Here is a 41552-nt window from a genome sequence, read left to right on the forward strand (position 1 = left end):
CCATTATAGGGCCATTTCCAGGTCCGTCAACACCTCGCCAACAGGCCCTTCGTACCACCACCTCGACCGCCCGGCCCAAACCGCTGAACCGTCACCGCCGAAGCGAGCCGCCCATTATGCAGGCCTTCGAACATCGGTCAAGCACTTCGTTCAAAGCCGCCGACCAACCCCACCTCCAGCCTCACCAGCAGAACCGGTGCCGCAGAAGCGGGGGGCGAATTATGGATGCGCCCGGTGCGTTTGTGAAGCGGTGGTGACAACTTTTTTGAAGGCCGGCCCGAACGGATGCGCAATGCCCATCGTGGCGGGCCTTGGGCGGATTGCAATCAGCCGGCCAGCAGCCGAACCCGGGCAAAGTTGCGCTTGCCAACCTGCAGCAAGCCCTCGAAACCGGGCTGAAACTGCAGCTGCGGATCTTCCACCACCGCACCATCGACCTTGACCGCACGCTCCTTGAGCTTGCGCCCGGCTTCGGAATTGCTGGGCGTGACCCCGGCGGCGGTGAGCAGCGCGCCGATACGCAGGCCTTCGGCCGGGACGATGACGTCCTGCAGCGGCAACAAGGAAGTATCGCCCTGCCCGCGTACCACGGCGTGCCAACCGGCGATCGCCGCGTCGGCCTGAGCGGCATCGTGGAATCGTGTAGCCAATTCGCGCGCCAGACGCAGCTTCACATCGCGCGGATTCAAGGCGCCGGATTCGACCTCGGCACGCAGCGACCGGGCCTGGTCCACGCCGATGTCGAAGCTGAGCAGGTCGATCCAGCGCCACATCAGCGCATCACCGATCTTCATGGTCTTGGTGACCATGTCGATGGCCGGCTCGTTGATGCCGATGTAGTTGCCCAGCGACTTGGACATCTTGTTGACGCCATCCAGCCCTTCCAGCAGCGGCATGGTCAGCACGATCTGCGGCGCCTGGCCGTAATGTTCCTGCAGGCTGCGCCCCATCAGCAGGTTGAACTTCTGGTCGGTGCCGCCCAGCTCGAGGTCGGCCTTGAGCGCGACCGAGTCGTAGCCCTGCACCAGCGGATACAGGAACTCGTGGATGGCGATGGGCTGCTGGGCAGCGTAGCGCCTGGCGAAGTCGTCGCGCTCGAGCATGCGCGCCACGGTGTGCTGACCGGCCAGGCGGATCATGTCGGCCGCGGCCATCTTGCCGAACCACTCGCTGTTGAAGCGCACTTCGGTCCTGTCACGGTCCAGCACCTTGAAAACCTGCTCCTCGTAGGTGCGGGCGTTGGCCTGCACGTCCTCGCGGGTCAGCGGCTTGCGGGTGACGTTCTTGCCGGTCGGGTCGCCGATCATGCCGGTGAAGTCGCCGATCAGGAAGATCACCTGGTGGCCCAGGTCCTGGAACTGGCGCATCTTGTTGAGCAGCACGGTGTGGCCGATGTGCAGGTCCGGCGCGGTCGGATCGAAGCCGGCCTTGACCCGCAGCGGGCGCCCGGCCTGCAGGCGCTGCTGCAGTTCTTCGCGCTTGAGGATTTCATCGGCACCGCGGCCGATCAGTTGCAGTGCTTGCGCCTGTGACACGTGACTTCCCACTCAAGGTGAATACGACAGACGTGCAACGACAAAGTTGAACGCCTGGTTAAAGCAAGGTTAACGATGCGATGCAGAAAAAAATCAAACGCCTCAAGGGTTTGACCTGCCCGACATGCCTGACTATGGTAGCCCGATTGGGCCTTCCACTTGGGCCTCAGGGTGAAGACATCGATGCAGACACACGGGGATGGCGGCCGCCGCAAGCAACGGTTCCGCGAACGACTGGACGTTCTTCGAGAGTCAGCGCTTCATCACCACGTCAGGCAGCACCTTCCCAGCGGGCGCTGGACGCGCCGGCAGTGGATCCACGCTTCGCTGTTCACCACCATCGGCATCATGGTGGCCACGATCGTGCCGGGTTTCTCCACTGCCCTGCAGCCGCAGATCAAGCCGCTGGCCACCGTGCCGCTGATGCTGCCGCAACAGGATGCGCACAAGCTCACCAGCGCCCCGGCCGACAACTGGCGGACGGTCAATGTGCGCCCGGGCCAGACCCTGAGCGCGATGTTCGCCGAGATGGGCGTACCGGCGGCCACCCTGCACCGCATCCTGCAGAACAAGGACGCCGCACGCACGCTGCACAGACTGCATCCCGGCGACGAATTGGCCTTCGACCTGCCCGACGGCGGCGCGTTGCGCGCCCTGCGCTATGACCGCGACATGGCCACGCGCATCCAGCTGGACCTCACCGATGACGGTGTCCGTCAGAAGCTCATCAAGCGCGACGTCAGCATCCGCACCGCGGTGCTCAGCGGCAAGGTCGGCACCTCGCTCAACCGCGCTGCGCGCAAGGCCGGCCTGACCGCGGCCAACATCAACGCGCTGACCGACGACATCTTCAAGTACGACATCGACTTCGATTCGGATCTGAGCCCGAATGATCGCTTCAGCGTGGTGGTCGAACAAACCTGGCGCGAAGGCCAGCTGGTGGCCACCGGCCCGGTGCAGGCGGCGACCTTCACCGTCAATGGCAAGCTGCATTCGGGGTTCCGCTTCGCCCGGCCGGGCGGGCGGGCGGAATACTTCACCGCCGCCGGCAAGCCACTGAAGAAGAGCTTCATCCGCATGCCGATCCCGTACGCGCGCCTGAGCTCGCGCTTCGGCGCGCGCAAGCACCCCATCCTGGGCAGGATGCGCATGCACAAGGGCGTGGATTACGCCGCCGCGACCGGCACGCCGATCATGGCCGCCGGCGACGCGCGGGTGCAGTTCGTCGGCCGCCAGAATGGCTACGGCAATGTGGTGATCCTGGACCACGGCCAAGGTCGCACCACCCTGTACGGGCATCTGTCGCGCTTTGCCAGGATCCAGCGCGGTGACCGTATCGCCCAGGGCACCCTGATCGGCTACGTCGGTTCGACCGGCATGGCCACCGGGCCGCACCTGCACTACGAATTCCGCGTCAATGGTGCGCATCGCAATCCGCTGCAGGTAACCCTGCCGCCGCCCGAGCCGCTGAGTGGGCCGGTGCTGGCGCAGTTCAAGACCCAGACCTCCAGCGCGCTGGCGCGTATCCGCACGGTAGAGAGTGCAATCTACGCCGACGCTGCCCCGGCCCCTCGTGCTGGCGCCAAGATGACGCTGGCCGAGGCGCTGGATGCCTCGCGCGTGCCCAGCAGCAAGCAGTGACGCCGGCGGGCGGGCGCCGTTCCGGCGGGCCGCTGGCGCGCAAGCCGGCGCTTGGTGATTTGTACCTGGGCATGATTTCCGGCACCAGTGCCGATGGCATCGACGTGGCGCTGGTGCGCTTCGATCCCGAGCCCCAGCTGCTGCTGGGCCGCACCTACCGCTGGGACGACCAGCTGCGCAACCGGCTGATCGAGCTGGGCCAGGGTGGCCAGGCGAGCTCGCTGGACGAACTGGGCGAACTGGACGTGCAGGTCGGCCAGGCCTTCGCCCACGCCGCCGGCCGGCTGATCACCCAGTCCGGGCTGGACCGGACCCAGGTGCGGGCGATCGGCTCGCACGGCCAGACCGTGCGGCACCGGCCCGATGGCACCTTTCCGTTCACCTGGCAGATGGGCGATGGCAACGTCATCGCCGAGCGCACCGGCATCGCCACCGTGGCCGACTTCCGTCGGCGCGATGTCGCCGCCGGTGGCCAGGGTGCGCCGCTGATGCCGGCCTTCCACGCGGCGATGCTGCACGCACCGTCCGAGGACCGGGCAGTCCTCAACCTGGGCGGGATCGGCAACCTGACCCTGCTGCCGGCCAGTGGCGCGGTGCGCGGCTTCGACACCGGTCCAGCCAATGCGCTGCTGGATGCCTGGTGCGAGCGCCATACCGGTCAGGCCTTCGATGCCGGCGGCGCGTTCGCGGCCAGCGGCCAGGTCGATGGCGCCCTGCTGGACACGCTGCTGGGCGAGCCGTGGTTCGCCCTGCCGCCGCCCAAGAGCACCGGCCGCGAACAGTTCCACCTGGCCTGGGTACAAGCCAAGCTGGGAAAATCCAGGGCCGCTGCGGCCGACGTGCAGGCCACGCTGCTGGAGCTGAGCGCGGTCACCGTGGCCGACGCCCTGCGCGCCACCCAGCCGGACACCAAGCGGGTCATGGTCTGCGGCGGCGGCGTGCACAATCCGCTGCTGATGCAGCGCCTGGCCACGCACCTGTCCGGGATCACGGTCGAGTCGACCCAGGTCCACGGCCTGCATCCGGATTATGTGGAAGCCATGGGCTTTGCCTGGCTGGCCCGCGAAACCCTGGCCGGCCGTCCCGGCAACCTGCCCAGCGTCAGCGGCGCCAAGGGCCTGCGCGTGCTGGGCGCGCTTTATCCGGCTTGAGGCGCCTCATCAAGCCCCGGCGGCGTCAGGCCCAGTCACGCAACTTGGAGGTCTTGCCGATGCCGGGATTGAAGGCGTTGTGCGGGTCCAGCTGGCGAAAGAACGCCACCTGCGATTGTGGTGCGTGATACAGGTGGCCGACGTTGTGTTCGGCCGGGTAGCGCGCGCCGCGCGCGTCCAGCACCGCCAGCATCTTCTGCTCCAGCGCATGGCAGTCGGTGCCGGCCTTGACGATGTAGTCCTGGTGCAGGACGTGGCAGAAAAAGTGCCCGTAGTAGAGCTTGTGCAGCACCGGCGCATCCAGCTCCGGCGGCAGGCGCTCGAACCAGTCGCGCTCGTTGCGGCGCAAGGCGATGTCCAGCGCAACGATGTCCTGGACCTGGGTCGGATGCACGGCGCGATAGCGCACTGCGGCGCCGGCTACGGCAAAGCGCAGCAGGAAGGCCCTGGCGCCCTCGTCCGCGGTGCAGGCAAACCAGTCGCCGCTGGCGCCTGAAAAAAAGCGTTTCAGATAGGCCGCCGCTTCATCGATCCCGGTGCCGGACATCCTCAGCAGCAGGTGGTGTTCATAGCGCTGGCGGAAGTCGCGCATGCGCCTGGGCAGGTGATCGGGGAAGCGCTGGGCCAGCCACTGCAACGCGCGGTCGCTGAAGTGTTCGGGGAAAACCCGCAGCCGCTCCAGAAGCGCGTCCAGCCGCGACTTGGCCGCGAAGAAGCTGGGCAGGCGCTGGGTGCCGAGGGTCTGGATGGCGAGGAAGGTGTCCTTGCCGTAGCGATCGCCGATGTCGAAGGCATCGCGGTGCAGGTACTCGCCGGCCACCGGCAAGGACTGGAAACTGGACAGGATGTCGCGGCGGATCCGGGTCAGCTCGTCCGGGTCGTTGCTGCCGATGTAGAAGACCGCGGTCCTGTCGTGGCGGGGGAAGGTATCCAGGCGCACGGCGAACACCGCCAGGTGTCCGGCCGAGCCGGCGGCCTCGTGCAGGCGCCGCGCATCGGCGTTGAAACGCGCCGGCGTGTCGGCCTCGATGTCACGCACGTAGGTGGCGTAGTCGTGGTCCGAGGCGCAGCCGCCGGGGGTGACATCGCGGGCATGGTAGTGGCCACGTTCCAGCCTGGACAGCGCGATTTCCGGGTCATCGCCCAGCACGATGCCCAGGTGGTTGACCAGTTCCAGCGCGCCGTGGGCGTTGACCCGCGCGAACAGCGCCATCTCGGTGTACGCCGGCCCGCGATGGATCAGCGCCCCGCCGGAGTTGTTGCAGATCCCGCCCAGCACCGAGGCGCCCAGGCACGACGAGCCGATCACCGAATGCGGCTCGCGCCCCAGCGGGGCCAGCAGCCGTTCCAGCTGATGCAAGGTGGCGCCAGGCAGGCACAGCACCTGGCGGCCTTCGTCAAGCAGCTGCACCTGGCGCATGCGCAGGGTATTGATGATCACCACCGGCCGATCGTAGTCGGCGCCATCGGGGGTCGAGCCACCGGTCAAGCCGGTATTGGCCGCCTGCATGATGACGATGACATCGGCCGCCACGCAGGCGACCAGTACCCGCCACTGTTCGACCAGCGAGCCGGGCCGCACCACTGCCAGCACCGGCCCGCCGCCGAAGCGAAATCCAGTGCGGAACCGGCGGGTGGGGCCATCGCCGGTGAGCAGGTGGCGCCGCCCGACCACCCCGCGCAGCGTCTCCAGCAGGGCAGAACGATCGACCGAGACAGACATGCGGCGCGGGACGTCCATGCGGGGCCGATCAGCAAGCCAGATCAGGGGACGGTCGCCCCAGGTTGGCGTTGAGCTCAGGCTGCACGATCTCGATCCAGTAGCCGTCCGGATCCTTCACGAAGGCCACGTTCTTCATCTTGCCCTGCTCCGGGCGCTTGACGTATTCCACGCCGTTGTCGTCGAGCCACTTGACCGCCTTGACCAGGTCCGGCACGGCAAAGCAGATATGGCCGAAGCCCTGCGGCTGGGTGTTGCCGTCATGGTAGGCAAAATCGGCCTGATCCTCGGTGCCCCAATTGTGGGTCAGCTCCAGGATGCCGCGCTGGGAAAAGGTCCAGCCGGTGCGCGCGCCGATCTCCTCGGGCACCTGGTCGGTGTCGTTGAGCTTGGCCAGGAAGAACAGCGAGAAGCGCATCTCCGGGAAGTCGAGCTTGCGCAGCAGGACCATGCCGAACACGTGGGTATAGAAGCCCAGCGACACCACCGGATCCTTGACCCGCAGCATCGTGTGGTTGAGGACAAAGCCGTCGGTGGCGGCCGGTGGCGGCCTGACGCCGGGGTGCGGTTCGGAGGTGAAGGTCATGGGGCGCCTCGTGTGGAAGTACCTGCAGTGCCCTGCGCACGGCAGGGCGACAATCTACCGCAGCCATCCCCGGGGCCGTCGCGCCACGGCCCGCCTCTCCGGGTTTTTAGAAACTGGCGCCCTGGGGCACCGCGCGCAGCGCGGCGATGGCATCGGCCAACGCGTCCACTTCCGGGTCGCTGAACCCGCCGCGCACCTCGGCTTCCATCGCGAACAGGCCGTGCTCGATCAGCCGCGAAATGGTTTCGTCGATACTCCAGCCGCGCGCCGCCGAGAGCCGCTGGATGCGCTCGGTCAGGATCGAATCGAGATCACGGATGAGCAGGTCGGTCATGGGCGTGGGCTGAACCAGCAGTCCTGGACACGGGCTCCTTGATACGACGCCACAGCCAGGCGAGCAAGCCCAGGGTCGGCACGACCGTCAGTGCACTCAGGGTAAAAAAGGCGGAATACGAGGTCGCCTCGACCAGGTAGCCCGACACGCCACCGGCGAACTTGCCCGGCAGGTTGGCCAGCGACACCAGCAGGCCGTACTGGGTGGCGGTGAAGTTGCGGTCGGTCAGCGAGGACATGAAGGCCACCAGCACCGTCCCGGCAAACCCCTGGGCGACATTGTCCGCGCTCAGTGCCGCGTAGAACGCCCACAGATGGCCGGGATTGTGCGCCATCAGCAGGAAGGCCAGGTTCGACAGCGCCACCGCCAGCGCCGCCACCAGCAACATGCGCCGAAAACCGAATGCGGCAATGGCCAGCCCGCCGCCAAAGGCGCCCAGGATGCTCATCCAGATGCCGAACAGCTTGGACACCGTGGCGATATCGGCCTTGGTGAATCCCGAGTCCAGATAGAACGGCCCGGCCATCACCCCGATCACCTGGTCGGGAAACTTGAACAGCCCCACGAACAGCAGCAGCCCCAAGGCCAGCTTCCAGCCATTGGTGGTGAAAAAACTCACGATCGGCTGCCAGAACGCGCCGAGGAAGTCGATCCGCCGCACCACCGTGGCTTGCGGCCGCGCCGGTTCGGGGCTGAGCAGGGTGGTCACGATCGGCACCAACATCAGCGCGGCCATGCAGAAGTAGGAAAGGGTCCAGGACTCGAGCTGGGCCAGATACAGCGCGCCGGCGCCGGCGACGATCAGGGCGATGCGGTAGCCCAGGATGTAGGTCGCGGCCAGGGCGGCCTGCGCACGCTCCGGTGCGATCTCGATGCGGTAGGCATCGACCACCGAATCCTGGGTCGCACCGGCGAAGGAGCCGACCAGCACCCAGCCGACCAGCCCGGCCACGCCCAGCTCCGGGCGCATGCTGCCCAGCGCGAACAGACTGACCGCCACCAGCACCTGCGCAGCCAGCAGCCAGGAGCGCCGGCGTCCCAGCCGTCCCAGCAGCGGCAGCGCCGAGCGGTCGATCAGCGGCGCCCACACGAATTTCAGCAGATAGAAGAAGCTGGCCAGGCTGATCAGGCCGATCTGTCCCAGCTGCAGGCCCACATCGCGCAGACGCGTGGACAGGGTCTGCGAAGCGATCAGCAGGAACGGCAGGCCGCTGCCGAATCCGAGCAGGGCCATGGTCAGCGCCGAGGGCGTGGCAAAGGCGGCACGGATGCCGCGCCAGCCACGATAGGAGGGCTTTTGTGCATCGCCTGCCTGGTTCATCCGGCGTAGTCCACCACGAACGGCGCGTGGTCGGAAAAGCGCTGCTCGCGATGGATCGAACACCCCTGCAACCGCGCGCGCAGGCCCGGGGTCAGCAACTGATAGTCGATGCGCCAGCCCACATTGTTGGCACGCGCCGCGCCGCGGTTGGACCACCAGGTGTAGTCCTGGCCGGTCGGATGCAGCACGCGGTAGGCGTCGACCCAGCCGCGGCCGCTGGCGATGTCCGCCTCGCCGGCCACGTCGGCGCACAGGCCGTTGAGCCAGTCGCGCTCGGCCGGCAGGCAACCGGAGTTGTTCTGGTTGGACTTCCAGTTCCTGATGTCCAGCGCGCTGCGCACGATGTTCCAGTCCCCGCACAGCACGTAATCGCGGCCGCTGGCCAGCCACTGGTCCAGGATCGGCTTGAGCCAGGCCATGGTCTGGAACTTGTAGTCCTGGCGCAGCTGGCCCGACGAGCCGGACGGGATGTACAGCGACACCACGCTCAGGTTGCCGAACCGGGTCTCCAGATAGCGGCCTTCCTCGTCGAACTCGGGCCGGCCCAGCGCGGTGCGGATTTCGTCGGGTTCGACCTTGCTGTAGATCGCCACGCCCGAATAACCCTTTTTGGTGCTGGCGTCACGGAAGTACGCCCTGTAGCCGGCGGGGAGGAAATCCGGGCCGGCCAGCTGGTGCTCCTGGGCCTTGGTTTCCTGCACGCACAGCAGGTCCGCGTCCTGATCGGCGAACCACGAAAAAAATCCCTTGGAGGCGGCCGAGCGCAGGCCGTTGGCGTTGAAACTGATGATGCGCATGGACGAAGAGCGGGTCTTGCAGCCAGACAAGAGGGCAGCATACCGCCAGGGCCGGCCTGCGCCGCCTGTTACCCTTTGCCCACCCCACCGGTCCATTGCCTGCCCATGTCCGACTACCGCGCACGTTTCCTGCAGCTGGCCCTGCATGCCCGTGCATTGCGCTTTGGCCAGTTCACGCTCAAGTCCGGGCGCCTGAGTCCCTACTTCTTCAACGCCGGGCGCTTTGACAGCGGCGCGGCGCTGGCCGAGCTGGCCGGCTGCTATGCCGACGCGATCGAAGCCTCCGGGGTGCAGTTCGACCTGCTGTTCGGCCCGGCCTACAAGGGCATCCCGCTGGCCACGGCGATCGGGGTGGAGTTCGCCCGCCGCGGCCGCGACCTGCCACTGGCCTTCAACCGCAAGGAAGCCAAGGGCCATGGCGAAGGCGGCACCCTGATCGGCGCGCCGCTGGACGGGCGCCGGGTGTTGATCGTGGACGATGTGATCACCGCCGGCACCGCCATCGGTGAGGCGCTGGGCCTGATCGCCGCCGCCGGCGGCCGCCCGGCCGGGATCGTGGTGGCACTGGACCGGCAGGAAGTGCTGGGCGAAGGCGGCCAGCGCCAGTCGGCGGCCCAGCGCGTTTCCGAGCAGGCTGGCGTGCCGGTGATCGCGGTGGCCAGCCTGGACGACCTGCTTGCATTGGCCGGGGAAAACGCCGAACTTGTCGGCCATCGCGAGCAGTTGCTGGCCTATCGGGCCCGCTACGGCTCGGCCGCGAGGTAACCGACAGCAGGGGGCTGTCCATGGCCAGGTCCGCACTCCATTTGTTGCTGGTTCCGCTCGCCGCCGCGGCCCTGACCGCCGCGGCGCAGGACCCGCCCAAAGCCAAGAAACTCTACTGCTGGAATGACCCCGACAGCGGGCGCACCTGCAGCGATGCGCTGCCGCCTGACCGGGTCAACAGCGCGCGCGACGAATTCAGCGTCAACAGCGGCGCGCGGGTGGGCGCGGTCGATGCGGCAATGACCGCCGAGCAGCGCGCCGATGCAGCCGCAGCGGCCATCCAGGCGCGCGCCGACCAGGCCGCGGCCGACACCCGCAAGCGCACCGAACAGGCCATGCTGCTGTCCTACGCCAGCGAGGACGACCTCAAGCGCGTGTTCACCGAACGCACCACCCTGGTGGACAACAGCGTGGACACCGCCCGCTACAACGTGGCCAGCATGCGCGCCGCGCTGATCACCAAGCTGCAGCAGGCCGGTGACGCCGAACTGTCCGGCCGCCAGGTCGATGCCAAACTGGCCCAGGACATCGGCCAGCGCCACGCCGAGCTGGTCCGTCAGCAGCGCCTGTTGAACAGCTTCGAGCAGCAACGCGCCCAACTCAGCAGCGAAGTGCAAGACACCCTGCAGCGCTACCGCACCCTGAAGGGCGCCGCGCAGCCAGCCGGTTGAGCCGCGGCACCTGCACAGGGCGCCCGCATCGAACTCAGAAGGTGAGCTTCAGTTCCGGCGCCACGGCCTGCAGCTGGCGGCGGAACACATCGCGCACCCGGTCCAATGCGGCCTGGTCGTCGGCCTCGAAGCGCAGCACCAGCACCGGGGTGGTGTTGGATGCGCGCAGCAGACCCCAGCCGTCGTCCCAGTCCGCGCGCAGGCCGTCGATGGTGGAGATGCGCGCGCCATCGAAACGCGCCATCTCGATGAACTGCTCGACGATGGCGTGGGCCAGCCCGCTGGGCACCTCGACCTTGATCTCCGGCGTGGACACGCCATCAGGCAGCGCGTCGAGGACTTCGCTGGGCGTCTGCTCGCTGGCGGCCAGGATTTCCAGCAGGCGCGCGGCCGCATAGAGGCCGTCGTCGAAGCCGTACCAGCGTTCCTGGAAGAAGAAATGGCCGCTCATCTCGCCGGCCAGCTCGGCGCCGGTCTGGCGCATCTTGGCCTTGATCAGCGAATGCCCGGTCTGCCACATCAGCGGCGTGCCGCCGTTGCGCAACACCCAGCCCTGCAGCTTGCCGGTGCACTTGACGTCGTAGATCACCATCGCGCCCGGGTTGCGCTCCAGCACGTCGGCGGCGAACAGCATCAGCAGGCGGTCGGGGAAGATGACATGGCCTTCCCTGGTGACCACGCCCAAGCGATCGCCGTCGCCATCGAAGGCCAGGCCGAGGTCGGCGTCGAAGCGCTTGACCGTCTGCTCCAGGTCCTTGAGGTTGTGCGGGTCGCTGGGGTCGGGATGGTGGTTGGGGAAGGTGCCGTCGATGTCGCAGTACAGCGGGATCACCTCGGCGCCGATGGCCTCCAGCAGCCGTGGACCGATCTCGCCAGCCACGCCGTTGCCGGCATCGACCACCACCTTGAGCGGGCGCGCCAGCTGCACGTCGTCGCAGATGCGCTGGATGTAGTCCCCGGCGACCTCGCGCTGCTGCAGGCTGCCGCGTTCGGCCTCGTGCAGGCGCGACTGGCTGATGCGGGTGTAGAGGTCGGTGATCGCTGCACCGGACAGGGTCTCGCCGCCGATCACGATCTTGAAGCCGTTGTAGTCCGGCGGGTTGTGGCTGCCGGTGACCGCCACGCAGGTGCCGGTGCGCAGGTGGACGGCGGCAAAGTACGCCACCGGCGTGGGCACCATGCCGATGTCGATCACATCGCGCCCGGCCTTGCGCAGGCCTTCGATCAGGCCCGAGGTCATCTCCGGGCCGGACAGGCGGCCGTCGCGGGCCACGACCACTTCGGTCAGGCCCTGCTCGGCCATCACCGAGCCGATCGCCTGGCCGATCAGCTCGGCCACCGGCACGCTCAGGGTCTTGCCGACCACGCCGCGGATGTCGTACGCGCGGAAGATGCCCGGATCGACGCTGACCTCGCGCGCGGCCTGGGCCACCGCGGCGGCTTCGGTGTTGTTCACCGGCGATGCGTCGCCGTCTGCGGCCAGCGGTTGCGCGGCCACGGCGGGCCCGGCGCGCAGCGCCTGGCCCAGGGTCAGGCCGCTGTCTTCGCCTGCGCCGGCGCCCTTGCCGCGCAGGCTGGACAGCTTGAGGCGACCGACCGACAGCAGCGCCAACGACGCGGCCAGGCCCAGCAGCAGCACCGCCACGATCAGGCACGGCCCGCTGCCCAGGCCGATTGGCCCTTCGCTGCCGTCGGGCACGCCCGCCACCACGCGCAGACCGGTGTCACCGACCGGGCGCGAGAGCGCATCGGCGCTGCGCGACAGCGAGGCCTCGCCCACTTCGCGCAAGGTGTAGCCCCCCTGGCGCAGGCCCAGATATGCGCCGGAAACATGCGCCTGGTCGATCGGACCGGTCAGCAGGCGCATCGGCAGGCGCACGTACAGCAGCCGCGACTGCACCGGCACGGCCATGCCCAGGCCGGTTTGCCTGCCGTCGCGGACCGCGCGCACCACCGCGCCTCCGGCAAGCTGCGCCGCCTCGAGCAGGGCCAGCTTGCTGTAGCCAAAGCCGGCCGCATTGGCATAGGCCTGCTGCAGGTCCACCGGCAGCAGCTCCACGTTTTCCACTTCCGGCCAGCCGGTCTTGATCGCCGCGCCCACCGCCGCGGTGTCATCGGCGGCGACCGCGGCCTGCATGGCCGGCGCGGCCACCCGCTGGTCCAGCCTGGCGGTCTGGACCTGGATGTTGTGCAGCACCCCGTCCACGGCGGCATCGCGCGCCCCGATCAGGGCCTGACGGCGGGCGCCTTCCTGGTGCTGCACCCAGCCGCCCCAGGCAAACCAGGCCGCCAGCACGACCAGCAATGCGGCCAGCAGCAGGAGCTTGTTCCCCGAATCCTGCTTGCCTGTCCCCATCTTGAATCCGGCCATGCCTGGTCTTGCCCCTGTTTTCAGCGAACGCCGGTGTGGCCGAAGCCCCCTTCGCCACGTGCGCTTGCAATGAAAGTATCCACGATCTTCAACTGAACCCGGGCGATGGGCAACACCACCAGCTGGGCGACCCGGTCGCCGGGCTGGACCACGAACGCCTCGGCGCTGCGGTTCCACAGGCTGATCAGCAGCGGGCCCTGGTAGTCGGCGTCGATCAGGCCGGTGCCATTGCCCAGCACGATGCCGTGGCGATGGCCCAGGCCCGAACGCGGCAGCACCAGCGCGCACAGGTTGGGATCGGCCAGATGGATGGCGATGCCGCTGGGGACCAGCGACGATTGGCCCGCGCCCAAGGTCAGCGGCGCCTCCAGCGCGGCGCGCAGGTCCAGGCCGGCGGAGGATTCGGTGGCATAGGCCGGCAGCGGCCAGCGGTCGCCGAAGCGCGGATCCAGCAGCTTGACTTGCAGCGGCAGGCTCATGCGCGCAGGCGCTCGCCGATCAGTTCGACCAGCGCCTCGGCCAGCTCGGTCTTGGGCGCGCACGGAAACTCGCGCTGCCCCTCCTTCCAGAAGGCGGTCATGGCGTTGCGGTCGCTTTCGAAACCGCCGTCGGGGATGCCCACGCGGTTGGCCACGATCAGGTCCAGGCGCTTGGCGATGAGCTTGCCGCGGGCGTACTCGGCCACGTTTTCGGTTTCGGCCGCGAAGCCGACCACCAGCTTGAGCGGCTGCTCGGAGGCGGCGACCTCGGCCAGGATGTCCGGCGTACGCACCAGGTCCAGGGCCAGCGATTCGCTGGACTTCTTGATCTTGTTCGGCGCCGGCATCCGCGGGGTGTAGTCGGCCACCGCGGCCGCACCGATGTAGATATCGGCGGGAAAGGCGCCGAACACCGCCGCGCGCATCTGCGCGGCCGAGCGCACGTCCACCCGGGTCACGCCCGGTGGGGTTTCCAGGGTCACCGGACCTGCGACCAGGGTCACCGCCGCGCCGCGGCGCGCGGCGGCCTGGGCCACGGCAAAGCCCATCTTGCCGCTGCTGCGGTTGCCCAGGTAGCGCACCGGATCCAGGTCTTCGTAGGTCGGGCCGGCACTGACCACCACATGCAGCCCGGCCAGCGGACCTTGCACCGGCGCGTCGGCCGGCACGGCGCCGGCCAGCGCGGCGACGATGGCGTCCGGTTGCGAAAGGCGCCCGGGGCCGGATTCGCCCTCGGCCAGCGGCCCGTCTTCCGGGCCGATCACCTGCACGCCGCGGGCGCGCAGGGTGGCCAGGTTGGCCTGGGTCGCCGGGTGCTTCCACATGATGTGGTTCATCGCCGGGCACACGCTGATCGGCGCGGTGGTGGCCAGGGCCAGGGTGGTCACCAGATCATCGGCCAGGCCGTGCGCCAGGTGGGCCAGCAGGTCGGCGGTGGCCGGGGCGATCAGCACCCGGCTGGCCCAGCGCGCCAGTTCGATATGGCCCATCGCGGCCTCGGCCGCGCTGTCCCACAGGCTGGTGCGCGTGGGCTGGCCGGACAGGGCCTGGAAGCTCAGCGCGGTGACGAACTGCTGCGCACCGGCGGTCATGGCCACCTGCACCTGGGCACCGGCATCGCGCAGGCGACGCACCAGCTCCAGTGACTTGTAGGCGGCGATGCCGCCGCCGACGCAGAGCAGGATGCGTTGTCCTTTCAGGGCCTGGGACACGTCAGATTTTTCCGAACCAGAAGTGGGGCGACAGCTTACCCGACGGGCCGGTGCCGGCTGATATCGCCCAGGCATGAGCAGCGCAAGACTGGCCATGAAGCGCGGCGCGGGCTGACGGCCGGGCTTGACTTGGCTGGCGGAAATTCCCCGCACCACGCTTCCCTCCTTCTTCCTGGCCTCACCCCATGCATATCCGCGACTGGCCCGCCGACGAACGCCCCCGCGAGAAGCTGCTGGCCCGCGGCGCCGGCGCGCTGTCCGATGCCGAGCTGCTGGCGATCTTCCTCGGCTCGGGCCTGCCCGGACGCGATGCGGTGCAGACCGCGCGCGAGCTGCTGGGCGCCCACGGCCCGCTGCGCGGCCTGCTCGATCGCACGCCCAAGGCAATGGCCCAGCTGCCCGGACTGGGCCCGGCCCGCGCCTGCCAGCTGGCCGCGGCGCTGGAACTGGGCCAGCGCCACCTGGCCGCCGGTCTGGAACGCGGCGAGGCGATGACCGACCCGCACGCGGCCGGGCGCTATTTCGCCCTGAAGCTGCGCAGCCAGTCGCGCGAGGTGTTCGCCGCGCTGTTCCTGGACACCCGGCACCGGGCGCTGGCCTACGAGGAACTGTTTTCCGGCAGCGTGGATTCCTCCGAAGTCCACCCGCGCGAGGTGGTGCGCCGCGCCCTGGCGCACAACGCCGCGGCGGTCATCGTCGGCCACAACCATCCGTCCGGCAATCCGGAACCTTCGGCCGCAGACCGCGCGGTGACCGCACGCCTGAAGCAGGCGCTGGCGCTGGTGGACGTGCGCCTGCTGGATCACTTCGTGATTGCCGACGGGCCGCCGGTGTCGCTGGCCGCGCGCGGCTGGGTGTGAGGAGCCGGGAGCCGCGAGAGCCGGGACCCGGGACCCGGGACCCGCGAGAGCCGGGACTCGGGACCCGGGACCCGGGACCCGGAAAGATCAAGAGCAGGAGCTAGCCCCGCCATCGATCTTGGGGCCCTGGCCCTGGCCCTGGCCCTGGCTCTCCGGGTCCCGGGACCCGGAAGGATCAAGAGCAGGAGCTAGCCCCGCCATTGTTCTTGGGGTCCTGGCCCCTGGCCCCTGGCTCTCCCGGGTCCCGGGTCCCGGCTCTCCCGGGTCCCGAGTCCCGGCTCTGCCGAGTCCCGGCTCCTGCCCCGCCAGGGCCGCCGCCTGCCCAGTCGGTTAAAATCCCTCGTTTCCCGGCTCCAGGCAGACCTGTCCACGTGAAATCCGACCTCCGCGCCCTCATCGCCCAGGGCATCGACGCCCTGCGCCAGGCCGGCACCCTGCCGGCCGCGGCCGCCACCCCGGACTTCACCGTCGAACGTCCCAAGACGCGCGAACACGGCGACTTCGCCACCAATGCGGCGATGCTGCTGGCCAAGCCGGCGCGCAGCAATCCGCGCGTCCTGGCCCAGGCGCTGGTCCAGGCGCTGCCAGCCAGCACCGACATCGCCAGGGTCGAGATCGCAGGCCCGGGCTTCATCAACTTTCATCTGGCCAATGCCGCCTACCAGCGCGAGGTGGTCACCGCGCTCACCCAGGGCGCCAGTTACGGCCGCAACGGCTCCGGCGCCGGCCGGACCGTGGGCGTGGAATACGTGTCGGCCAACCCGACCGGCCCGCTGCACGTGGGCCACGGCCGGGCGGCGGTGATCGGCGACTGCCTGGTGCGGGTGCTGGCGGCCAATGGCTGGAACACCCGCCGCGAGTTCTATTACAACGACGCCGGCGTGCAGATCGAGAACCTGGCCCGCTCCACCTTTGCCCGCCTGCACGGCCTCAAGCCCGGCGACGCGCAGTGGCCGCAGACCGCCTACAACGGCGACTACATCATCGAGGTGGCCGACGCCTACCGGCGCGGCGAGTGCGTGGAGGTCGAAGGCCACACCGTCACCGCGGCCGGGGACATCGAGGACCTGGACGCGATCCGCCGGTTCTCGGTGGCCTATCTGCGCCGCGAGCAGAACGCCGACCTGGCCGCGTTCGGGGTGGGCTTCGACGTCTATTTCCTGGAAAGCTCGCTGTATGCCAGCGGCAAGGTCGCCGAGACCGTCGAGCTGCTGATCAGGTCCGGCCACACCTATGAGCAGGACGGCGCGCTGTGGCTGAAGTCCACCGACTACGGCGACGACAAGGACCGGGTGATGCGCAAGTCCGACGGCACCTACACCTACTTCGTCCCGGACGTGGCCTACCACCTGTCCAAGTGGCAGCGCGGCTACCAGCGCGCGATCACCGAGCTGGGGGCGGACCATCACGGCTCGCTGGCGCGGGTGCGCGCCGGCCTGCAGGCACTGGATGTCGGCATCCCAAAGGGCTGGCCCGAGTACGTGTTGCACCAGATGGTCACGGTGATGCGCGGCGGCGAGGAAGTGAAGCTCTCCAAGCGCGCCGGCAGCTACCTGACCCTGCGCGAGCTGATCGAGGAAGCCGGCGCCGATGCCACGCGCTGGTTCCTGATCGCGCGCAAGCCCGATTCGCAGCTGACCTTCGACATCGACCTGGCCCGCGAGCAGAGCAAGGACAACCCGGTCTTCTACGTGCAGTACGCCCATGCGCGCGTGTGCAGCCTGCTGCGCCGGGTCACCGAGAAGGGCTTTGCGGCCTATGACCAGGCCGCCGGCATCGCTGCGCTGCCGACCCTGACCGATGAGGCCTCACTGACCTTGATGGTGGAGCTGTCGCGCTATCCGGAAGTGGTCGAGGCGGCCGGCCTGGCGCTGGAGCCCCACGCCATCGCCCAATACCTGCGCGAACTGGCCTATGCTTTCCAGGCTTGGTACGACGGCGAACCGATCCTCATCGAGGATGCCGATGCGCGCAACGCGCGCCTGGCGCTGGCGATGGCCGTGCGCCAGGTCCTGGCCAACGCACTTGACCTGCTGGGCATTGGCGCGCCCGAGCGCATGTAACGACGACTTCGACGAGATCAGTAGACAGATGCCGGCACGACGCGGGAAATCACAGGCCAGGCGCACGACCAGCAACGGCACGCCAGGCTGGGTGTGGCTGATCGCAGGCCTGGTGCTGGGCGCGGCGGCGTTCTTCATCGTGCCGGACCTGATGAAGAAGGACGGCGACAACTTCCTGCGGCCCAGGCCCAACCCCGATGCGCGCCCCGCGCCGGTGGCCAGCGATGACGAAGACGCACCGGCCGCCGGCGACGCGTCGACACCGGCCACCCCTGCGGCCCGCGAGCCCGCGCCAGAAAAACCGACCCAGTACGACTTCTACACGCTGCTGCCAGGCCGCGAAGTGCAGATGTCCGATGCCGAGCTGGCCGCCAGCGCGCGCGCCGAGCAAGCGCGCAAGGCCAGGGAAGCCGCCGCCGCGCAGGCCGAGGCCGCCAGGGATGCGGCCGCCAATCCGGCCGCCAATCCCGATGCCGCCGCCCTGGCCGGCCAGCAGCCCACCGCGCTGGACGAGATGACCAAGACCCCGTCGGCCACGCCTGCGCCGACCAGCGTGGCGGCCGCGGCCGCTTCCAATGCCGTGGCCAGCGCCGCCGGTGACGTGAACTACCTCCTGCAGGCCGGCAGCTTCAGCGCCTCCGGCGACGCCGAGGCGGTCAAGGCCAGGATCGCGATGCTGGGGCTGAGCGCCCGGGTCGAGTCCGGCGATTCGGACGGCAAGACCGTCTATCGCGTGCGCATGGGCCCCTATCGCACCGCCGGCGAGCTGGCCGAGGCCAAGCAGAAACTTGCCAGCGGCGGCCTGCCCGCCATGGCAATCAAGGTGCGGTGATCGGCCCGGCAAGCCCGCGGCAGCGTCTGATCCTGGCCAGCGCGGTGGCGTTCGTGCTGGACTTTGCGCTGGGCTTGCTCGCTGCGCGCCTGCTGCCGGCGCAGCTGCAGACCTTCGCCGTGCACGGCAACAGCTTCATCCAACCCGCCGCCTGCGTGGCGCTGGCGATCAGCCTGTTCCTTGGCGGCTGGATCGGCGGCCGGCGTTTTCTGCCGATCGGCCTGGCGCTGGTGCTGTTGCTGCAGCTGATGGCGCTGGCGCTGCTGGTGCAGATCGCCCACGGCGCCATGCCGCAGCGCCCCCTTGGCGTGATTGCCGCCTCGGTGCTGGCCAGCAATGCGCTGGGCCTGGGCCTGCAGCTGCTGGCTGCCGCGCTCGGCGCCCCGGCCGGTGCCGCCCTGCACCGGCGCCGTCCCCTTCTCCCCTCGTCCATCCAGGAGTCCCCATGAGCAAGACTGCCCTGATCACCGGTGCCACCTCCGGTTTCGGCGCCGCCGCCGTGCGCAGGTTCGCCGCCGCCGGCTGGAAAGTCATCGCCACCGGCCGCCGCGCCGAGCGCCTGGCGCCGTTGGCGGCCGAGTTCGGCAGCGAGGCGGTCCACACCGCCGCCTTCGACATCCGCGACGGCGATGCGCTGAACGCGGCCATCGATGCGCTGCCGGCCGGCTTCGCCGACCTGGACCTACTGGTCAACAACGCCGGCCTGGCCCTGGGCACCGCCCCGGCCCAGCAGGCCGACCTGGCCCAGTGGCAGCAGATGATCGACACCAACATCACCGCGCTGGTCACCCTGACCCGCCGCGTGCTGCCCACGTTGATTGCGCGCAAGGGCGCGGTGATCAACATCAGCTCGGTGGCGGCCACCTATCCCTACACCGGCGGCAACGTGTACGGCGGCACCAAGGCGTTCGTCAAGCAGTTCTCGCTGGGCCTGCGCAGTGACCTGCACGGCACCGGCGTGCGGGTGACCTCGATCGAACCGGGCATGGCGCAAACCGAGTTCACCCTGGTGCGCACCGGCGGCAACCAGGCGGCATCGGATGCGCTCTACGGCGACGCCCACCCGATGACCAGCGAAGACATCGCCGAGCAGATCTTCTACGTGGCCACCCTGCCGGCGCACCTGAACATCAATCGGCTGGAAATCATGCCGGTGACCCAGTCCTTTGCCGGATTCCAGGTCGCGCGCGGCTGACGGCCCATGCAGGTGCTCCGCTACAGCGGGCTGCTGCCCGGGAAATTCCAGGCCAAGTACGACAAGGTCGTGCAGGCGATCGAGCGCAACGATTTCCGCAGCGTGGACCTGAGAAAGCTCGCGCCCACGCCCTATTACCGCGCCCGGCTGGACGATGCCAGCCGGCTGCTGCTGCAGTTCGTGCGCCACGGCGACCGCACCGCGTGCCTGGCCCTGGAGATCGTGCCCCATCATGCCTATGACAAGTCGCGCTTCCTGCGCGGCGCGCACGTGGACCCCTCGCGAATCGAGGATGCCACCCCCGAGCAGGTGGCACGGACCGCCGAGCCGGTGCGTTACCTGCATCCGGGGCGAGGGGAGTTCCACCTGCTGGACAAGCCGATCTCCTTCGACGATGCACAGGAGGCGGTCTACTGGATGCCGCCGCCGCTGGTCCTGGTCGGCTCGGCCGGGTCCGGCAAGACCGCGCTGACCCTGGAGAAGCTGCGCCAGTGCAGCGGCGAGGTGCTGTACATCACCCAGTCGCCATGGCTGGCGCAGAACGCGCGCGCGCTCTACGACGCGCACGGCTACCAGAACGATGATCAGCAGGTCCAGTTCCTGTCCTATCGAGAATTCCTGGAAACCCTGCGGGTCCCGGCCGGACGGGAGGTGACCTTTGCCGATTTCCGCGCATGGTTCGAACGGCATCGCCAGCAGTACCGCTTCACCGACGCGCACCCGTGCTTCGAGGAGTTCCGCGGCGTGATCGGCAGCCAGCCAGAAGGCGTGCTCGACCGCGACGCCTATCTGGCCCTGGGCCCGCGCCAGTCGATCTTCGAAACCGACCAGCGCCAGGCCATCCACGCGTTGTTCGACAAGTACCGGCAGTGGCTGGCCGACAGCGGCCTGTACGACAGCAACCTGGTCGCCCATGCCTGGCAGCCCCTGGCCCAGCCGCAATACGACTTCGTGGTGGTCGACGAGGTCCAGGACCTGACCAATGCCCAGCTGGCCCTGGTCCTGGCCACGCTGCGCAGCGCCGGACAGTTCCTGCTGTGCGGCGATTCCAACCAGATCGTGCATCCGAACTTCTTTTCGTGGGCTGCGGTCAAGAGCCTGTTCTGGCGCAGTCCCGAGCTGGCCGAGCGCCAGCGCCTGTCGGTGCTGAGCGTCAACTATCGCAACACCCGGGCCATCACCGCCGCGGCCAATGCCCTGCTCAAGATCAAGCACGCCCGCTTCGGCTCCATCGACCGCGAAAGCAACCACCTGGTGCGCGCGGCCACCGACAGCGATGGCCAGGTGCGCCTGCTGCCCGACCAGGAGGCGGTCAAGCGCGACCTGGACGCGCGCACACGCGGCTCCACCCAGTTCGCCGTGCTGGTGTTGCGTGACGAGGACAAGGCCCAGGCGCGCACCGTGTTCCACACGCCGCTGGTGTTCTCGGTGCACGAGGCCAAGGGGCTGGAATATCCCAACATCATCCTCTGCCGATTCGTCTCCGGGCAGCGCCGGGCCTACGCCGAGATCTGCGAAGGCGTCAGCGCGCAGGACCTGGCGCGCGAGGATCTGGACTACCGCCGCGCCAAGGACAAGCAGGACCGCTCGCTGGAGTTGTGGAAGTTCTACGTCAATGCGCTGTACGTGGCGATGACCCGGGCGGTGGAGCGCCTGTACCTGGTCGAAAGCGATCTGACCCATCCGCTGCTGCAACTGCTTGGCATCCACCAGCGCAACGACAAGCTCGAGGTGCCCGCAAGCCAGTCCAGTCGTGAGGATTGGGAGCGCGAGGCACACCGGCTGGCCTTGCAGGGCAAGCAAGAGCAGGCCGATGCGATCCGCCAGTCGGTGCTCAAGACCCGCACCGTCCCCTGGCCGGTGTGGGACGCGGCGCTGCTGCAGGCCAGCATCGAGCGCGCCTACGATCCGCGCGAGGTGTCCAACAAGCCGCGCCAGCTGCTGGCGGACATGGCGCTTTGGCATTTTCTGGATGGCCACCTGGTGGCCCTGCACACCGAACTGGCGTGGCCGGGCATGCGCGGGCTGGTGCAGCACGACCCCTTCAATGGCATCCACCTGGACGCCCAACGCCTGAAGCAGGCGCGCGCCAGCCTCGCCGCGCGTTACACCGCCGGCTACGAGAAGAAGAACGTCAAGCCTATCCTGCAGCACTGCGACCAGTACGGCGTCGACCACCTCACCGTGACCGGGGCCACGCCGCTGATGCTGGCGGCCGAGGCCGGCAACGTGGCGCTGGTGGACACCTTGCTGGACCGCGGCGCCGACCTGGAGCTGCGCGATCCGTTCGGCCACACCGCGCAATCCTTCGCCCTGGCCCGCGCCGCACGCGATGCCGACTACGCCGGCGGCGCGTTCGGCGAAATCTGGCAGCGCGTGGCCGCCCCCATGCTCGATGTGGAAGTGGACGGCCGGCTGCTGCGGCTGTATCGGCAGCAGGGGGAATACCTGCTGCTGCAGCTGATGCTGACCGGCCTGAAGACGCTGGGCTCGCTGCTCTACAACTTGCCCAAACACGATGTGCGCCGCCTGCATGGGTTTGACGCGGCCTATCTGATGCGCAACATCGAGCACTTCCCCGATGCGGTGTGGCCCGCGCAGCGCCGCAAGCGCACCTACTTCAACGCGGTGCTGGCCCGGGCCGAGGTCGACAGCGCCTACCAGCCGGCGCGCAGGCTGTGGCTGCGCACCCGCAACGGCCACTACCTGCCCAATCCCGCGCTGCGCCTGCGGGTACGCGGCGGTGACGGCCAGCAATCCTGGCAGCCGGTGTACGAAGTACTGCAACTGCCCATCATCGAACGTGGCAATGGCCGACTCGCCTGGCAGCCCGGCCCGAGCTACCGGCGGCTGATGCGCGAGACCGGACTGGACCTGCAGGACGGGCCGCCCGCGGTTCCGGACTGACCACGGCAGCGGCGATCAGGCCGGCACAGCCATGCGCGGGGCGGAACCTGACCGAGCGGCCCTTCCCCTGGCCACACCGCCGCGGCCTGCGATCAGGCGTGCCCGGTCAACGGCGCGCCCGCTGCCTGCGCAGCCAGCAAGCGCCCGCGCAGGGCCAGGAACGGCCGCTCCACCGCGTAGTGCAGCACCGACGCGGCCAACAGCGAGGCGGCGCCATACACGGCCCGGGCTGTGCGACGCCTTGGCGCGCCAACGCAAGGATTTGGCGGGTAACGTACCTCCCATCCGGTCAGGCCTCATTCGAACGTTGACTTCAAGCCCAGGTGCGCGACGAAGGGAGCGAAATCCCGATCGCTGTGCAACAGCGTCAGATCATCCATGATGCAGCGCGTGGCGATGATGCAATCGACGGTCTTGCGAACGGTGATTCCCTTTTCGCGCAATACGCGGAAGTTGCGAGCCGCCTGGATGGCGACGCCATGGCCGCCCAGTGACACCAGGTCCAGACGATCGAGCAGCCGCAGGACTTCGTTGAAATCCCTTTCGGTGCCGGTGCCCTGCAGCACTTCGGTCAGGATCAGATCGCCCACGGCCAGCGGTTCCACGCCGAGCAGGCCGTGCAGCCGGTCAGTCTCTCTGGTCTCCACCCCGCGCAGGTAATCGATCCATACGCTGGAGTCGACCAGGATCACTTGTCGGTCCTCATCCTTTCCAGGTCGCCCTGCCAGTCGATCTTGCCACGCAGGGTCTTGATCTGCTGCTGCCGCCTCAGTTGGAGCAGGGTCCGCAGGCCAAGCTCCACCGCCTCGCGCTTGGTCTTGAGCCCAGTTGCCTCAAGCGCTTCGCGCATGAGGTCATCATCGATGACGATATTGGTACGCATGTGTATGCCCACAAGAGTTCATACACATCCTATGCGCGAGCTGATCACCAAGCAACTCCCCCTTACCCCAGTGGCTCGTCGGACAGGTAGGTGTAGCCGGTCAGGCCGGCTTCCAGCGCCGCGGACAGTTCCTGCGCGCGTTCGGGCGACAGGTTGGCCTCGGCCACGCGCCGGGCATAGGCCGCGCGCAGGTCGGCCAGCGCGTAGCCCACGTAGTCCAGCATCACATCGGTGGTGTCGCCGCGGCGCTGCTGGGTGATGCGGGTCGAACCGCCTTCGCAGCGCACTTCCACCGCGTCGGTATCACCGAACAGGTTGTGGATGTCGCCGAGGATTTCCTGGTAGGCGCCGACCAGGAAGAACCCGATCCGGTAGCGCTCGCCGGCGTTGAGCGCGTGCAGCGGCAACGAGCTGTCCAGGCTCTCGTTCTCGACGTAGGTCTTGACCATGCCGTCCGAGTCGCAGGTCATGTCGCAGATGATGCCGCGCCGCTGCGGGCGCTCGTCGAGGCGCTCGATCGGCACGATCGGGAACACCTGGTCGATCGCCCACACGTCCGGGATCGACTCGAACACGCTGAAGTTGACGAAGTACTTGTCCACCAGCCGGTCGTTGAGCTCGTCCAGGATCGGGCGGTGGCTCTTTTCCCCATGGCTCAGGCGCGCACGCACGCCGTGGGCGATGGCGTAGAACAGGTCGTCGATGCGCGCCCTTGCGGTGAGGTCGATCTGGCCCAGCGCGTAGGCGCTCAAGCCTTCGGCGTGGAAATGCTGGGCTTCCTGGAACAATTCCACCGCCGGGCGCTCGTCCAGCTCCTCATGAATCTGGCGCAGGTGGCGCACCGCGGCCGGCTCGTCCTGGTGTGCGTCGGGCACGCGTCCCTCGGGCGCCTGCTCCACTTCGGCCACGTTGGCGATCAGCACCGCGTGGTGGGCGGTCATGGCCCGGCCGCACTCGGTGACGATGCGCGGCGGACGCAAACCATGCTGGGCGCAGGCATCGGCCAGCGGCTGGACGATGTTGCCGGCGTAGGCGTTGAGCCCGTAATTGATCGAGAAGTAGCTGCGCGAGCGGGTGCCTTCGTAGTCGATGCCCAGGCCGCCGCCGACATCGACATGGCTGATCTTCGCGCCCAGGCGCGAGAGCTCGACGAAGTAGCGCACCGCCTCGCGCATGCCGTTGGCGATGTCGCGCACGTTGGAGATCTGCGAGCCCATGTGGAAATGCAGCAGGCTCAAGGCATCGGCGAATTCGGTATCGCGCAGCGCCTTCCACAGGTCCAGCACCTGGCGCGGGGACAGGCCGAACTTGGCCTTGTCGCCGCCGCTGTTCTGCCACTTGCCCGCGCCCAGCGAAGCCAGGCGCATGCGCACGCCCAGACCGGGTTTGACCTCCAGCGCGCGGGCTTCTTCCAGCACCAGCTTCAGCTCGGAGGGTTTTTCGATGACGATGAAGGTCTCAAGCCCCAGCTTGCGGCCGATCAACGCCAGGCGGATGTATTCGCGGTCCTTGTAGCCGTTGCAGACGATCAATCCGCCCGGGCGCGACAGCGCCAGCACCGCCATCAGCTCCGGCTTGCTGCCCGCTTCCAGGCCGAACCCCTCGCCGTGATGGCTGGCCAGGGTGCCGGCCACCCCGCGGTGCTGGTTGACCTTGATCGGATACACGGCCGTATAGCCGCCGGCGTAGTCCCAGTCGGCCTGCGCCTGGGCGAAGGCGGCCTGCAACTTGCCCAGGCGCTGGCCCAGGATGTCCGGAAAGCGCACCAGCATCGGCAGCCGGGCGCCGTTGGCGCGCGCGGCATCGACCACCTCGGGCAACGCCACCACCGGCCCGCCCTGGCCCTGCGGGCGCACGATCATGCGCCCGGCCGCGTCCACGTCGAAGTACCCGTCGGCCCAGTGCGGGATCGAGTAGGTCTTGCGTGCCTGGTCGATGGACCACTCGCTCATCGGGATCAAGCCCTGTCTATAGGGAAAATGGCCGCGGATTGTAACTTCCGGGAGAGATGGGCTTGGTTACAATGCGCGCCCCGTCGAGCCCCCCTCCTGTCGGGAGAGGGGTTGGGGTGGGGGACGAGGCGAAGCTGCGATGTCGCTTCAACAGCCTGGCAGCTGCGCCCGAACCCTCGTCCGCCCCCGCCGGGGCATCCCCGCTTCCGCCGGGACAGGCGCTTCTCCCAAGGGGAGAAGGGTCAACACCCGCCCACTCAGGAACACGCCCATGACCGCCACCGACGCCTGGTTCATCGAACACTTCCAGCCCACCGGCTCGGCCATCGGCTTCCGCCTGAAGGGCAAGCTGGATCAGGTGCAATCGCCGTTCCAGAAGATCGAGATCTATGACAGCACCGACTGGGGCAAGCTGATGGTGATCGACGGGGCGATGATGCTGACCAGCCGCGACAACTTCTTCTATCACGAGATGATCAGTCATCCGGTGCTGTTCACCCACCCCGACCCCAGGCGGGTGGTGATCATCGGCGGCGGCGACTGCGGCACGCTGCGCGAGGTGCTCAAGCACCCGGGCGTTGAAAGCGCCACCCAGTGCGACATCGACGAGCAGGTCACGCGCATGGCCGAGAAGTATTTCCCGGAACTGTGCGAATCCAACGACGATGCGCGCGCCGAGCTGCTGTTCGACGACGGCGTGGCCTACATGGCCAACTGCCCGGCCGGCAGCGTGGATGTGGTGATCGTCGATTCGACCGACCCGGTCGGCCCGGCCGAAGGCCTGTTCAACAAGGCGTTCTTCGAAAGCTGCTTCAGGGCGCTCAAGCCCGACGGCCTGCTGGTGCAGCAGTCCGAATCGCCGCTGGCCCTGCTGGAGCTGATCCGCGACATGCGCGCGGAAATGGGCAAGGCCGGCTTCAAGGCGTTCAAGACCCTGCCGTTCCCGCAGCCGTGCTATCCGACCGGCTGGTGGAGCGTGACCATCGCCTCCAAGGACGCCGCTGCCGATTTCGCCTTCCGCCAGGCAGATGCGCTCGCCAAGGGCTTTGACACCCTGTACTACACCGCACCGCTGCACACCGGGCTGCTGGTGTCGCCGCCGTTCGTGGCCAGGGCACTGGGCGAAACCTGACCTGCGCCTGCCTGAACCAGGCCGCGCCGCGCTTGTGCAGGTTTCATCGCCCAGCGCCACCCCGGCGATGTCATGGCCTTGCCACCGCCATGGGCCAGACTGCAAGGTCACGACCGCGCCATCCATCGCCTGATGGCACCGGCTTTCGGAGACCCGCATGATCCGTTCGACCTTGTTCCTGGCAGCCTGCATGGGCGCGTTGTTTTCTTCCACCACCTCGGCCCAGGCGCTGGCTCCGCTGCCGGCCGACAGGGCGCTGGTGATCGGCCATCGCGGCGCCAGCGCCCTGCGTCCCGAGCACACCCTGGCCTCCTATGCCAAGGCGATCGCCGACGGCGCCGATTTCATCGAACCGGACCTGGTCCCGACCGGGGACGGGGTGCTGATTTCGCGCCACGAGAACGAGATCGGCGGCACCACCGATGTGGCAGCGCATCCGCAATTCGCCTCGCGCAAGGCCACCCGGACCATCGACGGACAGACGATCACCGGCTGGTTCAGCGAAGACTTCACCCTGGCCGAGCTGAAGACCCTGCGCGCCCGCGAGCGGTTGCCGCAGTTGCGTGGCACCGCCTTCGACGGCCAATTCCAGATCGTGACCCTGGAGGAGATCATCGACTTCACCGCCGCCGAAGCGGCCGCGCGTGGCCGGGTGATCGGCCTCATTCCCGAGATCAAGCATCCGAGCTACTTCCAGCAGCGCGGCCAGGCGATGGAGGCCAAGGTGCTGGCCACGCTGCAGGCCCACGCCTACACGCGCAGCGCGCCGGTGGTGATCCAGTCCTTCGAAATCTCCAACCTCAGGCAACTGCATGCGCTGCTGGGCAGCGACCATCGCAACATCCAGCTGCTGCAACTGATCGGCGCGCCGGATGAGAGGCCCGGCGATGTGCTGGCCGCCGGCGGCACCCTGACCTATGCGGACATGCTGACGCCGGCCGGCCTGGGTGAGGTGGCCGGCTACGCGCAGATCCTGGGGCCCAACCTGCGCAGCATCATCGCCCTGGATGCGCAGCAGCACCTGGGCACGCCTTCGTCCCTGGTCCGCGATGCCCATGCCGCCGGCCTGAAGGTCATGCCCTACACCTTCCGTCCGGAGAACTATTTCCTGCCCGGCGACAAGCGCCAGGGCGATGCGCCGACCACCCGCCACGAGGCCGGCAGCATCGCCGAGATGCGCGCCTTCCTGGATGCCGGCATCGATGGCTTGTTCACCGACGACCCGGCGCTGGGCCGGGCCGCGGTGGATGGCTGGCACGCGCCCTGAGGCCCGGGCGCGCTGTCAGCACCGGCGGGGGGCAGACGGCAGGCACGAACGTCGCGGTCGGAACGGCCCGGCGCAGCGGGGTTGCAAGTCGCCTGTCGCAGGACCTGAAAGCCCAGACGCGCGCGCCGGCCGCAGCCATTGCCCGCGGCCGGCCCGATCCTGTCCAATGAAGTCCGACCTGCACATCTGGGGCACATCGGAGTTTTCCGATGCGCCGGTGCGGCACTGGCCGATGGCCGCGCCCCCAACCTGCGTGCGAGCCTGGCCTTCAGCAACCGGAGAACTGCCCATGATCGACCTGAACCCCATCGACGAGCTGGCGCGCCGGCTCAGTGAGCTGGTCCCGCCGGGGCTGCGCGAATCGCGCGAGGACCTGCAGCGCACCTTCAAGGGCGCGCTGCAGTCGGGCCTGTCGCGGCTGGACCTGGTGACCCGCGAGGAATTCGAGGTCCAGCGCGCGGTGCTGCTGCGCACCCGCGAGAAGCTCGAGGCGCTGGAACGCGAGCTGGCTGCGCTGGAATCGCGCATCACCCCGCGCAGCTAGCAGCCTGTCGGGCTTTGGTGGTCGAGGCGAGAATTCGGCTGTGCGAGGTCAGATTTTCGACGGTTCGCCGGCCCATAGTGGTGCTATGGGCCAAGAAGCGGCGGAAAGATGGACCGCACAGGCGGATTCGCAGCCCGGCCGACCAAAGTCCGACAGACTGCTAGCTTCTGCCTCCCGACGGCGGACAAGGAGCGTCCCATGAGTCTTGCCCTGGTGCACAGTCGTGCGCGCGCCGGCGTGCATGCCCCGGGTGTCCAGGTGGAAGTGCACCTGTCCGGCGGCCTGCCCGCGACCCAGATCGTCGGCCTGCCCGAAGCGGCGGTGCGAGAGAGCCGCGACCGCGTGCGCGCGGCCATCCTGTGCGCGCAGTTCGAGTTCCCCGCCCGCCGCATCACCGTCAACCTGGCCCCGGCCGACCTGCCCAAGGACGGCGGGCGCTTCGACCTGCCAATCGCCCTGGGCATCCTGGCGGCCAGCGGCCAGATCGACCGGCAGCTGCTGGCCGAGTGGGAATTCCTGGGCGAACTGGGCCTGACCGGCGAGCTGCGCCCGGTCGACGGGGTGCTGCCGGCGGTGCTGGCCGCCGCACGCCACGACCGCCGACTGGTGGTGCCGCTGGCCAACGGTGGCGAAGCGGCCCTGGTGCGCGACGGCGGTGCCTGCACCGCACGCACCTTGCTGGAGGTCTGCGCGATGCTCTCCGGCAGCAGGCCGGCCACGCCGGCACAGGCCAGCGACGCGGCCGAGGCGCCGATGCCCGACCTGGCCGACGTGCGTGGCCAGCTGCATGCACGCCGCGCGCTGGAAGTGGCCGCGGCCGGCGGCCACCATCTGCTGTTCGTCGGAAGTCCCGGCTGCGGCAAGACCCTGCTGGCTTCGCGCCTGCCCGGCATCCTGCCGCTGGCCAGCGAAGCCGAGGCCTTGGAAAGCGCCGCCGTCGCCTCGGTCAGCGGACGCGGCCTGGACCCGAGCCGCTGGCGCCAGCGGCCGTTCCGCGCGCCGCATCACACCGCCAGCGCGGTGGCCCTGGTCGGTGGCGGTTCGCAGCCACGGCCCGGCGAGATTTCGCTGGCGCACAACGGGGTGCTGTTCCTCGATGAACTGACCGAATGGGACCGACGCGCGCTGGAGGTCCTGCGCGAGCCGCTGGAGTCGGGCACGGTGGTCGTGTCGCGCGCGGCGCGCAGCTGCGAATTCCCGGCGCGCTTCCAGCTGGTGGCGGCGATGAATCCCTGCCCGTGCGGCTGGGCCGGCGATGCCAGCGGGCGCTGCCACTGCAGCGCGCAGGCGGTGGCGCGCTACCGCAACCGGATTTCCGGGCCGCTGCTGGACCGGATCGACCTGCAGGTCGAGGTCCCGCGGGTGCCGCCGCAGGACCTGCGTGGCGATGCGCCGGCAGGTGAACCCAGCGCCCTGGTGCGCGCCCGGGTGGAAGCGGCGCGCCAGCGCCAGCTGGCACGCAGCGGCCTGCTCAACGCCCGGTTGGGCCACGCCCAGACCTTTGCCTGCTGTCGGCTATCCGCCCAGGACCAGGCGCTGCTGGAACGGGCGATCGACAAGCTGCAACTGTCGGCGCGGGCCATGCAACGCACGCTGCGGGTGGCGCGCACGATCGCCGACCTGGCCGACGCCGCGGACATCACCACCATGCATCTGACCGAAGCACTGGGCTACCGACGCATGGAGCCACCCGGCACTGCACACGCCGCCTGAGCGGCGAGGGCCGCGCCGCCGGCGGGTGGATCGCGCCGCCGGCAGGCAACCGGCGCGTCCTGCTTCAGGCCGCCCGGGTGGTGAACTGCTCCTCCTCGGTCGAGCCGGTCAGGGCGGTGGTCGAGGACTGGTTCTGCTGGATCGCCTGGGTCACCGCATCGAAGTAGCCGGTGCCCACCTCGCGCTGGTGCCTGACCGCGGTGAAGCCCTTGGGCGCGGCGGCGAACTCGGCTTCCTGCAGCTCCACGAAGGCCTTCATCTGCTCGCGCGCATAGCCGTGGGCCAGGTGGAACATGGAGTAGTTCAGCGCATGGAAACCGGCCAGGGTGATGAACTGGAACTTGTAGCCGTAGCCTGCGATTTCCTTCTGGAACCTGGCGATGGTCGCCTCGTCCAGGTGCTTGCTCCAGTTGAAGCTGGGCGAGCAGTTGTAGGCCAGCAGCTTACCGGGGAACCTGGCATGGATCGCATCGGCAAAGGCCCTGGCAAACTCCAGGTCCGGCTTGCCAGTCTCGCACCAGATCAGGTCGGCATAGGGCGCGTAGGCCAGGCCGCGGCTGATCGCCTGGTCCAGGCCCTTGCGGGTCTTGTAGAAGCCTTCGACGGTGCGCTCGCCGGTGGTGAACGGCGCATCGTTGGGATCCACGTCGCTGGTCAGAAGGTCGGCGGCCTCGGCATCGGTGCGCGCGATCAGCAGGGTCGGCACGCCCATGACGTCGGCGGCCAGGCGCGCGGCGTTCAACTTCTCCACCGCCTCGCGGGTGGGCACCAGCACCTTGCCGCCCATGTGGCCGCACTTTTTCACCGAGGCCAGCTGGTCCTCGAAATGCACCCCGGCCGCGCCGGCCTCGATCATCGCCTTCATCAGCTCGAAGGCGTTGAGCACGCCGCCGAAGCCGGCTTCGGCATCGGCCACGATCGGCTGCAGGAAGTCGATGCTGTCATCGCTGCATCCTGGCTCTCTTTCCGCATGCTGCAGCTGGTCGGCGCGCAGCAGGGTATTGTTGATGCGCCTGACCACCGCCGGCACCGAATCGGCCGGATACAGAGACTGGTCCGGATACATCTGCCCGGCCAGGTTGGCATCGGCGGCGACCTGCCAGCCGGACAGGTAGATCGCCTTCAGTCCGGCCTTGACCTGCTGCATGGCCTGGTTGCCGGTCAGCGCGCCCAGGGCGTTGACGAAGTCCTGGCTGTGCAGCGACGTCCACAGCTTCTGGGCACCGAGCCTGGCGAGGGAGTGCTCAACCGGGATGGTGCCGCGCAGGCGCACCACATCGGCGGCGGTGTAGTTGCGGGTGATGCCCTTCCAGCGCGGATCGGTGTCCCACTCCTTCTGGATCTGGTCGGCGGTGCGCAGCTTGCTCATGGTGGCGTCCTCGTGTGGCGCATGGGTGTTTGAAGGGTGCAGCGGCCCGTGGCCGCCTGGGGAAAGCGGTCTTGATCTTGTAGGTGTTGCTTTGTCGTCATTCCCGCGAAGGCGGGAATCCAGCGACTCTCGTTCGGACCACTAAGTCGTGATGGAAGACACTGGGTTCCCGCCTGCGCGGGAACGACGGAATTGGATCAGTCGATCAATGCGTACGCCGGCAGGGTGAGAAACTCGGCCAGCGTCTGGCTGCGCGAAAGTTCATCCAGCAGGGCGATGGCCTGGTCGACCTTGCTCGCCCCGGGCATGGCCGTGGTGTTGCCCAGCAGCGCAGGCAGCCGCGTGAGCGTGGCCTGCAGCAGTGCCTCGTCGATCGCGGTGCCGTCGTCCAGGTGCAGGCCCTCGGTGTGCAGCCATTGCCACAGCTGGGCGCGCGAGATTTCGGCGGTGGCCGCGTCTTCCATCAGCCAGTGAATGGGCACGCACCCGTTGCCGTCCAGCCATGCGGCCAGGTAGCGCACGCAGACCTCGACGTTGCCTTCAAACCCGGCCCGGCTGATCGTGCCCTGCGAGGGCCGGATCAGGTCGTCGCGGCTCACGTGCACATCGGCGCGGGTGACCGCGTGCTGATGGGGCTGCGGCATGTGCTCGTCGAAGATCTGCATCGCCACCGGGATCAGCGCCGGGTGCGCGACCCAGGTGCCGTCGTGGCCGGCGCTCACCTCGCGCAGCTTGTCGGCGCGCACCCGGGCCATGGCCTGTTCGTTGGCGATCGGGTCGTCGTTGATCGGGATCTGCGCGGCCATGCCGCCCATGGCATGGGCGCCGCGCCGGTGGCAGGTCTGGATCAGCAGTTCCGAATAGGCCTTCAGGAACGGCTGGGTCATGCTGACCTGGCCGCGCTCGGGCAGCACCCGATCCGGGTGGGCGCGCAAGGTCTTGATGTAGGAAAAGATGTAGTCCCAGCGGCCGCAGTTCAGGCCGACGATGCGGCTGCGCAGCGCATGCAGGATCTCGTGCATCTCGAACACCGCCGGCAGCGTCTCGATCAGCACGGTCACCTTCATCTGCCCCTGCGCCAGGCCCAGCACCGCCTCGATATGCGACAGCGCCGACTCCCACAGCGCAGCCTCTTCCATCGACTGCAGCTTGGGCAGGTAGAAGTACGGGCCGCGATCCCTGGCCTGCAGCGTGCGCGCGTTGTGGAAGGCGAACACCGCCACGTCGAACAAGCCGGCGGCGATCGGCGCGCCATCGATGAGCACGTGCTTCTCGTCCAGGTGCCAGCCGCGCGGACGCACGATCAGCACGGCCTGTTGTTCATATGGCTTCAGCGTGTAGTGCTTGCCGGGCTTGTCGCCGGTGGCTGGTGCTGCGAACTGCAGGTCGCCGGCGACCGCGCCGATCAGCGCGCGCTGGCCGGTCAGCAGGTTGCTCCAGGTGGGCGAGGTCGAATCCTCGAAATCGGCCATGAACACCTTGGCGCCGGAGTTGAGCGCATTGATCACCATCTTCGGATCGGTCGGGCCGGTGATCTCCACCCGGCGGTCCAGCAACGCGGCCGGGATCGGTGCCACGGTCCAGTCGCCTTCGCGCACGGCGGCGGTGTCGGTGCGGAAGTCCGGCAGGGCGCCGCTGTCGAACTCGGCCTGGCGGAGCTGGCGCTGGGCCAGCCGCGCCTGGCGGCCCGGCTCGATGGCCCGGTGCAGGCTCACCAGCAGCGCCAGCAGGGCCGGCGGCAGCAGCGCGTCCTGGCCGGGGTCCTGGCGGGTCAGCGCCAGCCCCGGCGTGGCCCCGGCGATGGCCGGATCACGCGGTGGCAAGGCATGGGCAGGTGCGGACATGGGCGGATTCCTGTCGTGTGGACTGGGCCGTCACCGTGCTCCCGGGAGTACTATTTGACAACTGAGTTTTATCAATCTGATGCATAAGAACAACTTATAGCTTTGGGAACAATCCTGTGACCGCCCCGCCAAGCCCGCGTTTTTCCTACAAATCCGACCGGCTCAAGCCGCTGCGCGCGTTCTGCCAGGTGGTGCGCCTGGGCTCGGTTTCGCGCGCGGCCGAGGCCCTGTTCGTCAGCCAGCCGGCCATCTCGCTGCAGCTGCAGGCGCTGGAGCGCGAATACGGCGCGCACCTGTTCGAGCGCAGCGGGCGGCGCCTGTCGCCCACCCGCGAAGGTCAGCTGCTGTTCGAGATGGCCCAGCCGCTGGTCGAGGGGGTGGACGGGCTGGCGGCAAGCTTCAGGGACAAGGTCAGCGGCCTGGATGCGGGCGAGCTCAACATCGCCGCCAACAGCTCGACCATCCTGTACCTGTTGCCGCGGATCGTGGACGCGTTCCGTCGCGCGCATCCGGACGTGCGCCTGACCCTGCACAACGCGATCAGCGCCGACGGCACCGACCTGCTGCGCGAGGACGCGGTGGATCTGGCGGTCGGCTCGATGCTCGATGTGCCGGCCGACCTGAGCTACGAGCCGGTATACCGCTTCGAGCCCATGCTGATCACCCCGCACGACCATCCTTTGGCCAGCAAATCCAGGGTCACCCTGGAAGACATTTCCCCCTACGGGCTGATCCTGCCGCCGCGCCGGCAGATCACCTACCGGTTGGTGGACCTGACCTTCCAGCAGGCGCGCGTGCCCTACACCGTGGCCCTGGAAGTCGGCGGCTGGGAGGTGATCAAGCAGTACGTGGCCATGGGCATGGGCCTGTCGATCGTCAGCTCGATCTGCCTGGGCGATGCCGACCGCAGCCGCCTGGCCGCGCGCTCGCTCAGTGCGTATTTCCCTTCGCGCAGTTACGGGGTGGTGGTGCGCAAGGGCAAATACCTGTCACCGCAGGCACGGGCCTTCATCGCGCTGATCCGGCCGGACCTGTTCCATCCGCGCGACCATGACCAGCCGGGGCATTCGGAGCGCTGACAGACGCCAAGCGCAGTGTCAGCGCCGTCCCGGGCGGCCGGCCGGCCGCCGCCCCGGGCCCTTGCCGGCGTTCTCGGCCACGCGCCTGGCCAGCTTGGCCGCGGCGGCGGCCACCTCATCCTGCAGCTTCATGTAGTTGGCCAGGCGGGCGGGGTCGAGCTCGCCGGCTTGAATGGCCGCCTGCACCGCGCAGCCTGGTTCGCCCTGGTGGGCGCAGTCGCGGAAGCGGCACTGCGCGGTCAGCGCCTGGATGTCGGCGAAGCCGCCTTCGGCCAGGTCTTCCTCGCCGGTGGGCTTGAGCTCGCGCATGCCGGGCGTGTCGATCAGGCAGGCGCCGGACGGCAGCGGGATCAGCGCGCGATAGGTGGTGGTGTGGCGGCCGCGCGAATCGTTCTCGCGCACCGTGTTGGTCTTCATCTTCTGCACGCCCAGCAGGGTGTTGGTCAGCGTGGACTTGCCCGCACCGGAGGAGCCGACCAGGACCACGGTGCGACCGGGACCGAGCCAGCCGTGCAGCTGCGCCACGCTGGCAGGATCCTTGGCGTTGACCGTGCGCAGCGGAATGTCCTGCGCGGCCAGGTCGGCCAGCACCTCCAGCGCATCATCGGCGTACTCGGTGCGGTCGGCCTTGGTCAGCACCACCACCGGTTGCGGAGCCGCCGGTTGCCCCCCACCGCCGCCGACCAGCATCAGGTAGCGCTCGATCCGGCGCGGATTGAAGTCCGCATCCAGGCCGCAGACGATGAACACGGTATCGACGTTGGCCGCGATCACCTGCTGGTGGTAGTGCTCGCCGGCCGCGGCGCGCTTGATCGCGGTGTGCCGCGGCAGCAGGGCCACGATCCGCTTGCCCTCTTCCACCAGCACCCAGTCGCCCACCGCTGGACGCGCGTGGGCGGGAAACCGCGGCCGTTGCCATTCCGGCAGCGACTCCGGGCGCAGCGCATCCTCAGGCCCGCGCGCCACCACGTAACCGGAGCGGTGCTGCTCGCTGACCCGGGCCGGAACGGCCTGCGGATGGGCCGCGCACAGCGCCTGCCAGGCGGCATCCTCCGGCGCGCCGGGCCAGGGCCAGCCAATGACCCGCAGCGCGGCGTAGTCGGGGGCTTGATCGGTCATGGCGCGATTCTACGGGTCGGTGCCGGCGGAGGGGCTTTGGCTTGGCAGACCGCATGGGCGATGGTTTCCGCTGCAACGTCCGCGCGGAAAGGCAGGCCATCAGGCGTATGCTGGGGCGGTTTTTTCAACCTCTTTCCATGCTGCCATGTCCACCACTCCCAGCAAGCCGCTTGCCGTCCGTGAACGTCTCTCGGAAGTCCGCTACGAAATCCGCGGCGAGCTGGCCCGGCGCGCGCGCGAGCTGGAGGCCCAGGGCCGCAAGCTGATCAAGCTCAACATCGGCAATCCCGGCGCGTTCGGCTTCCGCGCGCCCGAGCACCTGCAGCGCGCGATCGCCGACGACATGGGCCGCACCGATCCCTACACCCACCAGCAGGGCCTGCCGGCCGCGCGCGAAGCGGTGGCCGCCTGGTACGCCGCGCGCAATACCCCCGATGCGCATCCGGATCGGGTCTTCATCGGCAACGGCGTGTCCGAACTGATCGACCTGTCGCTGCGCGCCCTGCTCAATCCCGGCGACGAAGTGCTGGTGCCTTCGCCCGACTACCCGCTGTGGTCGGCGGCGACCATCCTCAACGACGGCCGCCCGGTGTACTACCAGTGCAGCGCCAGCAACGGCTTCCTGCCCGATCCGTCGGAGATGGAAACCCTGGTCTCCAGCCGCACCCGCGCCATCGTCCTGATCAACCCGAACAACCCCACCGGCGCCACCTATCCGCGCGAGCTGCTCAGGCGCATCGTCGCCATCGCCGCCAAGCATCGCCTGCTGCTGCTGGTCGATGAGATCTACGACCAGATCCTCTACGACGGCGCCACCTTCGAACCGCTGGCGCCGCTGGCTGGCGAGGTGCCGTGCATCACCTTCTCCGGGCTGTCCAAGGTGCACCGGGCCTGCGGCTGGCGCGTGGGCTGGGCGCTGCTGTCCGGCAGCGCGGAGCTGATCGCCCCGCTGCAGCACGCCATGGACCTGTTGGGCGCGCTGCGCCTGTGTTCCAACGTGCCTGGCCAGTACGCGGTGGAAGCCGCACTCAACGGCCCTGACACCATCAGCGCCCTGTGCGCCGCCGACGGTCGCCTGTACGAAACCCGCCGCGCAGTGATCGAGGCCTGCGCCGCCAGCGAGCACCTGGCGCTGTGCGCCCCGGCCGGTGCGCTGTACGCCTTCCCGGCGGTGGTCGGCGATGCCGCCAAGGGCTTTGACGATTACCAGTTCGCACTGGAGCTGATGGAAGACGAAGGCGTGCTGGTCGTGCCCGGCTCGAGCTTCAACGTGCCTTACCGCAACCACTTCCGGGTGACGCTGCTGCCCGATGCGGCGTCGATGCGCGAGGTGTTCGTCCGCATCGACCGTACCCTGGCGCGCCGGGCCGAGGCCAACACCAAGGTCGTCGCGCTCAAGTCCAGGTCGCGCCCCGCCGCGGCCTGACCGGTGCACGGCCAGGGCCTGCGCTACCTGGCGCTGGGCGATTCCTACACCATCGGCGAAGGCGTGCCCGAAGCCGGGCGCTGGCCGGTGCAGCTGGTCCAGGCGCTGCGCGCCCAGGGCATCGCGTTGCAGCCGCCGCAGATCGTCGCCACCACCGGCTGGACCAGCGAGGAACTGGCCGCCGCCATCGATGCGGCCGCGCCAGCCGGCGATTACGACCTGGTCAGCCTGGGCATCGGTGTCAATGACCAGTATCGCGGCCGCAGCGTCGATCAATACCGCGCACAGTTCGCCGTGCTGCTGGAGCGGGCAATCGGGTTCGCCTCAAATCGCCCCGCGCGCGTGCTGGTGCTGTCGATCCCCGACTGGGGCCTGACCCCGTTCGCCATTGCCCAGCAACGCGACGGCGCGGCCACGTCCGCGCAGATTGATGCCTTCAACGCCGCCGCACATGCCCTGTGCCGGGCGCGCGGGGTGGCCTTCGTCGACATCACCCCGCTCAGCCGGGCCCATGGCCATCAAGCCGACATGTTGGCCGGCGACGGGCTGCATCCGTCGCCGGCGATGTACGCGCTGTGGACCGCATTGGCACTCCCTGCGGCGCGCAATGCGCTAGCCTGAGTACTTCCCGCCGACCGCCGAAGGAACGACGTGAGCGACGCCACCCGACCCATGCCCGCGCAACAGGCGCTGACCATCGCGCGCGCATTCCTGCCCCAGCGGCCGTGGGGCAACCGCTACGACTACTACTACACCCGCGCCAAGCTGCGTACCGACCCGCTGTACCCGGGCGTGCTGGCGGTCCTGCGCGATACGCCGGGCCCGGTGCTGGACCTGGGGTGCGGCCTGGGCCTGCTGGCCCACGCGCTGCATGCCGACGGCCAGTCGCGTGCCTATTACGGTGTGGACATCGACGCCGGCAAGATCCAGCGCGCCCGCCAGATCGCGCGCCGCACAGGCCTGGCCGAGGCCCGTTTCGAAGTGCTCGACCTGACCGTGCGCTGGCCCGAACACGCAGGCAACGTGGCCATCCTGGACATGCTGCAGTACCTGCCCGAGACGGTGCAGGCCGGCTTGCTGGCGCACACCGCGCGCATGCTCGCCCCCGGCGCCAAGCTGGTGATCCGCAGCGCCCTGGGCGATGACAGCGGCCGCGGCCGCACCACCCGGGTCACCGACCTGATTGCACACCTGGCCGGATGGATGCAGGAAGTCCCCAAGAGCTACCCGACCCGCGAAACCCTGCAACGCCATCTAAGCGCCGCCGGCCTGACCGCGACCTTCTCGCCGCTGTACGGCAACACGCCGTTCAACAACTGGTTGATCGTGGCCGAGCGGGCGCAAAAACACGCGCGTCAGGCGCCTGGCGGTAGACACGCTCCAGGCGCGTGACTTCGAGGCGAAAGCTCACCGCCTGTAGGGCGCTCTGCGCGATTGGCAACCTGCCCGGCTTCTGCCGCCTGCGCTCCCTGACAATCGGCGCCGGGCCGACGACATGCCCCTGCACACTTGCGCCTTGGCTGATCCGCCTGCGATAGGTCTGCCATGGGCAATCAAAAATCGAACGCGACTTGCGCCCATATCTGCGGCTCGCGCGCGTGCCCGTCTTGAGCCTCGGCACTGCCCAGCTTCCAGGACGCCGAGGCGCCGAGCCGCCACCCGTGCGCAGCCCAGTCAGTGCCCAGGCCAATGCCTGAAAGACTGCGGTGGTTGCCACCGTCGTCCCATGGGTCTTTGCTGAGGCGCACCTGTCCGTGATCGATGAAGACCGACATTCGCCAAGCCTCGGTCAGGGCCTGGCGCACCTCTAGGTTGGCCAGCCAACCCTGGTCGCCGGCCGCCTCTGCCTGAGGATAAGCACGCACGCCATAGGCGCCGCCCAGATAGAATTTCTCCGAGCTGTCCAGGTTGCGGTCACTCCACTGGCCCTGCAATTGCGCGTACACGCTGAAACGGCCAGCAATGCGTTGCAGCCGCACCAGGCTTGGACGTATCACGTTGAAATTGCCGGCCGCGTCGGTGGTGGCCGCGTCCAGCACCCGCCCTTCGGGGTCCTCGATGTCCAGCTGACCATGGCTCCAGGACAAGGCGAAGCTGTTTGCGCCGCCGCCCAACCAACCGTCGCGCTCGTCCCCACGCAAGGTCGTGGTCCATACGCGCGAACGCTTCCTGCTGCGGATGTCGTACAGGTCTATGTCGTCGCGCAAGTTCTTGTGGTCGTACTGCAGCGTGACGTAGAGCGCGGCATCGCGTCTGCGCAGCAGCGGCTGGGAGACGTACATGCTGGCAATGCGCGCCAGGCCGTGGCCGCGCAGATCGGCGAAGTCCTTGCCCAATTCGTAGTCCATTCGTGACCACGCCAGTCCGAGGCGGGTGGACCAGGGTCCGACCGGCACTTGCCAGCCCGCCCGGTAGTAGTGCTGATCCTCGCTCGTGCCCAGTGCGCGCAGGCTCAATCGATCGCCGAGGCGCAGCGGGCTGTTGATGTCCAGGCTGCCGCCCAGGCGATATTCACCGGTGTAGCGATTGCCGAAATTGTCCGCCTCGATCGTGCCGCTCAGCATCGGCTCCGGCTGTACCTCAACGACCAGGTCGGTTGCGCCGACACTGGCGCCTGGCTGTAGCGTGGCCTTGGCCTGCACGCCTGCCAAGTCGCGCAAGGACAAAAGGGCCCGTTCCAGCGGTGCAACACGCACCGCTTCGCCCGGCTTCAGCGTGCGCAGGGGTGCTGCCACTGCGGCTTGGCGCAGGCGCGAGGTGTTGTGGACCTGGACCTGGCCGTAGCGCCCTTCCAGCACCGCGATCCTGACCTGGCCCTGATCGATTGCTTGGGCAGGCAAGTAGGCGCGGGCGAGCGGATATCCGCGCGCGCGGTAGTGCTGGGTAAGGCGATGGGCGCCGGCCTGCAACTGGCCCAGTGAGACCTGCCGGTGCACCAGGTCGTCCAGTAGCGGCAGCAGCTCTGTGCTCGGGATCGCGCTGTTGCCTTCGAGGACGAAGCCGTCCACCCACACCCGTTGGCTGCTCTGCGCCTCCTGCTGCAACGGCGCGTCCGGCAGGTCCAGATCGAGTGACTGTTTCTGCGGCAGCGACGGTGGCCGCTGCTCTAGTTCGCGCATCGAGCGGCCGGCGTCAGGCACCACGGGGTTCTGCACCGGCACTTGCTGGGCATGGGCCTGAAGCGCAGCGACGCCGCTGAGCAGGCAAAAACAGAGCCGTTTCATCGTGTTCCTCGTTTGGCGCAGTCCTGGGCTCCAGCCGGCACCTGTTCATCAGCGATACAAGACCAAGGCAGACGAATACCGTCGGCGATCACTTCATACGAGGCACCAGTGCCGGTGCTATCCGCCGGATCGGCTGCATGACGTTCGCCCCGATGCAGCGACGCCAGCGCAGCGGCATAGCCCGGCGGCAACTGCCGCGTCCATTCCTCGGCCGGAGCAGCCTGGATGCTCAACAAGCCATCGATGTAATCTATGGCATAGTTGTCCGAGATCAGACCACTGGCGGTGATCGAGTAACTGCCAGGGGCGATCGCCCCCTGCGAAGTTCCGCCGTAGACCAGCGTTCCGCGGAGCACCGAGGCGTCCTCTCCGTTGACCCAGCCGCTGTAGCTCACCCCATTGCCGCCACTCCAGGCTAGGCCGTCGTAGGTCTTGGAGGCATCGTTGGCGGTGATCGTCAGCCCGGCCTTGCCCACGGTCAGGGTGCCGTCGACATAGCTGATGGCGTAGTTCGACAGCCCGGTGCCATCGGCGTTGGCCGCGGTGATGGTGTAGTTGCCCACCGTGGCGGTCGAAGCAGCACCGGCGCTGGACAGATCCACGCTGCTCACCGTATCGCCATTGACCAGGCCCGAAGCCGTATAGCCACTCAGGCTCGCGCTCTGGCCGTAGGTCTTGGAGGCATCGTTGGCGGTGATCGTCAGCCCGGCCTTGCCCACGGTCAGGGTGCCGTCGACATAGCTGATGGCGTAGTTCGACAGCCCGGTGCCATCGGCGTTGGCCGCGGTGATGGTGTAGTTGCCCACCGTGGCGGTCGAAGCAGCACCGGCGCTGGACAGATCCACGCTGCTCACCGTATCGCCGTTGACCAGGCCCGAAGCCGTGTAGCCGGTGAGGCTCGCGCTCTGGCCGTAGGTCTTGGAGGCATCGCTGGCGGTGATCGTCAGACCGGCCTTGCCCACGGTCAGGGTGCCGTCGACATAGCTGATGGCGTAGTTCGACAGCCCGGTGCCATCGGCGTTGGCCGCGGTGATGGTGTAGTTACCCACCGTGGCGGTCGAAGCAGCACCGGCGCTGGACAGATCCACGCTGCTCACCGTATCGCCATTGACCAGGCCCGAAGCCGTGTAGCCGGTGAGGCTCGCGCTCTGGCCGTAGGTCTTGGAGGCATCGTTGGCGGTGATCGTCAGCCCGGCCTTGCCCACGGTCAGGGTGCCGTCGACATAGCTGATGGCGTAGTTCGACAGCCCGGTGCCATCGGCGTTGGCCGCGGTGATGGTGTAGTTACCCACCGTGGCGGTCGAAGCAGCACCGGCGCTGGACAGATCCACGCTGCTCACCGTATCGCCATTGACCAGGCCCGAAGCCGTGTAGCCGGTGAGGCTCGCGCTCTGGCCGTAGGTCTTGGAGGCATCGTTGGCGGTGATCGTCAGCCCGGCCTTGCCCACGGTCAGGGTGCCGTCGACATAGCTGATGGCGTAGTTCGACAGCCCGGTGCCATCGGCGTTGGCCGCGGTGATGGTGTAGTTACCCACCGTGGCGGTCGAAGCAGCACCGGCGC

The 41552-nt window shown here is 68.6% G+C and carries 35 protein-coding genes and 1 pseudogene; 18 read left to right on the plus strand and 18 right to left on the minus strand.

The window, feature by feature from the left end; translation table 11 throughout:
• Nucleotides 1–326 precede the first annotated feature (326 nt).
• Nucleotides 327–1535: a tyrosine--tRNA ligase gene (tyrS, locus tag D9R12_RS14170; protein ID WP_122231384.1), complete on the minus strand. Its 1209-nt coding sequence runs from the start codon at nucleotides 1533–1535 to the stop codon at nucleotides 327–329.
• A gap of 183 nt (nucleotides 1536–1718) precedes the next feature.
• Between tyrS and D9R12_RS14175 the strand changes: the two genes are divergently transcribed.
• Entirely contained in the window at nucleotides 1719–3176 is a 1458-nt protein-coding gene (locus D9R12_RS14175; protein WP_122231386.1) for a peptidoglycan DD-metalloendopeptidase family protein, read from the plus strand.
• Nucleotides 3177–3208: 32 nt separating this feature from the next.
• Nucleotides 3209–4327: an anhydro-N-acetylmuramic acid kinase gene (locus D9R12_RS14180; RefSeq protein ID WP_280518441.1), complete on the plus strand. Its 1119-nt coding sequence runs from the start codon at nucleotides 3209–3211 to the stop codon at nucleotides 4325–4327.
• Between the two features lie 25 nt (nucleotides 4328–4352).
• Here the strand turns inward: D9R12_RS14180 and dld are convergent, their stop codons facing one another.
• From dld to D9R12_RS14205, 5 genes are all read right to left on the minus strand, one after another.
• Nucleotides 4353–6068 (minus strand): D-lactate dehydrogenase, encoded by a 1716-nt coding sequence (gene dld / locus D9R12_RS14185; RefSeq protein ID WP_122231388.1) that lies wholly within the window; start codon nucleotides 6066–6068, stop codon nucleotides 4353–4355.
• 10 nt (nucleotides 6069–6078) lie between these two features.
• The gene (gene gloA / locus D9R12_RS14190; protein ID WP_122231390.1) at nucleotides 6079–6633 is read right to left on the minus strand and encodes a lactoylglutathione lyase; all 555 of its coding nucleotides are present in this window, start codon (nucleotides 6631–6633) and stop codon (nucleotides 6079–6081) included.
• A 106-nt stretch (nucleotides 6634–6739) separates the two neighbouring features.
• Nucleotides 6740–6967, minus strand: coding sequence for a hypothetical protein (locus tag D9R12_RS14195; RefSeq protein WP_014161980.1), 228 nt, complete (start codon nucleotides 6965–6967; stop codon nucleotides 6740–6742).
• Nucleotides 6945–8288, minus strand: coding sequence for an AmpG family muropeptide MFS transporter (locus D9R12_RS14200; RefSeq protein WP_122231392.1), 1344 nt, complete (start codon nucleotides 8286–8288; stop codon nucleotides 6945–6947). The genes D9R12_RS14195 and D9R12_RS14200 overlap by 23 nt, the downstream gene beginning before the upstream one ends.
• A complete protein-coding gene (locus tag D9R12_RS14205) occupies nucleotides 8285–9085 on the minus strand; it encodes an exodeoxyribonuclease III (RefSeq protein ID WP_122231394.1) in 801 nt (266 codons plus the stop codon). Before D9R12_RS14205 ends, D9R12_RS14200 begins: the two co-directional genes overlap by 4 nt.
• 105 nt (nucleotides 9086–9190) lie before the next feature.
• Here D9R12_RS14205 and pyrE point away from each other — a divergent pair, with 105 nt between their 5' ends.
• Together pyrE and D9R12_RS14215 are read left to right on the plus strand one after the other, a co-directional pair.
• Nucleotides 9191–9850: an orotate phosphoribosyltransferase gene (gene pyrE, locus D9R12_RS14210; protein WP_122231396.1), complete on the plus strand. Its 660-nt coding sequence runs from the start codon at nucleotides 9191–9193 to the stop codon at nucleotides 9848–9850.
• A gap of 41 nt (nucleotides 9851–9891) precedes the next feature.
• The gene (locus D9R12_RS14215; protein WP_122231398.1) at nucleotides 9892–10521 is read left to right on the plus strand and encodes a hypothetical protein; all 630 of its coding nucleotides are present in this window, start codon (nucleotides 9892–9894) and stop codon (nucleotides 10519–10521) included.
• A 34-nt stretch (nucleotides 10522–10555) separates the two neighbouring features.
• Here D9R12_RS14215 and D9R12_RS14220 read toward each other — a convergent pair whose 3' ends face one another.
• The 3 genes from D9R12_RS14220 to coaBC are packed head-to-tail and all read right to left on the minus strand — an operon-like array spanning nucleotide 10556 to nucleotide 14582.
• Complete coding sequence (locus D9R12_RS14220) at nucleotides 10556–12892, minus strand: phosphomannomutase/phosphoglucomutase (protein ID WP_014161985.1); 2337 nt, start codon at nucleotides 12890–12892, stop codon at nucleotides 10556–10558.
• Between the two features lie 20 nt (nucleotides 12893–12912).
• Nucleotides 12913–13371: a dUTP diphosphatase gene (gene dut, locus D9R12_RS14225; RefSeq protein WP_014161986.1), complete on the minus strand. Its 459-nt coding sequence runs from the start codon at nucleotides 13369–13371 to the stop codon at nucleotides 12913–12915.
• Nucleotides 13368–14582 (minus strand): bifunctional phosphopantothenoylcysteine decarboxylase/phosphopantothenate--cysteine ligase CoaBC, encoded by a 1215-nt coding sequence (gene coaBC / locus D9R12_RS14230; RefSeq protein ID WP_014161987.1) that lies wholly within the window; start codon nucleotides 14580–14582, stop codon nucleotides 13368–13370. The genes dut and coaBC overlap by 4 nt, the downstream gene beginning before the upstream one ends.
• Nucleotides 14583–14767: 185 nt before the next feature.
• On the opposite strand from coaBC, the gene radC reads away from it, so the two are divergent.
• The 6 genes from radC (at nucleotide 14768) to D9R12_RS14260 (ending at nucleotide 22439) form a co-directional block, all read left to right on the plus strand.
• Nucleotides 14768–15442: a RadC family protein gene (gene radC / locus D9R12_RS14235; RefSeq protein ID WP_122231400.1), complete on the plus strand. Its 675-nt coding sequence runs from the start codon at nucleotides 14768–14770 to the stop codon at nucleotides 15440–15442.
• Nucleotides 15443–15813: 371 nt separating this feature from the next.
• Nucleotides 15814–17505, plus strand: coding sequence for an arginine--tRNA ligase (gene argS, locus D9R12_RS14240; RefSeq protein ID WP_122231402.1), 1692 nt, complete (start codon nucleotides 15814–15816; stop codon nucleotides 17503–17505).
• 28 nt (nucleotides 17506–17533) lie between these two features.
• The gene (locus D9R12_RS14245) at nucleotides 17534–18337 is read left to right on the plus strand and encodes an SPOR domain-containing protein (RefSeq protein ID WP_122231404.1); all 804 of its coding nucleotides are present in this window, start codon (nucleotides 17534–17536) and stop codon (nucleotides 18335–18337) included.
• Nucleotides 18334–18786 (plus strand): hypothetical protein, encoded by a 453-nt coding sequence (locus D9R12_RS14250; RefSeq protein ID WP_122231406.1) that lies wholly within the window; start codon nucleotides 18334–18336, stop codon nucleotides 18784–18786. The genes D9R12_RS14245 and D9R12_RS14250 overlap by 4 nt, the downstream gene beginning before the upstream one ends.
• Nucleotides 18783–19532 carry an SDR family NAD(P)-dependent oxidoreductase gene (locus D9R12_RS14255; protein ID WP_122231408.1) on the plus strand — a complete coding sequence of 250 codons (750 nt, stop codon included), beginning with the start codon at nucleotides 18783–18785 and terminating at the stop codon, nucleotides 19530–19532. Before D9R12_RS14250 ends, D9R12_RS14255 begins: the two co-directional genes overlap by 4 nt.
• Nucleotides 19533–19538: 6 nt before the next feature.
• A complete protein-coding gene (locus D9R12_RS14260; protein WP_122231410.1) occupies nucleotides 19539–22439 on the plus strand; it encodes a hypothetical protein in 2901 nt (966 codons plus the stop codon).
• 92 nt (nucleotides 22440–22531) lie between these two features.
• Here the strand turns inward: D9R12_RS14260 and D9R12_RS15940 are convergent.
• The 4 genes and pseudogenes from D9R12_RS15940 to speA form a co-directional block, all read right to left on the minus strand.
• A pseudogene (locus D9R12_RS15940) lies at nucleotides 22532–22669 on the minus strand (acyltransferase family protein); the annotation flags it as partial.
• 66 nt (nucleotides 22670–22735) lie between these two features.
• Nucleotides 22736–23131: a type II toxin-antitoxin system VapC family toxin gene (vapC, locus tag D9R12_RS14265; RefSeq protein ID WP_122231412.1), complete on the minus strand. Its 396-nt coding sequence runs from the start codon at nucleotides 23129–23131 to the stop codon at nucleotides 22736–22738.
• A complete protein-coding gene (locus tag D9R12_RS14270; protein WP_014161996.1) occupies nucleotides 23128–23322 on the minus strand; it encodes a type II toxin-antitoxin system VapB family antitoxin in 195 nt (64 codons plus the stop codon). Before D9R12_RS14270 ends, vapC begins: the two co-directional genes overlap by 4 nt.
• A gap of 62 nt (nucleotides 23323–23384) precedes the next feature.
• Nucleotides 23385–25274, minus strand: coding sequence for an arginine decarboxylase (gene speA, locus D9R12_RS14275; protein WP_122231414.1), 1890 nt, complete (start codon nucleotides 25272–25274; stop codon nucleotides 23385–23387).
• Between the two features lie 271 nt (nucleotides 25275–25545).
• Between speA and speE the strand changes: the two genes are divergently transcribed.
• From speE to D9R12_RS14295, 4 genes are all read left to right on the plus strand, one after another.
• Entirely contained in the window at nucleotides 25546–26406 is an 861-nt protein-coding gene (gene speE / locus D9R12_RS14280; RefSeq protein ID WP_122231416.1) for a polyamine aminopropyltransferase, read from the plus strand.
• A 157-nt stretch (nucleotides 26407–26563) separates the two neighbouring features.
• Nucleotides 26564–27673 carry a glycerophosphodiester phosphodiesterase gene (locus D9R12_RS14285; protein WP_122231418.1) on the plus strand — a complete coding sequence of 370 codons (1110 nt, stop codon included), beginning with the start codon at nucleotides 26564–26566 and terminating at the stop codon, nucleotides 27671–27673.
• A 289-nt stretch (nucleotides 27674–27962) separates the two neighbouring features.
• A complete protein-coding gene (gene ubiK / locus D9R12_RS14290) occupies nucleotides 27963–28217 on the plus strand; it encodes a ubiquinone biosynthesis accessory factor UbiK (protein ID WP_014162000.1) in 255 nt (84 codons plus the stop codon).
• A 198-nt stretch (nucleotides 28218–28415) separates the two neighbouring features.
• Nucleotides 28416–29930, plus strand: coding sequence for a YifB family Mg chelatase-like AAA ATPase (locus D9R12_RS14295; RefSeq protein ID WP_122231420.1), 1515 nt, complete (start codon nucleotides 28416–28418; stop codon nucleotides 29928–29930).
• A 64-nt stretch (nucleotides 29931–29994) separates the two neighbouring features.
• Here D9R12_RS14295 and aceA read toward each other — a convergent pair whose 3' ends face one another.
• Complete coding sequence (aceA, locus tag D9R12_RS14300; RefSeq protein ID WP_122231422.1) at nucleotides 29995–31299, minus strand: isocitrate lyase; 1305 nt, start codon at nucleotides 31297–31299, stop codon at nucleotides 29995–29997.
• 197 nt (nucleotides 31300–31496) lie between these two features.
• A complete protein-coding gene (gene aceB, locus D9R12_RS14305) occupies nucleotides 31497–33143 on the minus strand; it encodes a malate synthase A (RefSeq protein ID WP_122231424.1) in 1647 nt (548 codons plus the stop codon).
• Nucleotides 33144–33259: 116 nt separating this feature from the next.
• Between aceB and D9R12_RS14310 the strand changes: the two genes are divergently transcribed.
• A complete protein-coding gene (locus D9R12_RS14310) occupies nucleotides 33260–34222 on the plus strand; it encodes a LysR family transcriptional regulator (RefSeq protein WP_122231426.1) in 963 nt (320 codons plus the stop codon).
• 18 nt (nucleotides 34223–34240) lie between these two features.
• On the opposite strand, the gene rsgA is transcribed toward D9R12_RS14310, so the two are convergent.
• Entirely contained in the window at nucleotides 34241–35341 is a 1101-nt protein-coding gene (rsgA, locus tag D9R12_RS14315; protein ID WP_122231428.1) for a ribosome small subunit-dependent GTPase A, read from the minus strand.
• A 145-nt stretch (nucleotides 35342–35486) separates the two neighbouring features.
• On the opposite strand from rsgA, the gene D9R12_RS14320 reads away from it, so the two are divergent.
• The 3 genes from D9R12_RS14320 to D9R12_RS14330 are packed head-to-tail and all read left to right on the plus strand — an operon-like array spanning nucleotide 35487 to nucleotide 38159.
• Nucleotides 35487–36767, plus strand: a complete 1281-nt coding sequence (locus D9R12_RS14320) for a pyridoxal phosphate-dependent aminotransferase (RefSeq protein WP_122231430.1) — start codon at nucleotides 35487–35489, stop codon at nucleotides 36765–36767.
• A 3-nt stretch (nucleotides 36768–36770) separates the two neighbouring features.
• Nucleotides 36771–37388, plus strand: a complete 618-nt coding sequence (locus tag D9R12_RS14325) for an SGNH/GDSL hydrolase family protein (RefSeq protein WP_122231432.1) — start codon at nucleotides 36771–36773, stop codon at nucleotides 37386–37388.
• A gap of 51 nt (nucleotides 37389–37439) precedes the next feature.
• Nucleotides 37440–38159 (plus strand): class I SAM-dependent methyltransferase, encoded by a 720-nt coding sequence (locus D9R12_RS14330; RefSeq protein WP_122231438.1) that lies wholly within the window; start codon nucleotides 37440–37442, stop codon nucleotides 38157–38159.
• Nucleotides 38160–38320: 161 nt separating this feature from the next.
• On the opposite strand, the gene D9R12_RS14335 is transcribed toward D9R12_RS14330, so the two are convergent.
• On the minus strand, nucleotides 38321–39991 hold the full coding sequence (locus tag D9R12_RS14335; RefSeq protein WP_122231434.1) for a ShlB/FhaC/HecB family hemolysin secretion/activation protein: 1671 nt from the start codon (nucleotides 39989–39991) through the stop codon (nucleotides 38321–38323).
• On the minus strand, nucleotides 39988–41552 hold a 1565-nt coding region (locus D9R12_RS14340), incomplete at its 5' end, for an MBG-2 domain-containing protein (RefSeq protein WP_170159275.1). The genes D9R12_RS14340 and D9R12_RS14335, both read right to left, overlap by 4 nt.

The organism is Pseudoxanthomonas spadix (assembly GCF_003703395.1).
Classification (GTDB): Bacteria; Pseudomonadota; Gammaproteobacteria; order Xanthomonadales; family Xanthomonadaceae; genus Pseudoxanthomonas_A; species Pseudoxanthomonas_A spadix.

Excerpts from the sequence above, each read along its gene's own strand:
- D9R12_RS14175 (WP_122231386.1), top strand. The coding sequence starts at position 1,719 with ATGCAGACACACGGGGATGGCGGCCGCCGCAAGCAACGGTTCCGCGAA.
- dld (WP_122231388.1), bottom strand. The coding sequence starts at position 6,068 with ATGGACGTCCCGCGCCGCATGTCTGTCTCGGTCGATCGTTCTGCCCTG.
- gloA (WP_122231390.1), bottom strand. The coding sequence starts at position 6,633 with ATGACCTTCACCTCCGAACCGCACCCCGGCGTCAGGCCGCCACCGGCC.
- D9R12_RS14195 (WP_014161980.1), bottom strand. The coding sequence starts at position 6,967 with ATGACCGACCTGCTCATCCGTGATCTCGATTCGATCCTGACCGAGCGC.
- D9R12_RS14200 (WP_122231392.1), bottom strand. The coding sequence starts at position 8,288 with ATGAACCAGGCAGGCGATGCACAAAAGCCCTCCTATCGTGGCTGGCGC.
- D9R12_RS14205 (WP_122231394.1), bottom strand. The coding sequence starts at position 9,085 with ATGCGCATCATCAGTTTCAACGCCAACGGCCTGCGCTCGGCCGCCTCC.
- pyrE (WP_122231396.1), top strand. The coding sequence starts at position 9,191 with ATGTCCGACTACCGCGCACGTTTCCTGCAGCTGGCCCTGCATGCCCGT.
- D9R12_RS14220 (WP_014161985.1), bottom strand. The coding sequence starts at position 12,892 with ATGGCCGGATTCAAGATGGGGACAGGCAAGCAGGATTCGGGGAACAAG.
- dut (WP_014161986.1), bottom strand. The coding sequence starts at position 13,371 with ATGAGCCTGCCGCTGCAAGTCAAGCTGCTGGATCCGCGCTTCGGCGAC.
- radC (WP_122231400.1), top strand. The coding sequence starts at position 14,768 with ATGCATATCCGCGACTGGCCCGCCGACGAACGCCCCCGCGAGAAGCTG.
- D9R12_RS14245 (WP_122231404.1), top strand. The coding sequence starts at position 17,534 with ATGCCGGCACGACGCGGGAAATCACAGGCCAGGCGCACGACCAGCAAC.
- D9R12_RS14255 (WP_122231408.1), top strand. The coding sequence starts at position 18,783 with ATGAGCAAGACTGCCCTGATCACCGGTGCCACCTCCGGTTTCGGCGCC.
- D9R12_RS14260 (WP_122231410.1), top strand. The coding sequence starts at position 19,539 with ATGCAGGTGCTCCGCTACAGCGGGCTGCTGCCCGGGAAATTCCAGGCC.
- D9R12_RS14270 (WP_014161996.1), bottom strand. The coding sequence starts at position 23,322 with ATGCGTACCAATATCGTCATCGATGATGACCTCATGCGCGAAGCGCTT.
- speA (WP_122231414.1), bottom strand. The coding sequence starts at position 25,274 with ATGAGCGAGTGGTCCATCGACCAGGCACGCAAGACCTACTCGATCCCG.
- speE (WP_122231416.1), top strand. The coding sequence starts at position 25,546 with ATGACCGCCACCGACGCCTGGTTCATCGAACACTTCCAGCCCACCGGC.
- D9R12_RS14285 (WP_122231418.1), top strand. The coding sequence starts at position 26,564 with ATGATCCGTTCGACCTTGTTCCTGGCAGCCTGCATGGGCGCGTTGTTT.
- ubiK (WP_014162000.1), top strand. The coding sequence starts at position 27,963 with ATGATCGACCTGAACCCCATCGACGAGCTGGCGCGCCGGCTCAGTGAG.
- D9R12_RS14295 (WP_122231420.1), top strand. The coding sequence starts at position 28,416 with ATGAGTCTTGCCCTGGTGCACAGTCGTGCGCGCGCCGGCGTGCATGCC.
- aceA (WP_122231422.1), bottom strand. The coding sequence starts at position 31,299 with ATGAGCAAGCTGCGCACCGCCGACCAGATCCAGAAGGAGTGGGACACC.
- aceB (WP_122231424.1), bottom strand. The coding sequence starts at position 33,143 with ATGTCCGCACCTGCCCATGCCTTGCCACCGCGTGATCCGGCCATCGCC.
- rsgA (WP_122231428.1), bottom strand. The coding sequence starts at position 35,341 with ATGACCGATCAAGCCCCCGACTACGCCGCGCTGCGGGTCATTGGCTGG.
- D9R12_RS14320 (WP_122231430.1), top strand. The coding sequence starts at position 35,487 with ATGTCCACCACTCCCAGCAAGCCGCTTGCCGTCCGTGAACGTCTCTCG.
- D9R12_RS14330 (WP_122231438.1), top strand. The coding sequence starts at position 37,440 with ATGCCCGCGCAACAGGCGCTGACCATCGCGCGCGCATTCCTGCCCCAG.
- D9R12_RS14335 (WP_122231434.1), bottom strand. The coding sequence starts at position 39,991 with ATGAAACGGCTCTGTTTTTGCCTGCTCAGCGGCGTCGCTGCGCTTCAG.